Origin of the sequence: Streptomyces sp. NPDC059994, assembly GCF_042737755.1 — a bacterium.
Taxonomy (GTDB): domain Bacteria; phylum Actinomycetota; class Actinomycetes; order Streptomycetales; family Streptomycetaceae; genus Streptomyces.
Genome location: NZ_JBHWUR010000017.1, coordinates 1 through 57,671 on the forward strand (window position 1 = coordinate 1; position 57,671 = coordinate 57,671).

Sequence of the window (57,671 nt, forward strand, 5' to 3'; positions counted from 1 at the left end):
ACCGGCGGGCGCTCGGGGCGGGGACCGGCGCCCGGCGGGCGGGCCGCGCCGCGGGCCCCTGCGGTGCGCCCGCCACTGGCCGCGCCCACCGGCTCGCGCACGGGGGCGTCGTCCTCGCTCGCGATGCGCTGGGCGAACACGCCGGGCAGCGCGCCGGCCGGAACGGGCAGTGCCGGAACGGCAGTTCCGCGTGCGCGCCACTTGGCCCGCAGCGCGAAGACCAGCGCCTCGGCGCGGGCGATGAGCGGCTCGCACCAGGGCAGGGCCAGCAGGATGAGCAGTCCGGCCGCCCAGCCGAGGAGCACGTCGCTCACCCAGTGGGTGCCGAGGTAGACGGTGGTGGCGCCGACGCCCAGGGCGACCACGGCCGAGATCACCGACAGCCAGCGCCGGGCCCGCGGGGTGGTGGCCAGATAGGCGAGGATGCCCCAGGTCACGACCGCGTTGGCGGTGTGGCCCGAGGGGAATATGTCGCCGCCCGCGAACAGTTCGGCCGAGCCGATCCGCGTCGCGTAGTGCGGGCCGAGGCGGCCGAGGCCGAGCTTGACCGCGCCGACCGTGATGTTCAGGAGCAGCAGCGAGGCGCCGAGCGCGAGCAGCGGGCGCAGGGTGTGCTGCCGCCAGGAGCGCCAGCCCAGCCAGGCCGCGACCATCACCGCCGTGGGGCCGCGCTGGCCCAGGACCACGAAGTAGTCGAGGAAGGCGTGCAGCTGCGGCCACTGCTCGTAGGGCCGGAACAGCATGACCTTCCAGTCCAGCTCGACGAGCCAGGACGAGGCGAGCACGGCGACGACGATGGCGACGTAGAACGCCATCGTCGCGCTGAAGAGGATCACGCGATGACGGCTCATCCGCGGGATCGCTATCTTCGGCGGCTCGGGCTCCCGGTCCAGACGGGCGAAGATTCGGTCGGTACGCACTCAATCGACGTTACAGCGAGTGAGTGACGGCCCAGGCCGATCCGGCGGCTTTGTGATGACGATGTGATGTGGAGTATGTCTCACGGCACGGCTTATTCCCGGGCCCGGGAAATGCGTGGATGACCTTGGAATCTATTCCGTCGCAGGCCGGTGCGGAACGCTCTTTGAATCCGCTGAACAGATTCTCCGGGAAGCGGGCCGGAATTCATCGTTCAGCCATCGGGCCTGGCACCGGGTGCCAGGATTCACCGACACGGCGTGCCAAGATCATTAATGCCCCGGGGTGACGCTCCCCGCACTCCGGCCGATGTGGCGTACGCCACAGCCGTGCGTCCGATGGGGTGAGAGGTGTACCACGTGCCGATGGCTGGAACTCGCGTACGCTGACGAATCACTCGCTCGTCGATGCCGGACCCACAACACCACTCAGGTACAGGGTCCGCCGAGAGCGGGGACGATGCGTCACCGCGAGGCCGGCGCGTCCCGGGACCCCGGCAGGGGCCGCCGTACAGGAGGTACACACATGGCAGGAACGATGACGGACGCCGCACGCGCGCGTGCGACCGCCGGCGGTGCCAACCGCTGGGTCGTCCTCGTCGTCCTCTGTGTGAGCCTGCTGCTCGTCGCGCTCGACGCGACCGTCCTGCACGTCGCCGTTCCCTCGGTCACCGAGGACCTGCGCCCCAGCGCCACCGCGCTGCTGTGGATCGTCGACGCCTACCCGCTGGTCTGTGCCGCCCTCCTCATCCTCTTCGGCACCCTCGGCGACCGCGTCGGCCGCCGCCGGGTGCTGCTGCTCGGTTACGGGATCTTCGGCCTGGCGTCCGCCGTGGCGGCCCTGGCCGGGTCGGCCGAGCTCCTGATCGTGGCCCGTGCGCTGCTCGGCGTCGGCGGCGCGATGATCATGCCCGCCACGCTCTCCATCCTCCGCGCGGTCTTCCCGGACCGTCGGGAACGCGCCACCGCCATCGGTGTGTGGACCGCCACCGCGGCGATAGGCGCCGCCACCGGACCCGTGCTCGGCGGCTTCCTCGTCCAGCACTTCTGGTGGGGCTCGGTCTTCCTGATCAACATTCCGCTGATGGCGCTGATCCTCCCGCTGGGCCGCAAGCTGCTGCCCGAGTCGAAGGGCGGCGCGGACGGGCCGTGGGACGTGTTCGGCGCGCTGACGGCCGCCGCCGGGGTGATCACCCTGGTCCTCGGCGTGAAGCGGCTGGGCGCCGGCCACGGGCTGCTCGACCTCTTCACCCTGGCGCCGCTGTGCGCGGGCACCGCCCTGATCGTCCTGTTCGTACGGCGCCAGAAGCGGCGCCGCCATCCGCTGGTCGACATGCGGATGTTCGCCCGGCCCACCTTCTCCACCTCGATCGGGTGCATCGTCCTCGCCATGCTGGCGCTGGTCGGCCTGGAGCTCATAGCCGTCCAGTACCTCCAGCTGGTCCTCGGGCTCAGCCCGCTGGAGACCGGGCTGCGGCTGCTGCCCCTCACCTTCGCCGCGATGGCCGCCGGGGCCACCGGCTCGTACACCCTGCGCCGCTTCGGCCCGCGCACCATGGTCGGCTGCGGCTTCGCCCTGACCGCCGCCGCCGTGCTGCTGCTCGTCCTGATGGGCCAGCACGACCGGCCGCTGCTGCTCACCAGCGCCTTCATAGTCCTGGGCTTCGGCCTCCAGACGACCCTCTTCGGGGCGTACGAATCGATGCTGAGCGAGGCGCCCGCCGACTGCGCGGGCGGGGCCGCCGCGATCGGCGAGACCTCCTACCAGCTCGGCGCCGGAATGGGTATCGCCCTGCTCGGCAGTGTGATGAACGCGGCCTACGCGCCCGGGCTCGCCTCGGTCCCCGGGGTCCCGCGTGAGGCCTCCGCGGGCGCGGCCAACTCCCTGGGCGAGGCCTATGACATAGCGGACCGCCTCGGCGGCCCCGCGGGCGCGGCCCTGCGCAGCGCCGCGCAGCACTCCTTCGTCCATGGTCTGCATGTGACGCTGCTGGTCAGCGCGGGTCTGCTGGTCCTGGGCGCGCTGGCCGCGCTGCGGCTGCCCCGGGTGATGGAGTGCGGGGCGCAGCACACCGAGCCCGCGCCCGGGCTGCCCGAGCAGCGGACCGAGCCGCACGCCAGGGTCCACGCGGCGGCGGGCGTTCCGGCCACCGAGGCGGCGGCATCCGGGCCCGGCGGCCACTGAGGGAGTGGGGCCCGCGCGGACGGGCGGGTCTGGACGCGCGGCACACTGAGCCGTAACGTCAGCGGGCAGCAATAACTACCACTGCTAGTTTTAGCTGAGCCGCACAGGTTCTGAGCGAGCCGCCGGAGGCATCCTCATGTCCGCACCCGCCAAGCTGCCCCCCTTCGACCCGGCCGACCCCCTCGGGCTCGACGACCTGCTGAGCGACGAGGACCTCGCGGTCCGCGCCACCGTCCGCTCCTGGGCCGCCGACCGGGTCCTGCCGCACATCGCCGAGTGGTACGAGAGCGGCGAGCCGCCCATCCGCGAGCTCGCGCTGGAACTCGGCGGCATGGGCGCGCTCGGGATGTCGCTCACCGGCTACGGCTGCGCGGGCGCCACCGCCGTCCAGTACGGCCTGGCCTGTCTGGAGCTGGAGGCCGCCGACTCCGGCATCCGCTCCCTCGTCTCGGTCCAGGGCTCGCTCGCGATGTACGCGATCTGGAGGTTCGGCTCCGAGGAGCAGAAGGAGCGCTGGCTGCCGTCGATGGCGGTCGGCGAGACCATCGGCTGCTTCGGCCTCACCGAGCCCGACCACGGCTCCGACCCGGCCGGGATGCGTACGTACGCGAAGAGGGACGGCACCGACTGGGTGCTGAGCGGCCGCAAGATGTGGATCACCAACGGGTCGGTCGCCGGGGTCGCGGTGGTCTGGGCGCAGACGGACGGCGGGAGTGGCGGTATCAGGGGATTCGTCGTGCCCACCGACACCCCTGGCTTCTCGGCGCCCGAGATCAAGCACAAGTGGTCGCTGCGGGCGTCGGTCACCAGCGAGCTGGTCATGGACGAGGTGCGGCTGCCCGCCGACGCGGTGCTGCCGGGGGTCACCGGGCTCAAGGGCCCGCTGAGCTGTCTCTCGCACGCGCGGTACGGAATCGTCTGGGGCGCGATGGGCGCGGCCCGTGCCTCGTTCCAGGCGGCGGTGGACTACGCGAAGAGCCGCGAGCAGTTCGGCAGGCCCATCGGCGGCTTCCAGCTCACCCAGGCCAAGCTCGCCGACATGGCGGTCGAGCTCCACAAGGGCGTCCTGCTCGCCCACCATCTGGGGCGGCGCATGGACGCGGGCAGGCTCCGTCCGGAACAGGTCAGCTTCGGAAAGCTCAACAACGTACGGGAGGCGATCGAGATCTGCCGCACCTCGCGCACGATCCTCGGGGCCAACGGGATCTCGCTGGAGTACCCCGTGATGCGGCACGCCACCAATCTGGAGTCGGTGCTCACCTATGAGGGCACCGTGGAGATGCACCAGCTGGTGCTGGGCAAGGCGCTCACCGGACTGGACGCGTTCCGCTAGGAACGGCGGTCCGGTGAGCGCCCTGCTCAGCTCTGGTTGCTGTATCTCCCGGGGGGCGCTGTGTCCCATTGCGGCTGTGCCGCGGGCCGGACCCCCGGCTGGGCGCCACTGGAAGCTCAGCTCTGGTTGAAGAAGCCGCCGGCGGCGCGGCCCGCGGCCTCGCCGCTGACGATCTGGGTGTCGGCGGGGGTCAGCAGGAAGACCCTCGTCGCCACGCGCTCGATGGAGCCGCGCAGCCCGAACGTCAGGCCGGCCGCGAAGTCCACGACGCGCTTGGCGTCACCGGGCTCCATGGATGTGAGGTTCACGATGACCGGGACGCCTTCGCGGAAGAGCTCGCCGATGCCGCGCGCGTCACGGAACCCGTCGGGCGTGACCGTGGCGATCCGGCGCCCCTGCTCGTGGGCCGCCTCGGAGGCCACCCGCACCCGCGGGTCCGTCACCCAGGCTTCGCCGGACTCGGCTCCCTCGGTGTACTCGTCGTCGTAGTAGCGGTCGTCGTTGTCCTCGACAAGTCCCAGCCAGGCACTCGCCTTGCGCACCGATCCCATGGACGCCTCCTCTCACAGCGGACTTCTTCTTACTACTGCTCGCGTTCCGCACCCCTATGGTCGTCCATGATGCGGATACCGCGCCAAGTGGATAGCCGCCGTGCAGGGGATTCGTGACGGGACTGGTGCAGAAGATGTGGCGAATCGTCAGCTTTCTTCCGCTGTACGACGGGTAACGGATACAAAATATGAACTTCCGTCCAGACGGGTGATGGAGCGGACGTACGGGTGAACGGATCGCTCGATACGATGCCTGCCGCACTGTTGAACGAGGCGTGGGGCGAGGTGCCCCGCGGCACCCGGGGGAGCGTCGTGTTCGGAATCGTCAGGCCCTGCTCGCATCGGCTCACCGAGGGTCTGAAAACCGAGTGGATGGCCCATCTCTGCGGCCTCTGCCTGGCACTTCGCTCCGACCATGGCCAGCTCGCCCGGGTCGTGACCAACTACGACGGGCTGATCGTCTCGGTTCTGACGGAGGCTCAGGTCGAAAGCGGTACCGGGCGCAGGCGCACCGCCGGGCCCTGTCCGCTGCGCGCGATGCGGACGGCCCCGGTCGCCCAGGGCGAGGGCGCCCGGCTCGCCGCGGCCGTCTCGCTGGTCCTGGCCTCGGCGAAGGTCCGCGACCACGTGGCCGACCGGGACGGCCTGTTGAAGCGCAAGCCGGTGGCGCTGGCGGCCCGCCGGCTCGCCGCGAGCTGGGACCGGGCGGGCGCCCGCACCGGCGCCTCCCTCGGGTTCGACACGGCGGTCCTGGTCGACGCGGTCGACCGGCAGACCGCGATCGAGGCGCTCGCGGGGCCGGGCACCTCCCTGCTCACGGTCACCGAGCCGACCGAGACGGCCACCGCCGCGGCCTTCGCGCACACGGCCGTACTCGCCGGGCGCCTCCACAACGCCGAGCCGCTGGCCGAGGCGGGCCGCCTCTTCGGGCGGCTCGCGCACCTCCTGGACGCTGTGGAGGACCAGGCGCCCGACGCCGCAGCGGGTGCCTGGAACCCGCTCACGGCGACCGGTACCGACCTGGCCGAGGCCCGGCGGCTCGCCGACGACGCGGTGCACGGCATCCGGCTCGCCCTGCGCGAGGTCGACTTCGTCGACGGCAGACTGGCGCACGTCCTGCTCGCCCACGAGCTGAAGCAGTCCGTGAACCGGTCCTTCGGTACGGCGGGCTGCGCCCACGGCGGCGACGGTGCCCACGGTCACACCGCTGTCGATGGCCACGCCGACGCCGATGTCCACGGCTCCCACCAGCCCGGTCCCTACGGGTCGCCGCCGCCCGGCGGTCCGTACGCACCCGTGCCCGGCAACCCGTACGGCGCGCCGCCGCAGGGTGAGGGCCCCAGGCCCCCCGCGCCGCGCGGCTTCCTCGCGGGCTGCGGTGTCTTCGCCGGGCTCTGCTGCACCTGCCAGATGTGCTGTGCCAAGGAGTACGAGGGCCCCTGGTCGCGGCGGAAGCAGGAAGGCTTCTGCCGCGACTGCGACTGTGACTGCTGCGATTGCTGTGATGTCTGCAAGTGCTGCGACGGGTGCGATTGCTGTGATGGATGCGACTGCTGCGACTGCGGTTGCGACTGCTGACGTATTGTCACATGGCGTGCACGTAGGGTCACTTTTGTTCGGAGGGTGAGATCTGTGACGACCCGGCCGCGGGCCGGCACGCCGAAGCGTCGGGGGAGTGCGGTGGTGCGAGGGGAGGGGTGCGCGGTGTCAGCTGTGTGAAGGCGTGGGAGAACGGCGCGCGCGGGCGCCGGGGGCAATCCGTGCAGGAGGTCGGCTCAACAGGACGAGGACCACACTCGACCGAAGTCGATGTGGGAGCGCGTGACCAGCCACTGCTGCGGATGCATGGCCCAAGTGGAACAGGCATCCGTATTCGCGTCAACTGCCGTGAGACGTACGGCTCACAGTGCGGACAGCCTTGACAACCGGCCGTACGCACCGCATAGCCTCGGGAACGGACCGTGCTGAGGGGCTGGTCCGCGCTGTGTGCGTGAAGGCATCACCGTGTTCGATCCCGGCATCCACGGAGCCTTCGTATGTCCCTGCCCCTCTCGGAACAGCCGCCCGTTCTGCCGCAGGTGTGGCCCGAAGGGCGCCCCGAGCCGCTGGGCGCCGATCTGGGGGTGCTCACCCTCGGCCACCCGGACGCCGAACCGGACGACGAGCAGCGGGAGTTGACGGACTTCGCCGCACCCCACGGGCTCGTCCACCTGCCGCCTGCCTGCACGGCCGACTGGGACCTGTCGGCCCCGCGCCCCGGCGAACCGGTGATCGGAAGCGGCTTCGGGCCGGCCTTCGTCGACCTGATGGTGCTGCTCACCGAGGGGCGCGGCGGGCGCTACGACGAGCGCGGGGCCTACCATCCCGGGCGCCCGCACCCGCGTCGCTTCGCGCTCGGCCCGCACACCACCGCACGGGTGTCCGGCGCCTTCACCCGGCCCCGCACCGCAGGACCCGCGTTCGGGCAGAACGACGCCTGCGCGCGCGCCGCGCTGAGCTTCCTGCGCGACCTCGCGTGTCGCCCGCTCAGCGCCTGAACCGGCGCCGCGGCCCCCGTACCGCGTTCCACACGCCACCACGCGAAGGGGAACCCCCACGAGCGCACCCGCGCCTTCCTCGCCAAGGTCCTCTGATCCCGACGCACCCCGCAAGGAGAACCGCCATGCCCCCTTCCCGTACGCCCACCCGGCCGCTCCACCTCGCCGCCGACATCGGCGGCCCGCCCCACTTCGAAGCCCGCCACTACACCGCCCTCGCCCGGCTCGCCGAGCGCGGCACCCTGGACTTCGTCACGCTCGGCGACTCCTTCGCCCGGCCCGGCCTCGACGCGCTCGCCGTGCTCGCCCGGGTCGCGCCCGCCACCGAGCGGATCGGCCTCGTGCCCACCGTGACCACCACCCACACCGAGCCGTTCCACGTCTCCTCGGCCGTGGCCACCCTCGACTGGGTGAGCCGGGGCCGGGCCGGCTGGAGCCCCGAGGTGTCCACCACCGAGGCGGAGGCCGCGCTCTTCGGCCGCCGCCCCGCCGCGCCCGCCGCCGAACTGTGGCACGAGGCTCGCGAAGTCGCGGACGTGGCCGCCAGGTTGTGGGACAGCTGGGAGGACGGCGCCGAGATCCGCGACGAGCCGACCGGCCGCTTCATCGACCGCGACAAGCTGCACTACGTCGACTTCGAAGGCCGTACGTTCTCGGTGCGCGGCCCGGCCATCGTGCCCCGGCCGCCGCAGGGCCACCCCGTCACGGTGATCGACGCGACCGCCGCCGAGCCGCGCGCGGCCGCCGTCCGGCACGCCGACATCGCGCTGGTGCGCGCCGAGGACCCGGCCGCCGCCCGCGAACTGCGCGAAGAACTGCGCGACCGGGCCCGCGCCCACGGCCGCGACCCCGAGCGGCTGCGGGTGCTCGTCTCGCTCCCGGTCGCACTGCACACCACCGCCGACGCGGTCTCCCTCGCCACGCTCATCGGCGACTGGTACGTGCAGGGCGCCGCCGAGGGCTTCCATCTGCGCCCGGCCGAGCCCGGGCGCGATCTGGCGCTGCTCGTCGACGGGACCGTACCGGTGCTCCAGCACCGGGGCTTAATGCGCCGGTTCTACCCCGGCGCCACACTCCGCGAACACCTGGGCCTGGCCCGGGCCGCCAACCAGTACGCGCGGGCCGGGAGCACGTCATGACCAGGCAGATGCACCTCGCCGCCCACTTCCCGGGCGTCGACAACACCACCGTGTGGGCCGACCCGCCCTCCCGTCGCCCGACCACCACCCCGGCAGGATGCGCTTCGCGCAGCCCCTCTATCGGGAGCCAGATCGACTTCTCCTCCTTCGTGCATCTGGCCCGCACCGCCGAGCGCGGCCTGTTCGACTTCCTCTTCCTCGCCGAGGGGCTGCGGCTGCGCGAGCACAAGGGGCGCATCCACGACCTCGACGTGGCCGGCCGTCCCGAATCCCTCACCGTGCTCGGCGCGCTCGCGGCCGTCACCGAGCACCTGGGCCTCGCCGCCGCCGTCAACGCCACCTTCAACGAGCCCTACGAGCTCGCCCGGCGCTTCGCCTCCCTGGACCACCTCTCCGGCGGGCGCGCCGCCTGGAACGTGGTCACCTCGTTCGACGCGTTCACCGGGGAGAACTTCCGGCGCGGCGGCTCTCTGGACCGCGCCGACCTGCCCCAAGATCTCGGCTTCGCTCGATCAGGGGGGACCCCCATCACCCGGGCCGCCGAGTTCGTCGCCACCGCCCGCGAGCTGTGGGACTCCTGGACACCGGAGGGCACCCCGCGTCCGTTCGCCCATCAGGGGCAGCACTTCTCCATAGCGGGGGAGTTCACCGTCCCCCGCTCCCCGCAGGGCCACCCGGTCGTCATCCAGGCCGGGGACTCCGGCGAGGGCCGCGAGTTCGCCGCCTCCACCGCCGACATCGTTTTTACCGGCTGGGCGTCCGGGGGTCATCCCCCGGGAGGGCACAGCACCCGGCACGGCACCCTGGAGGGCGGGCGGGAGTTCTACGCCGATGTGAAGTCCCGGCTCGCCAAGTACGGCAGGCGCCCCGAGGACCTGAAGATCATGCCGGGGGTGACCTTCGTGCTCGGTGACACCGACGCCGAGGCGCAGGAGAAGGCCGCCGACATCCGGCGGCGCCAGGTCTCCCCGCAGAACGCGATCGTCGCCCTGGAGCAGATCTGGGGCCGCGACCTGTCCGCGTACGACCCGGACGGGCCGCTCCCGGAGATCGACCCGGACCCGGACTCCGAGCCGGTCGAGGGCCGGGTGAAGGGGGGCGACCCCTTCGCGGTCGCCGCCAGGTGGCGGGCGCTGTCCGAGGCCAAGGGCCTCTCCATCCGGCAGACGGTCATCGAGACGACCGGCCGTCAGTCGTTCATCGGGACACCGGCCTCGGTGGCCGCCCGGCTCACCGAGTTCGTGACGGCCGACGCCGCCGACGGCTTCATCCTCGTCCCGCATCTGACACCGGGCGGACTCGACGACTTCGTCGACCGGGTGGTGCCGCTGCTGCAGGAGCGGGGGGTCTTCCGTACGGAATACTCCGGCCCGACACTGCGCTCGCACCTGGGGCTGCCCACCCCGTACGGAAGGTTGAACACATGAGCACGGACGCGGCGGGGGATCCGCAGGACGCGGCACAGGAGTGGAAGAACTGGCACGAACGGCGCATCGAGACCGTCTCGGCGCCCTACGGTCCGCTGGCGCTGACCGGCACCCACTGGCTCGCCGACGCGCTGGAGGGACGAATTCCGGCCGTGCCGGGCGAGTGGCGCGAAGACGACGACGCGGTGGTGCTCACGGCCGCCGCGCAGGACGGGATCACCCTCGACGGAGAGCCCTTCGGCGGCGAGGTGCGGCTGACCGCCGACCACACGCCGGCCGGTGAGTCCCGGCTGGCCCAGGGCGCGCGGCGGCTCGTGGTGCTGCGCCGCGAAGGACTGTGGGCGGTGCGGGTCTGGGACCCCGAGGCCGGGCGACGACGCGCCTTCGCGGGCATCGGGGCGACGCCGTACGAGGCGCGCTGGGCGGTGCCCGCCAGCTTCCGCCCGTACGACGAGGCGCGGACCGTACGGGTGGCGAACGCCGACGGAGTGGAGCGCGGGCTCGGCCTCGGCGGGGAGCTCGCGTTCGCGCTCGACGGCCGGGAACACACCCTCCAGGTGGCGGTCGAGGACGATGGCGCGCTCTGGGCGGTGTTCGCCGATGCGACCAGCGGGGATTCGAGCTTCCGGTTCCGTTTCCTGCGCCCCGGCGCACCCGATGCGCGGGGACGGCTCACGGTGGACTTCAACCGCGCACTGCTGCCGCCGTGCGCCTTCGCGGAGCACTTCATCTGCCCCTTCCCGCCCCCGGGCAACACCCTCGGCGCGGCGGTCGCGGCGGGCGAGCGGACCGTCCTCACCCGCTGATCCGCGAGCTCCCCAACCCCAACGGCCCGGCCGAAAGGCGCCCTTGCGCCCGACGGCCGGGCCGCCGAATACTCCCTCCCAAGCGCTTGTCAGGAGCACGGCTTGCGCTCAACAGTGCTGCCGTCAGCTCCGGCTGCGCCTCACGGGGTCCCCCCACCCAACTCGGGCCCCTCGATTCCCCTCGGGAGGAAAAGAAGTGAGGATCAAGCGCACCACCCCCACCCGCCACCGCGGTCTCGCGAGACGCACCAAGGCAGTCGCCCTCACCGCGGGGCTCCTCGCCGCCGGCGCCCTCGCGGTCCCCACCGCAAGTGCCACCCCGTCCCAGGTGTTCAGCGCCACCCAGCTCTCCGCCGCAGGCAGCGCCGTGCGGGGCGCCGATGTCGCGGGCACCGCCTGGAGCGTCGACCCCGCCACCCATACGCTGGTCGTGACCGCCGACTCCACCGTCAGCAAGGCCGACATAGCCAAGATCAAGCGGCAGGCCGGAGCCAACGCGTCCGCCATACGCGTCGAGCGGACCCCCGGCAAGTTCAGCAAGCTGCTCTCCGGCGGCGACGCCATCTACGCGCCGAGCTGGCGCTGTTCCCTCGGCTTCAACGTCAAGAAGGGCAGCACCTACTACTTCCTGACGGCCGGTCACTGCACCGAGGGCTATCCGAACTACTACACCAGCTCCTCGCACTCGACGAGCATCGGCCCGACGGTCGGCACCAGCTTCCCGGGCAACGACTACGGCCTCGTGCAGTACTCCAACACCTCGCTCGCCCACCCGAGTGCCGTGGGCAGCCAGCACATCAGCAGCGCGGCCAACCCCACGGTCGGCCAGACGGTCACCCGGCGCGGCTCGACCACCGGCATCCACAGCGGCCGCGTCACCGCGCTCAACGCCACCGTCAACTACGGCGGCGGTGACGTCGTGTCCGGCCTGATCAGGACCACGGTGTGCGCCGAGCCCGGCGACTCCGGCGGCCCGCTCTACGCCGGCTCGACCGCGCTGGGCCTCACCTCCGGCGGCAGCGGCAACTGCTCCTCCGGCGGCACGACCTTCTTCCAGCCCGTGGTCGAGGCCATGAACGCCTATGGCGTCAGCCTCTTCTGACGGCTGATCACCTGGCTGCCCCGGCAGCGGCGAGCCCCCGTCCGGCCACCGGGCGGGGGCTCGTTCCCTGCGCACGTCCGATGGGTACGACTGGACGCGATGCGCCTTTTTGGGAGGATGTTCACGGCGGAGAGGCGACCGGACACGCGGGGTGAGTCAGTGAAACGCATCGGAGTGACCGGTCACCGAGACATTCCCTCCGAGGCGCTGGGGGAGATCCGCACCTGTCTGCGGAGCCTGCTGTGCGGATACGACGGTTCGCTGGAGGCCCTCTCCAGCCTCGCGGTCGGCGCGGACCAGCTGTTCGCGGCCATCGCCCTGGAGTGCGGCGCCTCCCTGACCGTGGTCATTCCCAGCGGCGACTACGAGAACGGCTTCGCCGACGCCGCCGAACTCGCCCGCTACCAGGGGCTGAAGGGGCAGGCCGCGCAGGAGGTCCGGATGGACTTCCCGTACGCGACGGACGAGGCGTACTACGCGGCCGGCGCCTATATCGCGGACAACTGCGACCGTCTGGTCGCCGTCTGGGACGGCCAGCCCGCGCGGGGGCTCGGCGGCACCGGCGACATCGTCCAGTACGCCCGCAGCCAGGGCAAGTCGGTCACGGTGGTGTGGTGCGACGGGGTGCGCCGCCCGTAGGGCCCGTCCGGGGCGGTCAACTGCGGAGCCGGGCCAGCCAGTCGGTGTGCTGGGGCGACACGACCCGCTCGGTCTCATAGACCGCCCCCGGCCACTCCCGCTCGCTGACCGTGTTCTCCATGGCCACGTGCATCTCCTTGAGGTCCTGCTCCACCAGGGAGTGCGCCGAGATCAGCGGCTGGTGGCGGCGGATCTCGCTCCACGCCAGACACGCGGCCGCGGCGGCCGAGAGCAGCCCGGCGACCTTGACGCCCTCGGCCGCGCCGAACATGTGCAGCGTCGCGAAGAGCAACGCGAGAACGGTGAGCAGGGTGATCGCCGAGGTCCACAGCGCGGTGGCCCGCTTGGAGGCCTCCTGCCGCCGCCGGTACCAGTTGCGCTGCTCGATCAGCCGGTCCCGGACGTACGTCTCCTTGCGTACGGTGAACGCCTTCGCCCGTAACTCCCGCATGGGCGCGGTGATGAGGGGTGCATCGGCCAGGCCCGACGCCCGGTCCTCGCGCGGATCCCGCCAGCCGACCTTGCGCAGTTCCCGCAGCCCTTCCTCCAGACGGAGGGTGAACAGACCTTCGGGATCGGGTGCGTGGGAATCGAAGGGGGTGCCGTGCACGGCATAGCGCCAGCACATGGATTTGATGAACTCGGCCGCCGAACGGTTCAGTTGCCAATGCGATTTCGCATGCCCGCGGGCGGCGCGGAAGCTCACCGCGAGCACCCCCGCGTACGCCAGTGCGCTGAGCGCGCTCGTCAGCTGGAAGTCACCACCGAGCGTCATCTTCCACGGCAGTGCCGCCAGCGCCGCCCCCACCACCAGCAGGCACAGCTGCCAGCGGGTGCTGTTCACCGCGGCCCGCTGGCGCCCTATCGCGAGTGAGTCCGCGTGATGGAAGAGACCCGGCAGGTCGGCGTTGCGGAAGACCATGCTTTGCAGAGGACCGGGAATCGCCGTCACATCCACCCCTGTCTGCGGTTTTAGTCATCACTCTTTCGATGGAACGACCCGTTCCGTACACCTTCCGCCAATGCTGGGTCACGCGTTTGCGGCAAGCGGTCGTGCTCAGTTGCCAACAGTGGCCAAGAGAGTAAAGTCGTGCCGCCGACACTGCAACGGTGCATGTCGTCGGTACCACTGTCCACATGCAGGAATTACCCATCAAGGACGGCCGTGAAGACCTCCGAGAATTCTCTCTCCTTCGCCCCTGCGAAGAAGAGCCGTGTGCCCCTGGCAGACATCGACGTCCGCGGCGCGGACGCCGCCAGGAAGCTCGGCCGCGTGCTGCCCTCCTCGATCGGCCGCCCCGTACAGGCGTCGACCTTCAACTCGGCTCTCTAGTCTGTCGGAGAGCTCTAGACTGGCGGAATGACTGGACCCGTGGTCCCATTCCGCGAGATCGTGCTCAAGGTTCACAGCAGATGCGATCTTGCTTGTGATCACTGCTATATCTACGAAGCCCCTGATCAGAGTTGGCGTACCCGCCCCAAGGCAATCTCTGACGAGGCGATTTCCTGGACGGCCCGGCGACTGGCCGAGCACGCCGGGAAACACGTACTGCCCTCCGTGTCAGTGATCCTGCACGGAGGGGAGCCGCTGCTGGCGGGCCCCGCCAGGCTGCGCCGGGTCTGCGAGGAGCTGACCGCCGCCCTCGACGGCGTCGCGGAGCTCGATCTGCGCATCCACACCAACGGCCTCCAGCTCAGCAGCCGCTACCTCGACCTGTTCGACGAGTTCGGCGTCAGGGTCGGCATCTCCCTCGACGGCGACCGGTCGGCCAACGACCGCCACCGCCGCTTCGCCGACGGCCGCACCAGCCATCCCCTGGTCCTCAAGGCCGTCGAACTGCTCCGGAGCGAGCGCTACCGCCATCTCTTCCTCGGGCTGCTCTGCACCATCGACGTGGCCAACGACCCGGTCACCGTCCATGACGCGCTCATCGCCCTGGACCCGCCGCGCATCGACTACCTGCTGCCGCACGCCACCTGGGACGCGCCCCCGGCCCGGCCGGGCGGCTCCCCGACCGAGTACGCGGAGTGGATCCTGGCGGTCTTCGACCGGTGGGAGGAGCAGGGCAGACCGGTTCCGGTCCGGCTGTTCGACTCCGTACTGTCGACGTTGAACGGCGGCCCCAGCCTCACCGAGTCCCTGGGGCTGGCCCCCACCGACCTCGTCGTGGTGGAGACCGACGGCGCCCTGGAACAGGTCGACTCGCTCAAGAGCGCCTACGAGGGCGCGGCCGCCACCGGGTTCGACGTCTTCCGGCACTCCTTCGACGAGGTCGCCGCCCATCCGGGCGTACGGGTGCGCCAGCTCGGCCTGGCCGGGGTCGGACCCGAGTGCCGGCAGTGCCCGGTCGTCCGCTCCTGCGGCGGCGGGCTCTACACCCACCGCTACCGCTCGGCGAACGAGTCGGCGGGCAGGGGCGCCTTCGACGGGCCCTCGGTCTACTGCGCGGACCTGGAGGCGCTGGTGCGGGGCATCGAGGCCCGCACGGCCGACCGCCTCGTCCCCGGCGCCGTCACCGACCCCGGTGAGCTCGTCACGGCCGAGCACGAGCTCACCCGCACCCTGCTCGCCCGCCTCCACGCCGATCTGGCCGGACGCGGCGGCCCCGAATGGGCCGAGGCCTGGCAGCTGACCGCCGTCGTCGACGGGCCGGGCCTCGACGAGGTGCTGACGCATCCGTACGCGCGCGGCTGGCTGCTCACCACGCTGGAGGCGCTGCGCACGGGCCGGCCCGACGCCGTCGCCCACGCGCACCGCCTCGCCGCCTACACCGCGGCCGCGGCCGTGCGCGGCAGGCTCGACGTGCCCGTCACCGTCGGGTACGCGGACGGCAGGCTGGTGCTGCCCACCCTCGGGGAGCTGAGGGTCGGCGCCCGGGGCGAGTCCGGCCGCGCGCAGGTGGTCTCGGCCGAGAAGGGCTTCCGGGTCCGGGGCGAGCGCTTCGAGCTGGAGGTGGAGTGCCCGCGCGAGCCGTGCGGCGACTGGCTGCCGGTGCGGGGCCTCGGCCGGGACGGGGCGCCCGATCCGGCGCTCGACGACCTCGACCCGTACCGCGACTGCTTCGGCACCCAGGTGCTGCCGCGCCTGGGCCTGGCCGAGGCCGACGAGTGGAGCGGGCGCCTGGGCGCCGCCTGGGGGCTGCTCTCGGCCACTGTGCCGGGCCACGCGGCCGCCGCGGCCGCCGCGCTGACCACGCTCACCCCGCTCGCCGGCGCCGGCGAACCGGTGGCCGGGCGGCACGGCTACGGGGCGCTGGGGGTACCCGTGGGGCTCACGGGGGAGGCGTTGGCGCTGGGGCTGCTGCGGGGCTTCCGCAGGGCCAGATTCCGGGCCCTGCGCGATGTGGCGGACCTGTACGCCCTGGACGGCGGCTGGCTCCACCGGGCCGAATGGCGCAAGGAGCCGGTGCCGGTTTCGGTCCTGCTGGCCGAAACGCATGAGCGGGTGGCGGTCGCCGCGTACGACAGGAGTGCACGCACTCTGGCGGAGACCCGGCGGGCGCTGGAAGCTCTTCAGGGGGCGGCCGAACTCACCGTAGGCGGGAAGAGCCTGGTCGCCGACGTCCTGCTGGAGTGGGAAGAGGCAGCCCGTGGATGAGCGAGCCCGAGCAGTGCCGGAGAGCGCGTTATTCGACGACCTGGTCGCCATGGGGGTCAACGAGGGGGACACCCTGCTCGTGCACGCCTCGATGAGCGGTCTGGGACACGGCCCGCGGGCGCTGGGGCAGGCCCTGCGGGCGGCGGTCGGCGGGCGGCTCAAGGGCACCCTGGTGGTCCCGGCCTTCACGCCGGAGAACTCACTCACCTCCGTGGCCCACCGGCGGCGGAGCAGAAACGCGCTGCGGGATCCGGCCGCGTACAAGGACTTCAAGCGGCGAATGGAGCCTTTCGACCCGGACCGGACCCGAAGTCAGGGAATGGGCCGGTTGGCGGAGTGGGTGCGCACCTCGGACGGGGCGGTGCGCAGCCGCCATCCCCAGACGTCCTTCGCCGCCTGGGGCTGCCGTGCCCTGGAACTGATGGAGGGACACGAACCCGATTGTCATCTGGGCGAGAAGTCGCCGCTCGCGGCGCTGTATCGGGCCGACGCCCGGGTACTCATGATCAATGTGGGATTCGGTGTCTGCAGCGCCTTTCACCTCGCGGAATACCGGTATCCGCACAACCCGCCCAAGAAGCTGTACAGCTGTGTGGTGCGGGACGAGAGTGGGCGTCGGGGGTGGTTCCACTATCCCGACGTCGATCTCGACGACAGCGACTTCGAGGCGGTCGGAGCCGACCTTCCGGAAGAAATGCGCAAAGAGTGGCAGCTGGGACGGAGAACCGCCCGGTTGTTTTCGATCAAGGGGGCGGTGGACCATGCGGTGGACTGGATGGCCGAAAAGCGGCCTTGTTTGACCGAACGGTGAGGGGATGGAGCGCCGTGCGCTCCGGAATGATGTTCTTCAATACTGCAGGACGGGGGTCGTGTGCACGCATCAGCGCAGCCGCGTCCGGCCGACCAACATCGGCCCTACTTCTTTCTGAGTTACGCGCACACGCCGAGGTACGGGGCGGGCGGCCCGGACCCCGACATGTGGGTGGAGCGGCTCTTCCGTGATCTCTGCGGCCATGTGATGGCCATGACCGACCTGCCCGCCGGTGCGCCCGCCGGCTTCATGGACCGGGAGATACGCTCCGGCGAGGGCTGGTCGGAGCGCCTCGGCGAAGTCCTCGCCTCCTGCCGGGTGTTCGTGCCGCTGTTCTCGCCGCGCTACTTCGCGAGCGAGATGTGCGGCCGTGAGTGGTACGCGTTCGAGCAGCGCACCATCCAGCACCAGGCGTACACCAACCGCCCGGCCGAGGCGATCGTGCCGGCCCTGTGGGTGCCGGTCCCGCCCGAGCAACTGCCCGGGCCCGCCGAGCGGTTGCAGTTCAACCACCGGGCCTTCGGCGACCGCTATGTCACCGACGGCCTCTACGGGCTCATCAAGCTGCGCATATTCGCCGAGGAGTACGAACGCGCGGTCTACGAGCTCGCCAAACGGATCGTCAGCGTCGCCGACGCCACCGCGATCCGGCCCGGCCGCCACGTCGACTACCGGCTGGCGCCCAGCGCCTTCGGCGCGGCCCCCAGCGAGGGCCCACGCCCCATGCACGTCACCGTCGCCGCGCCCACCCGGCACGAGCTGCCCGAGGGCCGCGACGACGCGTACTACGGGGAGAGCCCGCTGGAGTGGAACCCCTACCACCCCATCTCCGCCCGGCCGCTGGCCCTGGTGGCGGAGGACATGGTGCGCTCGCTCAACTACCAGACCACCGTCTCCTCCTTCGACGAGGAGGTGCTGCACCTCGACGGCAAGCAGCCGCCGTCGCGGCCCGAGGTCCTGCTGGTGGACCGGTGGGCGCTGGAGGACGAGGACCGGCGCGCCCGGCTCGCGGCCTTCGACGCCGAGCACCGGCCCTGGGTGAGCGTGGTCGTCCCCTGGAACCGCGACGACACCCAGAGCCGGGCATCGGAGGTGGAGTTGACGCACCGTCTGGAAGAGACCATGCCGTCCAAGATGCGCCAGGGGCGGGCCGCGTGCCGGGCCGCAGCCAAGGGCGTACCGAGCATGGAGGCCTTCGGGCAGATACTGCCCCAGGTCGTGGAGGCGGCGGCACAGCAGTATCTGAGACACGCGACGGTCTATCCGCCCGCGGGGGGCGGGCACACCGAACGGCCGCGCCTGGTCGGGCCGATGGGCACCGATTTCGGCACCACGCAATACATCCCCGACAGGCTCGATCACGCGCCCGATGCGGAGGAGACGGATGACAGCCAGTCGTGACGGACGCATCGTCACGTTCTACTCGTACAAGGGTGGTACGGGCCGCACCATGGCCCTCGCCAACACGGCCTGGATCCTTGCCGCCAACGGCAAACGGGTCCTCGCGGTGGACTGGGACCTGGAGGCCCCGGGGCTGCACCGCTTCTTCCACCCCTTCCTCGACCCCTCGACACTCGGCGCCACCACCGGGGTCATCGATCTCATCACCGAATACGCCTGGGCCGCCACCAGTCCCGTGCCGCGCTCGGACGACTGGCACCGCGACTACGCGCGCATCCAGCCGCACGCCGTCTCGCTCACACCCGAGGCCCTGGGCTGGCAGTTCCCCGACGGCGGGACCCTGGACTTCGTCTCCGCCGGCCGGCAGAACCGCGAGTACTCGGCGACCGTCTCCACGTTCGACTGGGACAACTTCTACGACCGGCTCGGCGGCGGCCACTTCTTCGACGCCCTGCGCGAGGACATGAAGGAGAACTACGACTACGTCCTGATCGACAGCCGCACCGGCCTCAGCGACATCGCCGACATCTGCACCGTCCACCTCCCCGACGTCCTGGTGGACTGCTTCACCCTCAGCGACCAGTCCATCGACGGCGCCGCCTCCGTGGCCCGCCAGATCGACGAGCGCTACAGCGGGCAGAACATCCGCATCCTGCCCGTCCCCATGCGCATCGACGAGGGCGAGAAGGAGAAGGCGGACGCCGGCCGGGCGCTCGCCCGCCTCAAGTTCGACCGCTTCCCCGCCGGACTCTCAGGCGACGAACTCACCGCGTACTGGGGCGCGGTGGAGATTCCGTACCGCCCCTACTACGCCTACGAGGAGACGCTGGCGACCTTCGGCGACGAGGCCGGGCTCTCCAACTCGCTGCTCTCCGCCTTCGAGCGGCTCGCCTCCGTCGTCACCGAGGGCCGGATCACCTCGATGCCGACCGTCAACGAGGAGATCCGGCTGCGGATCCGGGACGCCTTCACCCGCCGCAGGCCCGCACTTCCGGCCGATCTGTTCCTCAGCTACGTGGCCGAGAACCGGATGTGGGCCGACTGGATAGAGTCCGTGCTGACCCGGGCCGGGTTCCGGGTGGTGCCACGAGACGTGTCGGCCGAGCCCAGCAGCGCCGACGGGGAGGCGGTCGCCGCCGAGAACGCGGCCCGTACCGTCGTCCTGATCTCCAGCGCCTACCTCAAGTCGGCCCGAGCCGTGGAGATCTGGTCCCGGGCCGCCGCCGAGGACCCCTCGGGCGCCCGCCGCCAGCTGCTGCCGCTGCGCGTCGGAGACGTCCGGCTCACCGCGCCCTACATCGACCGCAACCCGGTGGACCTGTTCCGGCTCGACGAGGTGCACGCCACCACCGCGCTGCTGCGGGCCCTGGAGCGGCCGGTGCAGATCAGCGACGGGGTGGCGCCCGGACCGCGCTTCCCCGGCACCGTCCCCAAGATCTGGAACGCGCCGCCGCGCAACCCCGGCTTCACCGGCCGCTCGCTGGTCCTGGAGCGGATGCGCGACCAGCTCGGCGGCGGCCTCGCCGTCGTCCTGCCGCAGCCGCAGACGCTGTACGGACTCGGCGGCGTCGGCAAGACACAGGTGGCCCTGGAGTACGTCCACCGGTTCATGGCCGACTACGACCTGGTCTGGTGGATCTCCGCCGAGCAGCCCGACGACGTGGTGGCCGGCCTCGCCGAGCTCGGCGTACGGCTCGGGGTGCAGGGCGGCGACGACATGAACTCCGCCTCCCGCGAGGCCATCGACCTGCTGCGGCGCGGGGTGCCCACCTCGCGCTGGCTGCTGGTCTTCGACAACGCGGACGACCCCGAGCAGCTCAAGCGGTTCTTCCCGCCGGGCGGCCCGGGCCACGTCCTGGTCACCTCCAGGAACCAGACCTGGTCGCAGTACGGCGACGCCCTGCCCGTCGACGTGTTCCTGCGCGAGGAGTCCATCGAGCACCTCCAGCGGCGCGCCCCCGGGCTCACCGTGGACGACGCCGACCAGGTCGCCACCGCGGTCGGTGACCTGCCGCTCGCCGTCGAGCAGGCGGCGGCGTGGATCGCGGAGACCGCGACGCCGGTCGCCGCCTATCTGGAGCAGCTGGCCCAGCAGGCCCCCAGCGTCCTCGCGCTCAACCAGCCCGCCGGATATCCCCAGCCGGTCGCCGCCACCTGGAACGTCTCCATCGAGCGGCTGAAGCAGCGCTCACCCGCGGCGGTCCGCCTGCTCCAGCTCTGCGCCTTCTTCGCGCCCGAGCCGATCTCCGCCAATCTCCTCTACAGCAAGGAGATGATCGACGCGCTCAAGCCGTACGACGCCACGCTCCAGGAGAAGCTGGTGCTCGGCCGGGTCATCCGGGAGATCGGCCGGTTCGCCCTCGCCAAGGTCGACCAGGTCGGCAGCTCCATCCAGGTGCACCGGCTCGTCCAGGCCGTGATCCGGGCGCAGTTGAGCGACGAGGAGCAGATGGACGCCCGGCACGCCGTGCACCGCATCCTCGCGGGCGCCCGGCCGGACGCCGACGAGCCGATCGACAACCCGGAGACCTGGGCGCAGTTCAACACCATCTGGCCGCATCTGACCCCGTCGGGGGCGCGCCTGTGCGACGAGCCGGAGACCCGCCGGCTCCTCATCGACCGCGTGCGCTACCTGTGGAAGCGCGGTGACTTCAACGCGGCCGCCAACCTCGCCGAGGACCTGCGCGAGGAGTGGCGCGAGAAACTGGGGCCCAACGACCTCCAGTACCTGTACCTGCGCTTCCACCTCTCCAACATCCTGCGCTCGCGCGGCCGTTACGTCGAGGCGATGGAGCTGGACGAGGAGACCCTGGCCCGCCAGACGGAAGTGCTCGGCGCCACCCACCCGCACACGTACATGACCACCAGCGCCCTGGCGATGGACCTCGGCGCGCTCGGCCAGTACAGCAAGGCGATGGAGCTGGCGACCGAGGCGCACGAGGGGTTCCGGCAGATCTTCGACGAGTCGCATCCGCGCACGCTCGCCGCCGCCAACAACCTCGCCCTGAACATGCGGATGCTCGGCCAGTACGCCCGGGCCCGCGAGCTCGACCAGGACGTCTACGACCGGCGCACCGAGGTGCTCGGCCCGGAGCACCCGTACACCCTCTCCTCCGCGATGAACCTGGCGCGGGACCTGCGGGAGATCGGGCGCTACGAGGACTCGGTGGCGCTGCTCAGCCGGACGTACGACCTCTACAAGGAGCAGCTGGGCCGGGCCTTCCCGGGCACCCTGGCGGCGGCCAAGAGCCTCGCCGTGTCGCTGCGCCGGGCGGGCCGGCTCGACGACGCGCGGCGGCTCACCACCGCGACCCGCAACCGCTACCGCGCCAAGTACACCTCCGCCAACCCCGACTGGCTGGCCTGCGACCTCAACATGGCCGCCGACCTGTTCGCGGCCGGGGACTCGGCGGCGGCGCGGGACGCGGCCCAGGAGGTCGTCGACCAGTACATCAAGGTGCCGGGGGAGCGGCACCCGTACACACTGGCGGCCAGCAACAACCTGGGCATCTACCAGTGGGGCTGCGGGGCGCTGGACGCCGCCGACACCCTCTTGGAGACGACCATACGGACGATGCGCGACATACTCGGGGAGAACCATCCGCACGCGCTGTTCGCCACCGTCAACCTCGCCAATGTGAAGGCCGACATGGGCGATCTGGAGAGCGCCCTGGAGATCGAGCGCAACGCGGTCGCGCGGCTGCGGGAGGTGCTGGGAGCGCACCACCCCGAGACGCTCGCCTGCGCCGCGAACATGTCGGTGACGCTCGACGGGCTCGGCCGCAAGGAGGAGGCGCTGCACGTGCGGGCGGAGGCCGTGGAGGAGCTGCAACGCCTGCTCGGCGACGAGCACGCGTTCGTCCGGATCGCCCGGGACGAGCGCAGGGTGCAGCGGGACCTGGAGCCGCTCGCGGTGTGAGGTGAGGGGACGACCGGTGCGACCGGAGTGATCGCACCGGTTCCCTCCGGCGGGTGCCGCCGGAGGTCAGTCCTCCTCGATCAGCCAGGTGAGGATGTCGGGCAGCGCGTGCAGGGCGTCGAAGTGGGCGGCGGCCGGCTCCAGGACGGCCGTGGCGCCCGGGATGCGTTCGGCGAGCCAGCGGGAGTGGCCGACCGGTGAGAACACGTCCTTCACGCCGTGCCACAGCAGTACCTCGCCGGTGATGTCGGCGGGGTCGAACCCCCAGGGGCCGCAGAAGGCGAGCGCGTCGTCGATCCATCCGTACGCCGAAGTCCGCAGCGCCTCCTGGTAGTTGCGCAGCAGCATGGACCGCACCCCGGCGTCGTTGACCACCATGCGGTCGGCGTGGGTGAGGTCGCGGCGCAGCTCGTCCAGGAGCTGGATGGGGTTCCGGCGGATCTCGTCGGAGCGCGGGATGAGCCGGGCGGCGAACTCCTCGGGGTTGACCGACGCGGTGGTGAACTCCTCCACGTTGTAGGCGGTCATCCCGTCGAACCAGTCGAGCCCGGCCGCGTCCCGGGGCGCGAGCGTGACCAGCGCGGCGGTCCGGGTGACCCGCTCGGGCAGCAGGGCGGCGCACGCCAGCGCGTGCGGGGCGCCGCCGGAGCGGCCGACGACGGCGAAGCGTTCCAGGCCGTAGCTGTCCGCGATCGCCTTCACGTCCTGGACGACGTCGGCGACGCTGCGGCCCTCCAGCCGGTCGGAGCCGCCGTAGCCGGGCCGGTCGTAGGCGATCAGCTGCATCCGGCGCTGGTAGAGCACCATGCCGCGGGGTGCGGGGCCGAGACGGCTGCCGGGGGTGCCGTGCAGCAGGAAGACCGGGCTGCCCCGCGGGTCCCCGAAGCGCTCCACCGTCAGATGCCGCCCGTCGGCCGCGCGCACCCGACCGCGCACTCGTGCCCCCTCCGCTAGTGGGTCGCGATACCGATCGCCGGGACCGTCCTCGTACCGCCCATACCGGTTGTCGGATACAGGCATCGACTGTTGCGGCATTCCCCTCCCGCCCGCGTTTTACCCATTCAGTGGAGTGTGACGGGGACTCCCCCTGGGACGGAAGCGGAGTTACCGTCGAAGTACACGTCCGATTCGGACCCTTGGGGGCCGTGATGGTCGAGGCATTGGTGGCGACGGCTGTGGCCGTCGGATCCGCCGGCATCGTGTATGTGCTGGCGGCGGCCCGGGTCGTCAAGCAGTACGAACGCGGTGTGGTCTTCCGGCTGGGCAAACTCAGGGGATCGGTGCGCGGCCCGGGCTTCACCCTGATCCTTCCGCTCGCCGACCGGCTCCACAAGGTGAACATGCAGATTGTGACGATGCCCGTCCCGGCGCAGGACGGAATCACCCGCGACAACGTCACGGTCCGGGTGGACGCGGTGATCTACTTCAAGGTGGTCGACCCGGCCGACGCCGTCATCCAGGTCGAGGACTACCGCTTCGCGGTCTCCCAGATGGCCCAGACCTCACTGCGCTCGATCATCGGCAAGAGCGACCTCGACGATCTGCTCTCCAACCGAGAAAAGCTCAACCAGGGCCTGGAGTTGATGATCGACAGCCCGGCCATGGGATGGGGCGTGCAGATCGACCGGGTGGAGATCAAGGACGTCTCGCTGCCGGAGACGATGAAGCGCTCGATGGCCCGTCAGGCCGAGGCCGACCGTGAGCGCCGGGCGCGGGTGATCAACGCGGACGCGGAGCTCCAGGCGTCGAAGAAGCTGGCCGAGGCGGCCGGGGTGATGTCGAAGGAGCCCGCAGCCCTCCAACTGCGGCTGCTCCAGACGGTGGTGGCGGTGGCGGCCGAGAAGAACTCGACGCTGGTCCTGCCGTTCCCGGTGGAGCTCCTGCGGTTCCTGGAGCGGGCGGCCCCGCCGCAGTCAGTGTCGGCGCCTGCGGCGGATGCGCCTGCGACGGATGCTCCGGCGGCGGATGTGCCCGTGGTGGACGTGCCTGCGGCGGACGTGCCCGAGCCGGAGGCTCCTGGAGCGCAGGCTCATTCAGAGCTAGGAATAGAAGCTCCACCAGCGGAACCGCCTTCGATTCCATGATTGCGGACGGAGCCGCACCCGTGAACACCCGAACGGGTCGGTCGGCCTCGTCTGCGTGTGTGGGGCGGGCCGGAGCCGTTGGGGACGCTCAGGCGCCGGTCCCGGCCCCGCCCACCGCGCCGGCTTCGAGCGGGCCGCCCTCCGCGCGCTCGTCCTTCTTGCGCAGCCAGGCCATGACCAGGGTGACCACGGCCCCGCCCACCGCCCAGGCGGAGAGCACCAGGAGCGGGCCGGTGACCGCGTTGCCCCGGAAGTACGCGATGGAGCGCGCCACCCAGGTGCCGGCGCCCGGGGGCAGCGCCGGGCCGATCGCCTTCCAGAACGGCGGCAGCAGCGGATACGGATAGGCGCCGCCCGCGCTCGGGTTGCCCAGGACGACGACGACCAGGATCGCGAGGCCGATGCCGATGATCCCGGCGAGGCCCTGGAAGGCCAGGGTGGTGGCGCCGACCGCGAACACCACCAGCGCGCCCAGGCCCGCCAGGCCCAGGTAGCTGCCCGGCAGCGCGCCGAGCACCGGCCCGATGATCAGCGCGCCGAGCAGCCCGGCGGCGATCGAGTACACCGCGAGCGCGGCGAGCCGGATCACCGCCCGCTGGATGTTGGCGGGCCGGGCGCCATGGCTGATCGCCAGGATCGCGGCGCACAGATAGCCGCCCACACACCAGCCGACGACCAGGTAGAACGAGGACAGGCCCCGGGCGTCGTCCCGGTGGGCCGGGGCGACGTCGACCACCTTCACGGTGCGCTGCTCGGCCTTCTCGATCGCGGTGACGACCAGCTCGACGGCCTGGGAGAGGGACGCCCCGCCGCCGCCCGCGACGAGCAGGGTGTCGGTGGTGGACCTCGGGTCGACGATCAGCGCGCCGTCGATGTCGCGGTCGCGCAGCTGCCGGGTGGCCGCGGCCAGGTCCTTGACCGCGCGGGCGTCCAGCGCGCCGCCGGGGACCGCGTTCAGCCGCTGCACGGCCTGGGCGCTGATCTGTGCGGGCGCGACCACCCCGAACGGAACGTCCTTCGGCCTGGGGCTGTGGAAGGCCCCGGCATAGGACGCGATGAACGCGACCATCAGCCCGAGTACGCCGGTGACCAGCAGCGCGGCCCGTACGGTGACGGCGCTCTTCACCTCGTCGACGAACGTCATGCCCCTCACCCTCCGGGGCACGGCAGGGCGACGCAGTCGGGGCTGGGCCGAATGGCTGACTGGCCCCGGAGCTGGTCGCGCGCACTGACCGCCCGTTCATCCGTCGTACGTACGTTCGAAAATTGGTCTATGGTGAAGGAGGGGGAAGTGAGAACGATTGGTCCAGGAGGTGCGGGTGCCCGGTTTCACGCATCTGCGCACCGTTTCGGGTTACTCCCTGCGGTACGGGGCTTCCCACCCGGAACGGCTGGCCGAGCGCGCCGCCGAACGGGGGATGGACGCACTCGCTCTCACCGACCGGGACACCCTCGCCGGCGCCGTGCGCTTCGCCAAGGCGTGCGCCGCGGCGGGGGTGCGCCCGCTCTTCGGCACCGACCTCGCCGTCCCGGAACACCTCCTCGGACAAGCGAAGGGGCAGACGGGAGGGGCCTCCGCCGCCCGGCGTCCGCGCACCCCGGTGCGGGGCGGCGCCTTCGTCGACGAGTCGGCGCCGCGCGCCACCTTCCTCGCCAGGGACGGCGCCACCGGCTGGGCGGAGCTCTGCCGGCTGATCACCGCCGCCCATACGGCCGCCGGACCGCCCGTCCTCTCCTGGTCCGCGCTGCCCGCCGACGGACTCACCGTGCTGCTGGGACCCGCGTCCGAGGTGGGCAGGGCGCTCGCGGCCGGCCGCCCGGACCGGGCCGCGCACCTCCTCGCGCCGTGGCGCGAGCTGTACGGCGACGCCCTGCGCCTGGAGGTCGTGCACCACGGGCGCGCGGGCACCGGGCCCGGCTCGCTGCGGCTCGCCGCCCGCACCCTCGGCCTCGCCGCCGAACAGGGCGTACCGGCCGTGCTGACCAACGCCGTGCGGTACGCGGACGCCGGGCTCGGGCCGGTCGCCGACGTCCTGGACGCGGCCCGCCGGCTCGTCCCCGTCGACCCGCGCCGGGGGCTGGACGGCGGCGAGCGCTGGCTCAAGGACCCGGCCGCCATGGCCCGCGCCGCCGACCGGGTCGCCGAGGCCGCCGGGTTCCGCCGGGACGCCGCGCACCGGCTGCTCGCCACGACCGAGGAGACCGCCGCCGCGTGCCTGGTCGACCCCCGGGGGGAGCTGGGCCTCAAGACGTACAGCTACTTCCCCGAGCCCCATCTCGTCGGCGCCGCGGACCGCACCCCGCAGCGGGTCCTCGCCTCCCGGGCCGCCGCCGGCATGGTGCTGCGCGGCTACGACACCGACCGCACGTACTGGGAGCGGATGCACCGGGAGCTGGACGTCATCGCCTTCCACGGCTTCGCCGCGTACTTCCTCACCGTCGCCCAAGTCGTCGACGACATACGGGAGATGGGCATCCGGGTGGCCGCGCGCGGCTCCAGCGCCGGGTCGCTCGTCAACCACCTCCTCGGCATCGCCCACGCCGACCCCGTCGAACACGGCCTGCTGATGGAGCGCTTCCTGTCCACCCGGCGCTATGTGCTGCCCGACATCGACATCGACGTCGAGTCCGCCCGCCGCCTCGACGTCTACCGCGCGATCATCGGCCGCTTCGGCACCGAACGGGTCGCCACCGTCGCCATGCCCGAGACCTACCGGGTCCGCCACGCCGTACGCGACGTGGGCGCCGCGCTGTCCATGGACCCGGCCGAGATCGACCGGATCGCCAAGTCCTTCCCGCACATCCGGGCCCGGGACGCCCGCGCCGCGATGGCCGAGCTGCCGGAGCTGCGCGAGGTCGCGGCGGAGCAGGGGCGGCACGGGAGGCTGTGGGAGCTGGTCGAGGCGCTGGACGGGCTGCCGCGCGGGATCGCCATGCACCCGTGCGGAGTGCTGCTCTCGAACATCACGCTGCTGCGCCGCACCCCGGTGGTGCCGACCAGCGGCGAGGGGTTCCCCATGTCCCAGTTCGACAAGGAGGACGTGGAGGACCTCGGGCTGCTCAAACTGGACGTCCTCGGCGTACGGATGCAGTCGGCGATGGCGCACGCGGTCGCCGAGATCGGCCGCACCACCGGCCGGAGGCTGGACCTCGACGACCCGCGCCAGGTGCCGCAGGGGGACCTGCCGACCTACCGGCTCATCCGCTCCACCGAGACGCTCGGCTGCTTCCAGATCGAGTCGCCGGGCCAGCGCGATCTGATCGGGCGGCTGCAGCCCTCGACCTTCCACGACCTGGTCGTGGACATCTCGCTCTTCCGGCCGGGACCGGTCGCCGCCGACATGGTCCGGCCGTTCATCGAGGCGCGCCACGGGCGGGCCCCGGTGCGCCACCCGCACGAGGACCTGGCGGACGTACTGGGGGAGACCTACGGCGTGGTCGTCTTCCACGAGCAGCTCATCCGGATGGTGGCCGTACTGACCGGCTGCGACCGGGCCGAGGCCGACCAGGCCCGGCGCGCCCTCTCCGACCCCGAGTCGCAGGAGAAGATCCGCGTCTGGTTCGCCGCGCGCGCGGCCGAGCGCTCGTACACGCCCGAAGTGATCGACCGCACCTGGGAGATCATCAAGGCCTTCGGCTCGTACGGCTTCTGCAAGGCGCACGCCGTCGCGTTCGCCGTGCCGACCTACCAGTCGGCCTGGCTCAAGGCCCACCACCCGGCCGCCTTCTACGCCGGGCTGCTCACCCACGACCCCGGGATGTACCCCAAGCGTCTGCTCCTCGCGGACGCCCGGCGGCGCGGGGTGCCCATCCTGCCGGTGGACGTGAACCGGTCGGCGGCCGCCCATAGAATCGAACTGGTGTCCAATTCCCGGATCTGGGGGCTCCGGCTCGCGCTCGCGGACGTCCAGGGGATCAGCGAGGCCGAGACCGCCCGGATCGAACAGGGGCAGCCCTACTCCTCGCTGCTCGACTTCTGGCGGCGGGCCAGGCCGAGCCGCCCCGTCGCCGAACGGCTCGCCCAGGTCGGCGCGCTCGACGCGTTCGGCGGCAACCGGCGCGACCTGCTGCTGCACCTCGCCGAACTCCACCGCGCCCAGCGGGCGGCCGGGTCCGGCGGCGGCCAGCTCCCGCTCGGCGACGGGCGGCGGACGGCCCGCGCCGGACTGCCCGACCTCGACGAGGCGGAACGGCTCAGCGCCGAGCTGGGCGTCCTCGGCATGGACGCGTCCCGCCATCTGATGGTGGATCACGAGATGTTCCTGAAGGAGCTGGGCGTGGTCTCGGCCAAGCGGCTGCGGGACGCCGGGCACGGCGAGACCGTCCTGGTCGCGGGCGCCAAGGCGGCCACCCAGACCCCGCCCATCCGGTCCGGCCGGCGGGTCATCTTCACCACGCTGGACGACGGGACGGGCCTGGTCGACCTCGCCTTCTTCGGCGACAGCCACGCCGCCTGTGCTCACACCGTCTTCCATTCCTGGCTCCTGCTGGTACGAGGGGTGGTGCAGCGGCGCGGCCCGCGCAGCCTCAGCGTGGTGGGCGCCGCGGCCTGGAACCTGGCCGAGCTGGTCGAACTCCGCCGCGAGGGCGGCCTGGACGCGGTCTCCGCCCGCCTGTCGACCCCGGCGCCGGCGCCGGTGCCGGTGCCGGGGCCCGACGGCGAGGGGGCGCCCGGGGAGGAGCCCGACGGCGGGCGCCGTATCGAACTGTCCACGGGGTACCGGCTGAACCCCTGGGCCGACCTCCAGCCCCCCGGCGAACGAGCCGCCACCGGCCGGAAGTTGTGGCACCAGAGCCCGGGGAGCGCGGGATGATCCTCTGCGTTCGATTCCATGTGCCTCCTGTGCCTCCGGTGCCTCCTGTGGCTCCGGTGGCTCCGGTGCCTGAAGGGTCTGCTGCCGGTGGTACGGGTGGTGCCGGATCTGCGGGTGCGGGCGGTGGGTGTGAGGCCGCGCTCCCCGCGCTGCTCGCGGTGCTCGGCGGCCTCACCCCGGTCGTCCAGGCGCTCCCGCCGGACGCCGCGCTCGTCGATGTGCGGGGCGCCGAGCGGTACTTCGGGTGGAACGCGGCCCAGCTCGCCTCCGTCATCCGGGTCAGGGCGCTCGCCCACTGCGGAGTGGACTGCACCATCGGGGCCGGGCCCAATCCCATGCTGGCCCGGATGGCCGCCCGGGGTGCCCGGCCGGGCACGACCCTGGCACTGTCCCCGGACGAGGTGACGGAGTTCCTGGCGGACAAGCCCGTCGCCGCGCTGGACGGGGTCGGCACCGCGACCGCCCGTACCCTCTGCTCGTACGGGCTCGACTCGGTCGGCAGGGTCGCCGCCGCCCCGCTCGCCACCTTGCAGCGGATCGTCGGGGCGCGGTCCGGGCGCGAGCTCCACGAACGGGCCCGAGGCATCGACCGCACACCCGTCGTGCCGAACGCGGCGGCCCGCTCCCTCGGTGCCGAACGCTCCTTCCCCCGCGACGAGTTGGACCCCGACCGCCGACGCCGTGCGCTGCTCTCCCTCACGGAGGAGCTGGGCGCCCGGCTGCGCGGCACGGAGCAGGTGTGCCGCTCCCTGACGCTCACCGTCCGGTACGCCGACCGGTCCACCACCACCCGTGGCCGCACCCTGGGCGAGCCCACGGCCCACTCCCCGGCGCTCACCGCGCTGGCGTACGCGATCCACGAGTCGCTCGGCCTCCAGCGAGCCCGTGTCCGGGGCATCTCCCTGCGGGCCGAGGGGCTGACGCCCGCCCGACTGGCCTCCCGGCAGCTGACGTTCGACCCCACGGACGACCGGGCCCGCCGTATCGAGGCGGTCGCCGACCGCGCCCGCGCCCGCTTCGGCCCGGCCGCGATCGTCAGCGCGGCGACGGCAACCGGCCCGGGGGCAACCCCCGTCGGCACCGCGAAACCCCCTGGCGCCCTGGCCGACGCGGCCTGAGTGCGGCCCGGTTCGGCCGCGCCGGGGCGGGCCGCGGCCTCGCCCCGTTCCGTAAGGGGCCGGGTGGGAGAGCCGAGCGCGAACAGCGACACGGCAGTTTTTACTGACGCGTAACTTCACTCTCAGGCTACTGGTGCGTAATTTGGCGAGCGAACAGCACTTGTGGTCCGGATCACAGGGTGTGTGTCCCCCGCAACTCCCCTTGAGCCGCAAGGAGATCGCTCGATGCTGTCCTGGAAGCCCCGCCGCGCCTGGAAACACCTGCTCAGACCGCTGGCGGCGCTGCTGCTCGCCGCCGCGGCCACCGCCGTTCCCGCCACCGCCGCGCACGCCCGGTCCGCCCCCAGCAGCGGCTGGAACAACTACTCCTGCAAGCCCTCCGCCGCCCATCCCCGCCCCGTCGTCCTGGTCCACGGCACCTTCGGGAACTCGGTCGACAACTGGCTGGCCCTCGCCCCGTACCTCGCTCACCGGGACTACTGCGTCTTCTCCCTCGACTACGGCCGGCTTCCGGGCGTACCGCTCTTCAACGGTCTCGGCCACATCGACAAATCGGCGGAACAGCTCGCCGGTTTCGTAGACAAAGTGCTCACTGCGACCGGCGCCCCCAAGGCCGATCTGGTGGGGCACTCCCAGGGCGGCATGATGCCGCGCTGGTATCTGAAGTTCCTGGGCGGCGCCTCCAAGGTGAACACCCTGGTCGGCATCGCGCCCGACAACCACGGCACCACCCTGCTCGGCCTCACGGCGCTGCTGCCCTACTTCCCCGGCGCCGCGGACCTGCTCAACCTCGCCACCCCCGGCCTCGCCGACCAGGTGGCCGGGTCGCCGTTCCTGGCCAAGCTCAACGCGGGCGGCGACACCGTTCCCGGAGTGCACTACACCGTCATCGCCAGCAAGTACGACGAGGTGGTCACCCCGTACCGCTCGCAGTTCCTGAACGGACCCGACGTCGACAACGTCCTCATCCAGGACAAGTGCGCCCTCGACCTCTCCGAGCACGTGGCCATGGGGCTCGTCGACCGCATCACCTACCACGAAGTGGTGAACGCGCTCGACCCCGCGCACGCCACGCCCACCACCTGCGCGTCCGTCATCGGCTGAGCCCACGCTCCCCGTAGAGGGCAACGGCGAGGCCCCTCCACCTACGAAGTAGGTTGGAGGGGCCTCGCCTTGTGGGGTGTGGCGGGTGGATCAGCGGCCGTGGCGGCCGCCGGCCGGTGCGGCCTTGCGGCGGACGGTCAGGAAGAGGAACGCGGCACCCGCGGCCAGGGCGGCCACACCGCCGAACGCGAGGTACGGGGTGGAGCTGCTCCCGCCCGTCTCGGCGAGGTTCTCGGTACGGACCGAGCCGTTCTGGGCCGGAGCCGCGGCCACACTGTCGGTCCGCGGCTGGTTGCCGGACTGCTCCTTGCCCGCGCCCTGCCCGCCCGGCTGCCCGCCGCTCCGCTTCCCGCCCTTGTCGGCGGCCTGCTGCGCCGGTGCGCCCGCGCCCGTACTCGCGTCGTCGTCGCCGTGGCCGTGGTGCTCCACCGTCGACTTGGAGGCGCCCTCCTCGACCTGCTGCTGGGTCGGCGCCGAGGCCGTCGGGGCCGGGGCGGATCCGGTGCCGCCGCTGTCCTTGCCGAACACCACGTCGGAGCAGGTGTAGAAGGCCTCGGGGCTGTCCGAGCGCTGCCAGATCGAGTAGACGAGGTGGCGGCCCGACTTGGCGGGCAGGGTCGCGTCGAAGACGTAATCGCCGTTCCGCATCGACGGGTTCGTCACCTTGGCGAACGGCGCGGACTCCAGGTCCGACCACTTCAGCGGCTTGGTGGGGTCGTAACCGTCCTTGGTGACGTACAGCTCGAACGTGCCCTTGTGGGGAGCCGTGCCCTTGTAGTGGAAGGCGTGGCGCCCGGCGGTCAGCTTCGTGGACGGCCAGTCGGCGCGTGCCAGGTCGAGGCCCTTGTACTTGTCGTTGCCCGCGCTGCAGAGCTTGCCGTCGGGGATGATCTGCTTCGACTTGCCCGCCGCGTTGGCGATGTTGACCGCGTTCCAGTCGTAGAACGCCTGGGTCCCACTGGCGGCGACGGCCGCCTTGCAGGCGGCCGAGCGGGGGCTCTCCGGCCCCTCGGCGTAGCAGGCGGAGACCCGGCTGACCGGATCCGTCATCGAGCCGTGGGCAGCGGCAGAACCGGCGGCGAGCCCGGTCAGCGCGAGCGGCGCCATGGCCAGGGCGGCGACGGTGGCGGCCTTGCGACGAGCGGTCATCGTGACGTTCTCCTTCGGTGCTGCACGGGGTGGGCGTGGAGCACGCTAGCCGCCGAGAACCGCGAAATCGGCTGCTGGGAGCGGGTGATGGCGATCTTTATGGTCGCGTTAAGGACCGACTGAGAGACGGTTAAGAACGGCCCGCCCCGGGGCGGGAGGCGGCGGCCCCCACCGGGCGCGGGGCGGGCCGTCCCGGGCACGAAAGCGGCCCGCCCCGGACATGAGGCGGGCCGTCCCGGGTCGTAACGCGCGCGTACTGCTCGCGTACTCGTCGAGTCGCTACTAGTCGAGCAGCGCCGTGAACCTGCCCAGCTTCGCCAGGAGTTCCAGCTCGTCCAGGGCCTGTACGGCGCGGGCCGCCGCGTCCGGGTCGTGGTCGGCCAGGCCGCTCTCGGCGAACTCGTCCTCGTCCAGGCGGAGCACGGTGCCGCCGTCGGCGGAAATCCAGAGGTCGAGGTCCAGGTCCTCGACGACCACCGCTCCGTCGCGCACCGCGGCGGGGCGGGTGATGTCGCAGTACCAGCCCTTGAGCGACGCGTCGGCCGCCCGTACCTCCTTCACCGCGTACCAGCGGTCCCGCCAGTAGTGCTCGGTGAAGACGTCGCCCGGCTCGAAGCGTACGAAGCCGAAGTCGCGGACGCCGTCGGCCGCCCAGGGGGCGCGGACCGTGAGCCGGACGCCGTCGTCGGCCACCACGGACGCCGGGTAACCGATCTTCGTACGGCCGGACTTGACCAGGGTGACGGTGAGGAGGGAGCCGGGCTCGGCCGAGTTCGCGGACATAACGTGTCTCCGTAGCGCAGATTTCGTAGGGACCAGTTGTTGATCGCCGGCATCAGGCCGTTGGCGGCGTCGTTGCCGGAGTCGTTGGCGGTGAACGCATCGGTGCAGTCGGAGCCGCGGTCACGGTGGCCGCGGTGGACCTGGACGCCGAGGAAGGCCTGTCCGGACGGTCACGGTCATGGAGTCGGACGTTACGCGTGGGGGCACGGCGGGTGCCTCCCATTTTCGCCCCGGGCGGGGGAGGGGCAGAATCGGCGTGTGACCCTGAAGATTGTCATTGACCAGGAAGCCGCGAGCGCGCCGTACGAACAGCTGCGGGCCCAGATCGCCGAGCGGGCCAGGGCGGGGGTGCTGCCCGTGGGGTACAAGCTGCCCACGGTGCGCGGCCTGGCCGAGGAGCTCGGGCTCGCCGCCAACACCGTGGCCAAGGCCTACCGCGCACTGGAGGCGGACGGAGTGATCGAGACGCGCGGCCGTAACGGCACGTTCGTCGCGGCGGCGGGCGGCGCGGCGGAACGCCGGGCCGCGGCGGCAGCCCGCACGTACGCCGAGGAGGTGCTGCGCCTGGGCCTCAGCCGCGAGGCGGCGCAAGCGGCGGTGTCGGACGCGGTGCGAGCGGTGTACGGCGACTGACGACCAACCCTCGGCCGCACCCCTCAGCCGCGAGCCGCGAGCCGCACCCCTCAGCCGCGAGCCGCGAGCCGCACCCCTCAGCCGCGAGCCGCGAGCCGCACCCCTCAGCCGCGAGCCGCGAGCCGCGCCCCTCGGCCGCGAGCCGCACCCCTCAGCCGCAAGCCGCGAGCCGCGCGCTCCCAACAAAAATCAGCCCCGGACAAGTACAACCTCGTACAAGTACAGCCCCGTACAAGTACACCCCCTTACAAATACAGCCCCGCGTCCGCGCTCTCCCGGGGGTCCGGGACGCTCGGCGGTGTGGTGCCGCGGCGCAGGGCGAACAGCTCGGCCAGGGTGGCGCCCTCGCGGCTGACGCCTTCCTCCGTGCCCAGCCACGTCACCGCCTCGCGGCGCGTCATCGGGCCCACTTCGATACGGGCCAGACAGCGGCCGGGGCGGACGACCGCGGGGTGCAGGCGCTCCAGGTCCTCGTTGGTGGTGACGCCGACCAGGACGTTGCGGCCCTGGCCCAGCAGGCCGTCCGTCAGGTTCAGCAGGCGCGACAGGGCCTGCCCCGCCGTGTGCTTGGCCTCGCCACGGATCAGTTCGTCGCAGTCCTCCAGCAACAGCAGCCGCCAGCGGCCCTTCGCCGAGCCGTCGTCCTCGCCGATCGCGATGTCCATGAGATAGCCGACGTCGTTGAAGAGGCGCTCCGGGTCCAGTACGCAGTCCACCTGGCACCAGTCGCGCCAGGAGCGGGCGAGCGTGCGCAGCGCGGACGTCTTGCCGGTGCCCGGCGGGCCGTGGAGCAGCAGCAGCCGGCCCGCGATGTCATCGGGGGTCACCTTCATCAGATGGTCCATCGCCTCGGCCACCGGTGCCGTGTAGTTGGGGCGGACCTCCTCCCACGTACCGGCCGCGATCTGGCGGGTGGTGCGGTGCGGGCCGCGGCGCGGCGAGACGTACCAGAAGCCCATCGTGACGTTCTCCGGCACCGGTTCCGGCTCGTCCTCCGCGCCCTCGGTGGCCTGCTTGAGCACCCTCTCGGCGAGGTCCTCGCTGGTCGCGGTCACCGTGACGTCCGCGCCCCGGTTCCAGCGGGAGACGAGCAGCGTCCAGCCGTCGCCCTCGGCGAGCGTGGCGCTGCGGTCGTCGTCGCGCGCCGCGCGCAGCACGGTCGCACCCGCGGGCAGCAGGCTGACGCCCTTCTTGACCCGGTCTATGGAGGAGCTGTGCGAGAAAGGCTGCTCGCCCGTGGCGAACCGGCCGAGGAACAGCGCGTCGACGACATCGGACGGGGAGTCGCTGTCGTCCACGTTCAGCCGGATCGGCAGCGTGGCTTCAGGGTTCGCGGACATGGCTTCCATGATCCGGCAACACGTCCCGCCGTGCACGGTGTTTTGTCCCGTTGGGCCGGGGCGGGAACCGGAGGCGGGGGGCGGGACGTTCCATGAGTGTTCGGTTGAAAAACGTCCGAAAGGCCATCCCCGTCGATAGGCTGGATCGTGATGCGTCGTCATGTATGGGCTCCGGCCGCCCTGCTCGGCCTGGTCGCGGCCGTGCTCGCGCTGGTCCTCGCCATGAGGGGCTCCACGGGCGGCCCGTCCGAAGGCAAGTCCGGCTCCGGCGGCCCCACCGGCCCCGCCCGGGACGACCCCGAGCTCGGCTGGGGCTTCACCCACACCCAGTTCAGCGCGGACAGCGGCACCACCGAGGCCGTCGCGCGCGCCCGCAAACTGCTTGCCGGGCAGTCCCTGCCGCAGGACCAGGCGATCATGGGCTGGGGGGCGGGCAACCCGGAGCCGTCGCCGGGTGTGTACGACTTCTCGGACCTCGACCGGCGCATCGCCTTCATCCGCTCCACGGGATCCACCCCCGTGATCACGCTGTGCTGCGCGCCCGACTGGATGAAGGGCGGCAAGGCGGGCGCGGATCACACGGACTGGAGCCTCAAGTCCTTGGAGTCCGCGCCCCTTGCGTCGCACTACCAGGACTTCGCGGACCTCGCCGCGACGGTCGCCGGGCGCTACCCGGACGTGCGCCACTTCGTGGTGTGGAACGAGTTCAAGGGGTTCTTCGACGAAACCAGCCAGCGCTGGAACTACGAGGGGTACACACGGCTGTACAACCTCGTCCACGACGAGCTGAAGAAGGTCAACGAGGACAACCAGGTGGGCGGCCCCTATCTGGTCATGGACAGCTACGCTCCGGCGGACACCCAGTTCGCCTCCGAGCTCAAGGGGCCCTGGGGATCGGTCGACCAGCGGGTGCTGGACGCCTTCACCTACTGGAACGCGCACAAGAAGGGCGCCGACTTCGTGGCCGTCGACGGCGCCGGGTTCACCCGCGACAACCAGGCGCTGCCCGACCCGTTCACCGCGCTCGACAAGTTCACCGACGTCGGCCACTGGCTGCGCGAGCACTCGGACGGACTGCCGCTGTGGTGGACGGAGTACTACGCGGAGCCGGAGAACTCCGGCTGGAGCGAGCAGCGCCGGGTCGCCGCCCAGGCCGCCGCGATGATCGCCATCGTGCGCGGCGGGGCGACCACCGCGTTCTACTGGAGCCCGCAGCAGACCACCGCGCAGTGCCCCGGCTGTCTGTGGAAGCCGACCCAACTGGCGGACGGGGGAGAGGCGTTGCCGGTGTACGGACTGGTCTCCCGGTTCGCCAAGGAGTTCCCGCCCGGCACGCGGTACGAGAAGGCCGGGAGCGCCGTCGAGAGCACCGGTGACGACATATCGGGGATACGGGTGCTGGCGAGCGGCAAGTCCGTCCTCGTCGTCAACACCCTGGACCGCCCGGTTCAGGCCCGTGTCGACGGCCGGTCCGTTCCGCTGGCCGCCTACGAGGTGCGCTGGCTCGACCGCTGATCCGGGGCGTCCGGAGCAACGCCCGCGCCGGATCCCGCGTCCGTCCCCGTCCCCGCCCGCAGCAACCCGTACAGCTTCACCGCCGCGATCACCGCGATCACCGCGAGGCTGGACACCTCGGCGATGCCCACTCCCGTCAGACCCATCGGCGGGAGCAGGGCCAGGGTCGAGCCGAGCACCAGGAGGCACAACGCGCCCTGGAGACAGGCGAGCCCGGCGGTGCGGCTCCGCGCGCGCAGCACCGCGAAGTACAGCTCGATCACGACCCTGAGGGCGGCCCCGGTCACCAGCAGGCGCAGCAGCGGCGTCGCGTGGTCCGCGTACCCCTGGCCGAAGACCCCCAGGACCAGCGGTGCGAGGACGAAGAGCACGGCACAGATCGGCACCACGATCTTGGCCATCCGGACCAGCGCGGCGCGCGCGTTGCGGCCGAGGCGGTCGGGGTCGTGGGCGCCCTCGACGGTCAGTGAGGCGCCCATGTTGATGGCGAGGAGTTCCACGGTGCCGCCGATGGTGGCGGTGATGTAGAAGTACGCGTTGTCGGACGAGCTCACCTGGGAGGCCACGATCACCGGCACCAGATAGACCACGGCGAGGGCGAAGAGCGAGCCCGTGCAGTCGCCCGCGAGGAAGCGGCCGAGCTCGCGGTAGCCGGGCGGCCGTGCGGTCGCGGCGGTCAGTTCCACATGGCGGGGCACGAGCCGCCGGAACACCAGCCAGCCCAGCGGCAGTACGGAGACCGCGATCGCCGCCACCCAGGAGACGAAGACGCCCGTGGTGGGCAGCGCGGTGGCGATCGCCACCAGGAGCAGGAGTTTCACCGTGGAGAAGGCGGTGTTGCCGACCGGCACCCAGAACGCGCTGCGCAGCCCGGTCAGCACCCCCTCCTGGAGGGTGAGGACCGCCCAGGCGACGACGGCGGCGACGAAGCCGAGGCCGTGCAGCGAGCCGTGCAGAAAACGGTAGGAGGGGCCCCAGACGTTCAGCGTGAGGAGGAAGACCACGGCGGCCACGGCCACGACGACGGCGCCGGCCGCGTAGGTGCGGAACACCAGCCTGCCGGTGGCCGCGCCCGACACCGGGATGTACCGGGCCAGGGCGCCGGTCAGGGTGAGTGCGGCCATCCCGGCCAGGAACTTCATCGCCGCGATGGCCGCGGACCCCTGGCCGACCGCGTCCTCCGTGTAGTACCGCGCGGCCACCAGCCAGAAGCCGAGGCCGAGGACCGCGCTGATACCGGTGTTGACCATCAGGGCATAGGCGTTCCGGAAGAGCGGGGTGCCGTCACCTTTCTCCCGGGCATGCGCCCCGCGCCGCCGGGCCGCGGTCGTCTCGGCCACCGTCGCCGCTCACCCTCCGGCCAGTGCGCGCCCGGCCTGCCGTCCCCGGCGGACCATCGCGTACCCCTTGGTGAGGACGCGGTCGCGCGCGAAGGTGCGGCCGATGGCGCGCCCCTCGACCAGCCGCTCGAACTCCTCGATACCGGTACCGCGCCGTACGGTGACCCGCTCCAGGGCGTACGGGCCCTGGCGGCGCCGGGCGAGTGCGTTGCCGACCGCCAGAGCCTGGGCGAACCCGGCCGCGCGGACGGTCCGGCGCACCCGGCGGCTGGAGTAGCCGTACGGGTAGGCGAAGGAGGCGGGCCGGGTGCCGAGCTCCTCGGTGACGATCTCCTTGCAGCGCAGGGTCTCGAACCACAGCCGGTCGTCGGTGAGCTGGTCGAGCTGCGGGTGGGTGTGGCTGTGGCCGCCGATCTCCGTGCCGGCCGCGGCCAGTTCGCGCACCTGGTCCCAGTCGAGCATGGTGTCGAGGGCGCCGCCCTCCTCGTGCGCGCCGCGCAGCCAGCCGGTCGAGACGAAGAGGGTGGCGGCGAAGCCGTGTTTGACGAGTACCGGCAGGGCGTGCCGGTGCACGCCCTCGTACCCGTCGTCGAAGGTGATCAGGACGGGGCGCCTCGGCAGCGCTCCCGCGGTGCGCCACGCCTGCGCCAGCCCGGCCGTGGTGAGCGGGGTGAAGCCCCGGTCGGCCAGCACGTCCATCTGCTCGGCGAACGCGTCGGGGGAGACGGAGAGCCCGTAGGCCGCCTCGGCCGGGCGGTGGCCCACCGCGTGGTACATCAGGATCGGCACGGGCGCACTCACGCGGCCTCCTCCTCGTTCCCGGCGTTCCCGGCCGACCTGTCCGCGCCCGGCTCGGCTCCGCCAATTCTGCTCCGGTCCGGCTCGCGCCCGTCCCGCTCGGCTTCAGCCGGTTCATCCGCCCGCGTTCCGGCCTCCGCCGTCGCCGCGATCGGGGCGACCTCGAAGGCCGTCGCGCCCCGGCGGGCCCGCAGGCTGCCCAGCAGATAGCCGGCCGCGGCCACCGCGACGCCCGTCACGATCGCGCCCGCGCGCCCCGCCCCGCCCGCCCGTCCGAGCAGCGCGTCGCGCAGCCCCCGTACGACACCGGCCGGAAGCACCCTCGTCGTATAGCGGCGCTCCGACTCCAGCCCCCTGCCGGCTCCCACGCTCCGGGCGACCAGCGCTTTGGAGAGGCCCTCGGCGTACGTACGCGTGCGGAAGTAGCCGAACTGCTCGCGGGCGGGCGGGACGCGGTGGTGGATCACCGCGCGGTCGTCGATCAGGAGCACCGCGTCGGGCAGGGCCCGTGAGAGCCGGATGCAGAGCTCCGTCTCCTCGCAGCCCAGCGGCCGTTTGTCGCCGTCGCGGCCGATGCCGGTGGCGAAGCCCCCGGCCGCGTCGAACGCCGTGCGCCGGAAGGAGGCGTTGCCGCCCAGGACGTTGCGGACCCGCACCCGGCCGGGCGGCAGGCCCCGGTACGTACAGCCCACCACCCAGTCGAACTCCTCGGGGAACCAGGCCGGCCGGCGTCCGCAGGCCCAGGCGGGCTCGGTGCGCCCGCCGACCGCCATCACCCGGGGGTCGGCGTATCCCTCGTGGAAGTGCCGCAGCCAGTCGCGCTCGGCCACGGCGTCGTCGTCCAGGAAGGCCACGAACGCGCCCCGCGCCGCGGCGATCCCGGTGTTGCGGCCGGCCGAGAGGCCGCGGGGGCCCGCGTTGGCGAGCACCCGCACCTCCCCGTCCGCCGCGCACTCCTTGTACTCCCCGCCCAGCCGTTCGAGCAGCGCCGGGTTGTGGTCCACGACCAGCAGGGTCTCCAGGGCCGGCCGCGACTGGTGGCGCACCGAGGCGACCGCCGCGAGGATGTCCTCCCAGCGGTCCTCGGTGTACACGCAGATCACCACGGAGAAGTCGCGTGTCTGACGATCGGTCAAGATGCTTCTCCTCGCCTGGCGTTGAGGCCGGTCACCTGCGGCCGACGGTGGCTGCGGGGCACGGCCTTCTCCCTGAGGATCACCTTGAGCACCCGGATGCCGTCGCGCACGGCGCTGAGGTTGGAGACGCCGTGGATCCGGTTGTACTCGTGACTGGGCACCTCCTGGACCCGCAGACCGGCCTTGACGATCCGGATGTTGATCAGGGTCTCTATCTCGAAGCCGCTGCAGTCGAGGACGATCTTGTCGAGGCAGTGCTTCCAGAAGGCGTTGTAGCCGTAGCAGAGGTCGGTGTAGCGGGCGCCGAACTTGCGGTTGACGATGGCGCACAGGGCCCAGTTGCCGAGCTTGCGGACGGGTGTCATGTCGTCCGTGCCGCCGCAGTTGGCGAAGCGGGAGCCCTTGGCGAAGTCGGCGCCGCCGACCAGGGCGGACACATAGCTGACGATCTCCTCGCCGTGGGCCGAGCCGTCCGCGTCGACCATCACGATGATGTCGCCGGTGCAGGCGGCGAATCCGCTGATGAGGGCGTCTCCCTTGCCCTTTCCGACCTGCTTGACGACCTTGACGTCGGGCCACAGTTCACGGGCGACCTGCACGGTGTCGTCGGTGGAATTCCCGTCGACCAGGACGACTTCGTGGATCCAGTCCGGAAGTGTCCTGAAGACGTACGGGAGGTTTTCCGCCTCGTTCATGGCGGGGATCACGACGCTGACCGGCGGCGCGATCGCGAGATTCGGCGAGACCGCGCGGTAGTGCGCGGAAAAGGCCGGTATTCGGGCGGCGGAGTCATCGGCCGTCGCGATCAACGCGGGGCCGTCCGCCTCCCGGCCCGGCAATTCGGCCGATGGATCTTGTTCCCGGCTGTCCGGGCGCACAAAAGAGCTCACGAGTCTCTGACCCTCTCGTCCGGTGGACCGCCCGCCCCCGGGCGGTCCGGAAGTGTGTCCGGTTACGAAAGGGGGGTTCTCACCCCGGTCATGACGGGCTGGCATTCCGCCATGAAGGTCTTGCATTCCGTGCTGTGTGGGTGAGCTGGCTTTGCTGGCCGCGCGGCCCGCGACCGGTCGACGACGACGCACGAAGACCGAGCACGGTACCCCCCTAGCGCGCCCCGCCCCGGCACACCATCGCGACGCTTGAGCCCTCCCCTGGAGCCGCTTTGCATGATGGACCGATGCGGGTGGATGTAAGACGGTATTGATGATTGGGACTGTATGGCAAGACCTTGGAGCGTGGCCTCACGTTTTCGGGTTTTTGACCGTTCTCGACCGGTCATTTGTGGAGTTATTTACTCCTGTTCCCGCCAGGAAAAGAAGAAAGCTGATCAAGGCGACCGCCATGATCTCGCCACGTACGGACCGGACATGGGCGGCCGCCGTGATTTCGGCGATCACCAGATCGATGAATACCGCCCCGGAGAACGACGCCACCGCGCGGGTGAGCGGTTCCAGTCGGCGCAAGGAGAAAAACAGCGCCTCGGCGGGCGCGGCGATCAAGAAGAACAGCGCCAACGGGGCGCGCAGCGGCGAATCCAGCGGAATGTACGCGAGTACGGCACCGGCTCCGGACACGGCGAGCGCGGCGCCGCTCGCGACCGCCGTCAGGTCCGCGTGAACCGATGGCCTGTCATGTCGCGGACCCCGTGGGGCCGATGCCGTCCGGGCCACTCTGATCCTCTGTGTGGGTGAGCGAGGTTTCAATGTGGCGCACCCCCAGGAGGCCGTCAAGGCAAGGGGCGTGCAGGTGAACTTCCGTGCAGCGAAGGTCAATTGACGGAAACTCAGGGTCAGGGGTTCCCCCGTTGGAGCGGATTTCTGAAAGTTCTTGGCATGTCCACTTCCGGTGATCCCTACTCGCTGGTACGACATCTGTGGCGGATATCCCGCACTAGGAGGCCCCCACATGAAGCTCTCCCGTATGACGGCCTATGCGTCGTCGATCTTCCTGGCCGCAGCCTTCGCCCTCACCGGGGCAGGCGTGGCCAACGCCGCTACCCAGGCCACAGGCACCGACTACGTGGCGCTCGGCGACTCCTACTCCTCAGGAGTGGGAACCGGTACGTACGACAGCTCCAGCGGCTCCTGCAAGCGCTCGCCCAAGGCCTACCCGTCCCTCTGGGCGGCGTCCCACGCCCCCGCCTCGTTCGCCTTCACCGCGTGTTCGGGCGCGGTCACCGACGATGTGACCGCCAAGCAGCTCGGCCCGCTCAACTCCTCCACCGACCTCGTGTCCATCACCATCGGCGGCAATGACGCGGGCTTCGCCGACGTCATGACCACCTGCGTCCTGAACTCGCAGTCCACCTGCATCAACCGCATCAACCAGGCGCGCACCTACGCCGACACCGTCCTGCCCGGAAAGCTCGACTCCGTCTACAGCGCGATCAGAGCCAAGGCGCCGAACGCCCATGTCGTCGTCATCGGCTACCCGCACTTCTACAAGATCGGCGGCAGCTGCTTCGGCGGGCTGAGCGACACCTCGCGCGCGGCGATCAACGGCGCGGCGGACGAGCTGAACACCGTCACCGCCAAGCGCGCGGCCGACCACGGCTACACCTTCGCCTCGGTCGTCCCGTCCTACGTCAACCATGAGATCTGCTCCAGCAACTCCTGGCTGAACAGCCTCGTCTGGACCAACATCGGCGAGTCCTACCACCCGACCGCCGCCGGTCAGTCCGGCGCCTACCTGCCCACCTTCGCGGGCGTCGCCTGATCCCGGGCCGACGTCACTCAGCCGGCGGGTGAACCCGAGCCACCGCCCGCCGGCGCCGTGTACGAGGAGGAGGCCCTGCCCGTCGGGGTCTTCTCCGTACAAGTGACCGCGTAGGAAACGGAGTTGGAGTTCGCCGCGACCGGCGAGCGCACCTCCAGCCGCACCGCGTTGTGGACCGTCTCGCCGGCCTCGAACCCCGACTCGATGTGCTGCACCTGTCTGCTCCTGGCGTCACCGGGCCCGAAGCTCAGCGTCTTCCAGCCCGGGTCGGACGACTCCCCGGCCGCCGTCACCCAGCGGTACTGGACGTCCACCGGCGTACGGCCCACGGTGAAGGTGGCGACCACGGCCGGAGCCGCACCGTCCGGCGGCGGGCACGTTCCCTCGTAACGTCCGCGAACACTCTGGAGGGAGACCTTCACGGACTGCGCGGGCGCCGACGAGCTGCTTGGGCTGGAACTGGGGGTGCCGGTGGTGCCCGTGGTGGCGCTCGGGGCGCTGTGGCTCCTGGTGGCCGCGCTGCTGGTGTGCGGCGTGGAGTGCGAGACCGGGCCCGGTGCGGAGGGTGTGCCCGCGTCTTTGTCGCCTCCTGCGCCGTCTCCGCTGTGCGCCAGGGCCCACGCGAGGCCGCCCAGTGCGAGCAGCAGGATCAGGGCTCCGGCCAACAGCACGGCGCCCGCCTGCCTTTGGCGGCCCGTCGAGGGCTCCGAGGTCCGCGGTCCGTACGCTCCCGGCGCCACCGGGAGCGGCAGCGGCGGCGTCCGGCCGTGGCCCGGCGTCCCAGAAGTGACCGTCGGCCCGTACGCCCCGGGGTGCGGCGGCGGAACGTCCCGTACCTCACCACCGGCGCCCACCACGCGCAGCTGGTGCTCGGCCTCCTCCGGCGACAGCCGCTCGGCCGGGTCCTTGCGCAGCAGCCCCCCGATCACCGGGGCGAGCGCGCCCGCCCGGCGCGGCGGCGGCAGCTCCTCGTCGACCACGGCCCGCAGGGTGGAGAGCGGGGTCGCCTGGCGGAACGGCGAGCTGCCCTCGACGGCCGCGTACAGGAGCACACCCAGTGACCACAGGTCCGACGCGGGCCCCGGCGTGCGCCCCAACGCCTGTTCGGGGGAGAGGAATTCGGGCGACCCGATCACCTCGCCCGTCAGGGTGAGCGTGGAGGTGCCCGCCACCATGGCGATCCCGAAGTCGGTGAGGACCACCCGGCCGTCGTTGGCGAGCAGCACGTTGGCGGGCTTCACATCGCGGTGCAGCACCCCGGCGTCGTGCGCGGCGCGCAGGGCCGCCATGATCTCGGCGCCGATGTGCCCGGCGCGCTGCGGGGACAGCGGCCCGTCCGCCTCCAGTACGTCGGAGAGTGAGAGTCCGCGCACCAGTTCCATCACGATCCAGGGGCGGCCGTCGTGGGTCGCCACGTCGTAGACCGTCACCACATTGCGGTGCGAGATCCGGGCCGCGGCCCACGCCTCCCGCTCCAGGCGTGCGTACAGCCGTTGTTCGTCGGGGGAATCCAGCCCGGCCGGCGCCCGGACCTCCTTGACCGCGACCTCGCGCCCCAGCACCTCGTCGCGCGCCCGCCACACCTCGCCCATGCCGCCGCGGCCGAGCGGGGACAGCAGTCGGTAGCGGCCCCCGATCACGCGCTCTTCACTGCCCGGCACTTCGCTCACTGGCGGGCCTCCTCGGCGAGGGCGCGACCACAACGGCGGATCCTCTCCACGTTAGCTCAGGTCAGCGCGGTAGCGGCCCCCTCGGACGCGTTGTCCAACTCGCCCTGGAATCAGGCATATTCAGAGAGTAATCGGCGCCTCGTGTCAACCCCTTCCCGGGAGAGGTGAATCCCACCACCGGGATACACGAGTGTGTTGCGAGGGCGATAGGGTTACCCTGCCCGGGGCCGGGTGCCCTCGTATGGGTGGGGAGTGACATGGAACAGATAACAGTGCGCAGCAGGGCGCGAGTACCTGCCATCACCTGCGGGAGCAGTGCGACCAGCTCGCGGCTCGACCGCCATCTCTCGGTGCTGGGCGGCCCCGCCGTCCCGCTGCGGGAGTCGGCCGAGGCGACTTTGCTGATGCGTGAACTGACCTCGCGTGACGTCGCGCACAGCCGGAGGAGCAAGAGCGCCCGCGTCTCGCTCTTCGCCCCGCTGCGGCGCCTTCGCCGCTCGCTCTTCGGTAGCCGCGGCTGAAGCCACGACAGCTCACGATCAGTGACTCCCCCGAGAAACCGGCGTCCCGGGGAACCGATGTCCTGAGAACTCATTGACTTCCTGATCCACACTCAGGCGATCACGCCGTCCCGGCGCAGCGCTGCTGTCAGCTCCTCTGTCATCCCCAGGGCTCGCAGCAGCGCTTCGGTGTGCTCGCCCAGCGCCGGCACCGCACCCATCCTCGGCTCGGCGCCGCCCGGCAGAACGACCGGCGGCAGCGGCGCGCGCAGCGGCCCCACCGCCGAGTCCACCTCCCGCAGTGGGGTCTCCCCTGCTCACGCAGAGCTTGGGGAAGGTCGCGCGCCGCGAGCTGTGGATGCGCGGCGACCTCCGTGACCGTGTTGAGCCGCGCGCACGCGATGCCCGCGGCCTCCAGGCGCCGATCGCCTCGGCGGCGGTCATCCCGGCCAGCGCCTCACCGACCGCCTTGTCCGTCTCCGCCCGGTGCGCGGCCCGTGCGGTGTTGGTCGCGTACGCCGGATCTTCGGCCAACTCCGGTCGCCCCAGGACCTGTTCGGTCAGCTTCCGCCACTCGCGGTCGTTCTGTACGGAGAGCAGCACCTGGCCGTCCGCCGTCGCACAGGCGTTGTACGGGGCGATGACGGCGTGCGCGACCCCGGTGCGCGCCGGTTCCGTCCCCCCGTGCATCACATGGTGCAGGGGATGCCCCCAGCCACTCCGCCAGCGACTCCAGCATCGAGATCTCCACCGGGCCGCCCCGGCCGGTCGTACCCCGGGCAGCAGCGCCGCGAGAACGCCCGAGTAGGCGTACATGGCGGCGGCGATGTCTGCGGCCGGGATCCCCGCCTTCACGGGCTGCTCCGGCGTCCCCGTCACGGAGACCAGACCGGCCTCGTACTGGACGAGCATGTCGTACGCCCGCTTGTGCGCGTACGGCCCGTCGGCCCCGTACCCCGATATGTCGACCGCGACCAGCCGGGGGTGGGCGGCGCAGAGCGTGGCCGCGTCCAGGCCCATCCTCGCCGCGGCCCCGTGCGCCAGGTTCTGCACAAACACATCGGCCCCGGCGATCAGCCGCCGCAGGACGTCGAGCCCGCGCGGGTCCTTCGGATCGAGGGCGATCGACTCCTTGCCCCGGTTGCACCAGACGAAGTGCGAGGCGAGGCCACGGGCGGCGGTGTCGTAGTGCCGGGCGAAGTCGCCGCCGTCGGGCCGCTCGACCTTGATCACCCGGGCGCCGAGATCGGCGAGCATGGGGGTCCCCCCTGCTCCTTGAGAGCTTGGGGGAGGGGGGCGAACGGGGCGGAGACGGCCTGTTCCACGGCGACGACCGTGATCCCGTCGAGGGGAGGGGCTGCGGAGTGCTCATGGGGCCGTGCTTATCGTGGCCGGACCACTTTTGTCACGGGTCTGCTTGTGGATCAGAGGAGGGCCAGCTGGCCGTCCGGGCCCTCTTCGTGATGGTCGAGTACGGAGGCGGGGCGGCGGGCCGCCGGTGGTACGGGCAGGACACGCGCCTCGACGAGCCGGTCCCGGGCGAGACGGGGCCCGTCGGCCAGCTCCCGCTGCCGCGGCCGCAGTTCGTCGAGCAGGGCCAGCACGGTGATGAGCTCAAGGAGCTCGGAGGTCCACTCCTGCGGCCAGGAGGCGGGCCGGACGGCCTCCAGGGTGCCGGGCTCGCCGCTCTCGGTCCGCTGCTCGAACCACAGCTCCAGTACGCGTACGCCGCTCACCTCGAACTCCCAGGCGCCCGGCGGGACGGGGGAGATCCGGCCCTCGCCGAGGTACAGGCTCTCGTCCTCCGGGTCGTACCGCAGGGTGTCAGGCCGGGCCGGGATCGCGGCCCGTACATACGGCCGCCGTCCGCCGGGCAGCCGGGGCTTCTCACCACCGCGCGCCCCGCGCACGGTCAGCTCGACGATCCGGTGCCCCAGCCCGACGCCCCGCTCCCAGAGCAGCGGGTCGGCGGTGAGCGGCAGCACGCACCCGGCGGGCGAGGGCTGCGCGGCCGCCACGATCCAGGCGAGCAGGTCCTCGGGGGTGACGTCGTGTCCGTACGCCTTGCCGAGGAAGGGGAGCAGGCCCGGGGTGAGGTTGGGTTCTGTGGCGCCCGGGCGGCGGTAGAGGGGGCGGATCCGGCCCGGGCGGCCTGCGGGGGAGCGGCCGTCGGGGAGCAGGGCGGAGACGGTGAGGGCGGGGCCGCCGGCCTTCGGCAGGTACCCCTGCTCCACGACGAACACCTGCCGCTCGTCGGCGACGCGCCACAGCTCCGGGCGGGCGGCGTCCAGGAGGCGGTGATCGGGTATCAGCCACTGCTGGTCGAAGGGGCCGTGGGTGAAGCGGAGGGGGGTGGGGCAGGGGCCGGACTCCAGGGCCAGGGGGGCGGTGCTGGTGGGGCGGAGGGGGAGGGCGGCGACGCGGGTGTGGAGGGTGCGGGTGCGGGTGGGGCGGAAGAGGTGTTCGCGGGTGGTGCTGTCTGCTTGGACGAGGGCGTTCCAGCGGGTTCTGAGCGTGCGGTCGTCGGGGGCGGTGACCCAGGTTCGTCCCGGGCGTAGGGGCGCCACGGACCACGGCATCAGGGCGTCGAGCGGCTGCAGGTCGTCACTCACGGGGGGCAATGCTAGGCGTCCGACGGGTGGTTGTGCCCCCACCCGCCCGTTCCCTCAAGCCCTGGGCGGGCGGCCGGGTGGGGGGTTGAGGCTCGCTTCCCGGGGGCGCTGCCCCCGGACCCCCTCGGTTCGTCCGCGGGTTCGGCGGGGGCTGGTCGCGCAGTTCCCCGCGCCCCTCAAGGCAGGCCGAAGGGGGCCCGGCCACATTTCAGCCCTCCGGCGCTTGAGGAGCCGGGGGGCAGGGAGCGAAGCTCCCGCCCCTTCTGGAGCGGGGGGCTGTGACATGTGCGGCGCCGCCGCGTGGGCGCGACCAGCCACATACGGCCCGCAGACGAACGGGCACGGGGCGCAGCCCAGGTAACCGGCCCACCCTCGTGCCGGGGGCCGGGGCGGGCCCCGAAAGCGGGGTGCCGGGGCCGCGGGCCCGTCCCGGGGGTCCGGGGGCGGAGTCCCCGGGACAACCACCTTCACCCCCACCCACCCCCGGAGGCCACGCGGCGGAGCCGCGCATGTCACCTCGGGAAGGGGCGGGGTGGGGGACAGATCAACGGGCCTCCACCGTCACCGAGAACGAGAACCGGTCCCCCCGGTACCGGATGCGGGCGACGTCCACCACCCGGCCCGCCGCGTCGTACGTCACCCCCGTGTAGTGCAGGATCGGCGACAGCAGCGGCACCTCAAGGAGTTCCGCCGTCACCGGATCCGCCAGCCGAGCCTCCACCGTGTCCGTGATCCGGCTGATCCGCACCCCCACCGTGTCCCGCAGCACCTTCGTCATGGGCCACCGTTCGAGGTCGGACACGTCGATCCCGGCCGCGAGCTCCGGACGTACGGCGTTCTCCGCCCAGTTGGTGGGCTCCCCGCTCTCCCCGTCCCGCCGCAGGCGCCGGTAGGAGACGACCGACGCGCAGTCGGGGAAGTACTCCGCGAGTTCCCCCGGCACCGGTTCCGGCCCGTGCCCGAGCACCGTCGTCGGCTCGCCCGACTGCTGCGCCACGATCGCGTCGATCGAGCCGAGCAGCCGCACCGGCGCCCCGCGCCGCGCGGCCGGCTCGATGAACGTGCCGCGCCGCCGGTGCCGGGTGATCAGCCCTTCCTCCTCCAGCTCCTTCAGCGCCTGCCGCATGGTCAGCACGCTCACCCCGTAGTGCGCGGCCAGCCGCTCCTCGGTGGGCAGCCGCAGCGAGGCGTCCGGGGTGCGGCCGAGTATCGACGCGCGCAGGGACTGCGAGACCTGGTACCAGAGCGGCAGCTTGCGGTTGAGGACCAGCGAGTCGGGAGCGAAGGAGGAGGCCGGGGGAGTGGGGGAGGGGGTCGAGGAGGTCACGGGGATTCCGTATCAGGCTCTGGGGCGAAGCGGAAGGTACTGATCAGGATCCGGGAGGCCGGGGGGCCGGCGCAGCCCGGTCCGGACGAGCGAGCGGGGCCCGGCAGCACCGGCCGGGGGAGCAGGCCGGGCGCAACCGGCAGCACCCGCGCCGGTAGGCGATCCGAGTCCGGCAGCACCTGCCCGGGCAAGCGGCGCCGGGCTCGGCAGCACCCGCGCCGGTAGGCGATCCGAGTCCGGCAGCACCTGCCCGGGCAAGCGTCGCCGGGCCCGGCAGCACCCGCCCCGGCAGGCGAGCCCGACCCGGCAGCACCCCGCCCGGCAAGCGAGCCGAGCCCCGCCCCCCCCCGCATCACGCGCGGAAGTGGCGCTCCAGCCCCCGCCACACCTCGTCGTACCCCCGCTGCAGATGCTCCGCCGACGCCGCCTGTTCCGTCGCCGTCACCGGCCACCGGGTCTCGAACATGAACGCGAGGCCGTCGTCGATCTTCTGCGGCTTCAGTTCCGCCGCGCTCGCCTTGTCGAACGTCTCCCGGTCGGGGCCGTGCGCCGACATCATGTTGTGCAGCGAGCCGCCGCCGGGCACGAACCCCTCCGCCTTGGCGTCGTAGGCGCCCTCGATCAGGCCCATGTACTCGCTCATCACGTTCCGGTGGAAGTACGGCGGCCGGAACGTGTCCTCGCCCACCAGCCAGCGCGGCGCGAAGACGACGAAGTCGACGCCCGCGAGGCCGGGGGTGTCCGACGGGGAGGTGAGGACCGTGAAGATCGACGGGTCCGGGTGGTCGTACGAGATCGTGCCGATGACGTTGAAGCGGCGCAGGTCGTACACGTACGGGACGTGGTTGCCGTGCCACGCGACCACGTCCAGCGGGGAGTGGTCGTACCGCGCCGACCAGAGGTTGCCGCAGAACTTGTTCACCACCTCCACCGGGCCCTCGACCTCCTCGTACGCCGCGACCGGCGCCAGGAAGTCGCGGGCGTTGGCGAGGCCGTTGGCGCCGATCGGGCCGAGGTCGGGGAGCTGGAACGGCTGGCCGTAGTTCTCGCACACGTAACCGCGGGCCGTCTCGTCAAGGAGCTCGACCCGGAAGCGCACGCCGCGCGGGATCAGTGCGACCTCGCCGGGGCGGGCCGCGAGCAGGCCGAACTCGGTGCGCAGCAGCAGTCCGCCGTGCTCGGGGACGATCAGCAGCTCGCCGTCCGCGTCGCTGAAGACCCGGTCCATGGGGGCGTTGGCGTGGTAGAGGTGCACCGCCATGCCGGTGCGCTGGGTGGCGTCGCCGTTGCCGCCCAGCGTCCACAGGCCCGCCAGCCAGTCCGTGCCCTGCTCCGGCTCGGGCAGCGGGTTCCAGCGCAGCCGGTTGGGGTCGGGCACGGCCTCGGTGAAGGGCGCGCTGCGCAGCCGGCCGTTGTCGGTGCGGACGAAGGCGGGGTGCGCGGCCGACGGCGTGATCCGGTACAGCCAGGAGCGGCGGTTGTGCGCCCTCGGCTCGGTGAACGCGGAGCCGCTCAGCTGCTCCGCGTAGAGCCCGAGGGGGGCGCGCTGCGGCGAGTTCCGGCCATGCGGCAGGGCGCCGGGAACCGCCTCCGAGCTGTGCTCGTTGCCGAACCCGGGAGAGTACGTCAGCGCCTCCGCCGTCTTCCTGGCCTGCTCGCTGCTGGTCGTCATCTACCGCTCCCGCCGCCGAAGAATCCTGCAATCCTATGGGTCACCGTAGGATTCAGATGCGACCGCGTCAACGGCAAAACCGGCCGGGAGCGGCATGATGGGGCCCGTGCCCCATGCGAACCTCCGCCGCGCACCGGTGCAGCAGCGCAGCGCCGAGCGCCTCAGCCGCATCCTGGACGCCTGCGCCGAGCTCCTGGACGAGACCGGTTACGACGAGCTCTCGACCCGGGCCGTCGCCCAGCGGGCCGGGGTGCCCATCGGCTCGGTCTACCGCTTCTTCAGCAACAAGCGGGCGCTCGCGGAGGCGCTCGCCGCCCGCAATCTGGACCGGTTCGCGGAGATCGTCGGTGCCCGGCTCGTCACGATCGAGGCCGAAGACTGGCGCGGGGCGATCGACGCGGTGCTCGACGAGTACCTGGTCCTGAAGAAGACCGTGCCCGGGTTCAACCTGGTCGACTTCGGCGGCCCGCAGCCGGTCGTCGACCCCGCCACCGACGCCAACCACCTCCTGGCCGACCGGCTCGCCGAGCTGCTTCCGGCCCAGTTCGGCCGCGCCCCCGACGCCGAGCTGCGCCGGACCATCCTGGTCGCGGTGGAGGCGGCGGACGCCCTGCTGCGGCTCGCCTTCCGCACCGACCCGGACGGGGACCCGGGCATCGTGTCCGAGACCCGGGCGCTGCTGCACGCGTATCTGGCCAGGACCCTGGGCTGAGCCCTCGGCCACGGCGCGGCGGCAACGGTCCTCCTCGGCCCTCGGGGTTTCCCAGTCCCCGGTGCTCCCGAGCACCCCGGTGCTCCCGAGCACCCCGGTGCTCCTCAGCCCTCGCCACCATGCCTACCGGTCGGTATGCTCAAAACCGCCCGCGCGTCACCACCCGCCGCCCCCGGGGAGGACCCCCCATGTCCGCACTCCGCATCTGCCCCCTCTGCGAAGCCACTTGCGGGCTGACCCTGACCGTCGAGGGGACCCGGGTCACCGGTGCCCGCGGCGACCGGGACGATGTGTTCAGCCAGGGGTTCATCTGCCCCAAGGGCGCCTCCTTCGGCGAGGTCGACAGTGACCCCGACCGGCTCACCGCGCCCCTGGTCCGCCGCGGCGGCAGGCTGGAGCAGGCGACTTGGGACGAGGCGTTCGACCTGGTCGCCGCGCGGCTGCGGCCGGTGGTCGAGACGTACGGCGCCGACGCCGTCGGGGTCGTGCTCGGCAACCCCAACGTCCACACCATGGCCGGGGCCCTCTACCCGCCCGTACTGCTCGGCGGGCTGCACACCCGCAGCCTCTTCACCGCCAGCACCCTCGACCAGATGCCCAAGCACGTCTCCAGCGGGCTGCTCTTCGGCGACCCGTTCGCCATCCCGGTGCCGGACCTCGACCGCACGGACCATCTGCTGCTGCTCGGCGCCAACCCCCTGGAGTCCAACGGGAGCCTGTGCACCGCGCCCGACTTCCCCGGCAAGCTCAAGGCGCTGCGCCGGCGCGGTGGCACCCTCACGGTCGTCGACCCGCGCCGCACCCGTACCGCCAAGCTGGCCGACCGGCATCTGGCCCCGCGGCCCGGTACCGACGCGCTGCTGCTCGCCGCGCTCGCCCATGTCCTCTTCGAGGAGGAGCTGACCTCGCTCGGGGAGCTCGCGGACCGGGTGGAGGGGCTGGCCGAAGTCCAGGAGGCCGTACGGGAGTTCACCCCCGGGGCGGCCGGGGCGGCCTGCGACCTCGACCCGGACGAGATCCGCGTCCTCGCCCGGGAGCTCGCGGCCGCGCCCACCGCCGCCGTCTACGGCCGCATCGGCAGCTGCACGGTGGAGCACGGCACCCTCGCCAGCTGGCTCGTCGACGTCCTCAACATCCTCACCGGCAATCTGGACCGGCCCGGCGGCGCGCTGTTCCCGCTCTCCGCCACCGACCGCGCCCCGCGTCCGGCCGGGCCCGGCAAGGGGTTCGAGATCGGCCGCTGGCGCAGCCGGGTCGGCGGCCACCCGGAGGCCAAGTCCGAGCTGCCGGCGGCCGCGCTCGCCGAGGAGATCGAGACGCCGGGCGAGGGGAAGGTCCGGGCGCTGATCGTCTGTGCCGCCAACCCGGTGCTCTCCGCCCCCGACGGCGACCGGCTCGACCGCGCCCTGGCCGGGCTCGACTTCATGGTCAGCGTCGACCCGTACCTCAACGAGACCTCGCGCCACGCCGACGTCGTACTGCCCCCGCCGCCGCCCTCGCAGAGCGCCCACTTCGACTTCGCCTTCAACGCGCTCGCCGTGCGCAACCAGGTCCGCTACACCCGGCCCGCCGTACCGCTCGCCGAGGACAGGCTGGACGAGTGCGAGATCCACGCCCGGCTCGTCCTCGCGGCGACCGGTATGCACGGCGCCCCGGCGGACGCCGTGGACGCGATGGTCGTCGACCGTACGCTGGGCAAGGCCGTGGCCGACCCGCACTCGGCCGTGCACGGACGCGATCCGAAGGAGCTCGCCGCAGCGCTGACCGGGGAGAACGGTCCCGAGCGGCGGCTCGACATGATGCTGCGGCTCGGCCCCTACGGCGACGGCTTCGGCGCCGCCCCGGACGGCCTCAGCCTGGAGCGGGTCCTCGCCCATCCGCACGGTATCGACCTCGGCCCCCTGGAGCCCCGGCTGCCGCAGGTGCTGCGGACCCGCAGCGGGCGGATCGAGCTGCTGCCCGCACCGGTCGCCGGCGATCTGCCCCGGCTGCGCGCGGCCCTCGGCGCCCGCCCGGACGGGCTCGTCCTGGTCGGCCGGCGCCATCTGCGCTCCAACAACAGCTGGCTGCACAACATCCCGTCCCTGAACGGCGGTTCCAATCGCTGCACCCTCCAGGTACACCCCGAGGACGCGGCGCGCCTCGGTCTGCGCGACGGCGATCCCGTACGCGTCAAGGCGGACGGCGGCGAGGTGGCGGCGCCCGTGGAGATCACCGACTCCGTCCGTACGGGTGTGGTCAGCCTTCCGCACGGGTGGGGGCACAACCGCCCCGGGACCCGGCTCGGGGTCGCCGCGGGGCAGCCCGGGGTCAACGTCAACCAGCTGCTCGACGGCTCGCGCCTGGACCCGCTGTCGGGGACGGCGGTGCTCAACGGTTTCCCGGTCGAACTGGTCGCACTTCGTTGACCTGGGGTTTTGCTCGTATTGCTCACGTGTCAACATCTTGTTAACGCCGGAAGGGCCGACCTAACGTCATCCCACCGCCAGCCCCCTGGTGGGAGTTCAAGGGTGAACGTTAGGTGTCCTCCATGCTGACCGTCCTCGGCTTCACCATGATCGCGACCTTCCTGGTTCTGATCATGCTGAAGAAGCTGTCGCCCATCGCGGCGCTGGTTCTGATCCCCGCCCTCTTCTGCGTCTTCGTGGGCAAGGGCGCCCATCTCGGCGACTACGTGGTCGACGGCGTGGGCAAGCTGGCGCCGACCGCCGCGATGCTGATGTTCGCGATCATCTATTTCGGCGTGATGATCGACGTCGGCCTCTTCGATCCGATCGTCCGGGGCATCCTGCGGTTCTGCAAGGCCGACCCGGTGCGGGTGGTCGTCGGTACGGCGGTGCTCGCCGCGATCGTCTCGCTCGACGGCGACGGCTCGACCACCTTCATGATCACGGTCTCCGCGATGTATCCGCTCTACAAGCGGCTGAAGATGAGCCTCGTGGTGATGACCGGAGTCGCCGCCACCGCCAACGGCGTGATGAACACCCTGCCCTGGGGCGGCCCGACCGCCCGCGCCGCCACCGCCCTCAAGCTCGACGCGTCCGACATCTTCGTCCCGATGATCCCTGCGCTCGCGGTCGGCCTGGTGGCGGTCTTCGTCCTCGCGTACGTCCTCGGCCGCCGCGAGCGCAGGCGGCTCGGCTACCTCACGCTGGACGAGGTCCTGGAGCCGGAGAGCGAGACGGTACTGGTGGCGGCGGGCGGCTCCGAGCCGCCGCGCCCGAACGCGGGCGGCGGGTCGGACCAGGATCTGCCCGAGGCGCCCGAATTCCAGGGGCTCGACCCGAAGCGCGCGACCCTGCGCCCCAAGCTGTACTGGTTCAACGCGGCCCTCACCGTGGTGCTGCTCACCGCCATGATCATGGAGTGGCTGCCGATCCCGGTGCTGTTCCTGCTGGGCGCGGCGCTCGCGCTCACCGTCAACTTCCCGCACATGCCGGACCAGAAGGCCCGGGTCGCCGCCCACTCCGACAATGTCGTCAACGTGGCGGGCATGGTCTTCGCCGCGGCCGTCTTCACCGGTGTCCTCAACGGCACCGGCATGGTCAAGCACATGGCGGACTGGCTGGTCGGCGCCGTCCCCGACGGCATGGGCCCGCACATGGCGCTCGTCACCGGCGTCCTGAGCCTGCCGCTCACGTACTTCATGTCCAACGACGGCTTCTACTTCGGCGTCCTGCCGGTCCTCGCGGAGGCCGGTGCCGCGCACGGCGTCTCCTCCGTGGAGATCGCCCGCGCCTCGCTGGCCGGACAGGCGCTGCACATGTCGAGCCCGCTCGTTCCCGCCGTGTACGTCCTGGTGGGCATGGCCAAGGTCGAGTTCGGCGACCACACCCGGTTCACGGTGAAGTGGGCGGCGCTCACCTCGCTGGTGGTCCTCGGCGCGGGCATCCTCTTCGGGATCATCTGAGGCGGCCGGGACACAGGGCGCGGACACCGGCGCGCTGCGCCGGACGGGCGATATCCAACGGCCCGTCCGGCGCCGCTCCGCCGTTTCGCCGTGCGGGTGTGAAAGAGAGTCAGATGAAAGGTCGATTTATATGACAATCTGACTCAAAGGAAAGCGCATGCCTGCCACCTCACCCCCGCGTCCCACCGTCCGCCGCCCTGCCGTCACCGCCGCCGCGGCCCTCGCCCTCGGGCTCACGGGAGCCGCCCTGGCCGGGGCGCCCGCCGCACACGCCGCCCCCGGCGACAACGGCGACGTGAAGATCCACAACCTGGGCACCCCGTTCACCGACCAGCGCAACGAGCCCAAGGTCTGCGGGTTCTACCTCGACGGGTTCAACTTCGACACGGGCCAGAACATCAGCTGGTCCATCCAGACGCAGCCCCTCAGGGCGGGCGGCGCGACCCTCAGCGGCACCATCGCCCTCCCCACCGGCGCCGGCCACACCGTGCCGCTCACTCTCCCGGACGGGCAGTACAAGCTCACCTGGAACATCGTCGGCGGCAACGGCGCGGGCAAGCACAAGGTCTTCAAGGTCGACTGCGCCCCCGTCGGCACCAGCTCGGGCGGTGCGACCGGCGGCTCGACCGGCGGCAGCGGCGGCCCCCACGGCGGGCCGAACGCCGGCGGCGGCGGGCTGGCCGGCACCGACGGCTTCACCGACGGCGTCTCGCCGGCCGCGGGCATCGCGGCCCTCGGCCTGGTCGGGATCTCCGGGGTGCTCTTCGTCCGACGGCTGCGCCGCCGCCGCCATGGCGCCGCGTAGAGGTTCCCCCAGGCCCTTCCATCGCACCCGCGCCTACCGGCTGACGCGGACGGCGGCGCTAACCGCGACCCTGGTCGTCGGCGGCGTCTGGTGGGCCCAGGACGACGGGTCGGTCGCACCGGTCGCCATGGGCGCCGTGGGGGCCGGGGGCGCGGCGACGCCCTCGGCCCCCACCGGGGCCGACGGGGACAAGCAGGCCCCGGGGCCGCCGGGCGCCAGGCCACCGGCCCCGGCCGGGCCCGGCAGGCTCACCGGGCCCACGGCGACCGCCCGCCCGCCCCGGCCGCTGCCGCCGTCCAGGGCGACCGGTCTCGCCATCCCGTATCTGAGCCTGAAGGCGCCGGTCATCGGCCTCGGGCTCGACCAGGGGCGGCGCCTGGCCACCCCGCCGGTCGACAACCCCAAGCTGGTCGGCTGGTTCCAGGGCGGGCCCACCCCGGGCGAGACCGGCACCGCCGTCGCCGTCGGCCACCGCGACACCCGCACCGGGGCGGCCGTCTTCGCCAACCTCTCGGTGCTGCGGCCCGGCAGGCTCGTCGAGGCCCGGCGCGCCGACGGCCGGACCGCGGTGTACACGGTGGACGCGGTCCGCAAGTACGACAAGGCGCACTTTCCCAACGAGGAGGTGTACGGCCCGCGGAACCGGCCGGAGCTGCGGCTGATCACCTGCGGCGGCAGGTTCGACCGCAAGAAGGGCTATGAGAGCAACGTCGTCGTCTTCGCCCATCTGACCGCCGTCCGGGGCCCGGGCCGGACCGCATAACCTCCTCCTGACGCCCGGGGACTGGCCGGGCGGCCCCTGGTGCCGGAAAACTACCGGCGCTAGTTTGGGTCCCCGGACCCAGACGCAGGACCCCAGGCTCAGGAGGAGCGCGATGAACGCCCACGACGGGATGTACATAGGCGGCCGGTGGACGCCCGCTGCGGGCGGCGACACGATCGCCGTGGTGAACCCGGCGGACGAGCAGGTCATCGCCCACGTCCCGGCGGGCACCGCCGAGGACGTCGACGCGGCGGTGCGCGCGGCCCGCGCGGCGCTGCCGGGCTGGGCCGCGACCCCGCCCGCCGGGCGCGCCGCCCTGATCGCCGCCCTGCGGGACCGGCTCGCCGCCCGCAAGGACGAGATCGCCGCGACCGTGACCGCCGAGCTCGGCGCGCCCGAGCAGTTCGCCCAGCAGGTGCACGTCGGCCTGCCGATCGCGGTCGCCGGTTCGTACGCCGAACTCGCCGCCTCGTACGGCTTCGAGGAGCGGATAGGGAACTCCACGGTCTTCCACGAGCCGGTCGGCGTGGTCGGCGCGATCACGCCATGGAACTACCCGCTGCACCAGATCGTCGCCAAGGTGGCCCCCGCCCTCGCGGCGGGCTGCACGGTCGTGCTCAAGCCCGCCGAGGACACCCCGCTCACCGCACGGCTCTTCGCCGGGGCGGTACACGAAGCCGGGCTGCCCGCAGGGGTGTTCAACCTGGTCACCGGACTCGGCCCGGTCGCGGGCCAGGCGCTCGCCGAGCACGACGGAGTCGACCTCGTCTCCTTCACCGGCTCGACGGCCGTGGGCCGGCAGATCG

General features: G+C 72.1%; 44 protein-coding genes and 2 pseudogenes (1 of these 46 running past the window's edge). 28 read left to right on the forward strand and 18 right to left on the reverse strand.

Annotated features, from left to right (window positions below; all coding sequences use genetic code 11):
* A partial coding sequence (locus ACFWA7_RS11905) for a phosphatase PAP2 family protein (RefSeq protein WP_385822589.1) occupies window positions 1-920 on the reverse strand: 920 nt, incomplete at its 3' end.
* 523 nt (window positions 921-1,443) lie between these two features.
* Here ACFWA7_RS11905 and ACFWA7_RS11910 point away from each other — a divergent pair.
* Window positions 1,444-3,102 carry an MFS transporter gene (locus tag ACFWA7_RS11910; protein ID WP_385535663.1) on the forward strand — a complete coding sequence of 553 codons (1,659 nt, stop codon included), beginning with the start codon at window positions 1,444-1,446 and terminating at the stop codon, window positions 3,100-3,102.
* A 136-nt stretch (window positions 3,103-3,238) separates the two neighbouring features.
* Window positions 3,239-4,435 carry an acyl-CoA dehydrogenase family protein gene (locus tag ACFWA7_RS11915; RefSeq protein ID WP_385822591.1) on the forward strand — a complete coding sequence of 399 codons (1,197 nt, stop codon included), beginning with the start codon at window positions 3,239-3,241 and terminating at the stop codon, window positions 4,433-4,435.
* A 116-nt stretch (window positions 4,436-4,551) separates the two neighbouring features.
* Here the strand turns inward: ACFWA7_RS11915 and ACFWA7_RS11920 are convergent, their stop codons facing one another.
* Complete coding sequence (locus ACFWA7_RS11920; protein WP_385535659.1) at window positions 4,552-4,986, reverse strand: cell division protein SepF; 435 nt, start codon at window positions 4,984-4,986, stop codon at window positions 4,552-4,554.
* 312 nt (window positions 4,987-5,298) lie between these two features.
* On the opposite strand from ACFWA7_RS11920, the gene ACFWA7_RS11925 reads away from it, so the two are divergent.
* The 7 genes and pseudogenes from ACFWA7_RS11925 to ACFWA7_RS11955 all read left to right on the forward strand — a co-directional run bounded on the left by ACFWA7_RS11925 (window position 5,299) and on the right by ACFWA7_RS11955 (window position 12,636).
* Window positions 5,299-6,564 (forward strand): DUF5685 family protein, encoded by a 1,266-nt coding sequence (locus tag ACFWA7_RS11925; protein WP_385822664.1) that lies wholly within the window; start codon window positions 5,299-5,301, stop codon window positions 6,562-6,564.
* A 494-nt stretch (window positions 6,565-7,058) separates the two neighbouring features.
* Window positions 7,059-7,367, forward strand: a pseudogene (locus ACFWA7_RS11930) (adenylate cyclase); the annotation flags it as partial.
* A gap of 281 nt (window positions 7,368-7,648) precedes the next feature.
* Entirely contained in the window at window positions 7,649-8,662 is a 1,014-nt protein-coding gene (locus tag ACFWA7_RS11935; protein WP_385535657.1) for an LLM class flavin-dependent oxidoreductase, read from the forward strand.
* Window positions 8,659-10,089, forward strand: coding sequence for an NtaA/DmoA family FMN-dependent monooxygenase (locus tag ACFWA7_RS11940; RefSeq protein WP_385822594.1), 1,431 nt, complete (start codon window positions 8,659-8,661; stop codon window positions 10,087-10,089). Before ACFWA7_RS11935 ends, ACFWA7_RS11940 begins: the two co-directional genes overlap by 4 nt.
* Window positions 10,086-10,895 (forward strand): DUF1684 domain-containing protein, encoded by an 810-nt coding sequence (locus ACFWA7_RS11945; RefSeq protein ID WP_385822596.1) that lies wholly within the window; start codon window positions 10,086-10,088, stop codon window positions 10,893-10,895. The genes ACFWA7_RS11940 and ACFWA7_RS11945 overlap by 4 nt, the downstream gene beginning before the upstream one ends.
* 196 nt (window positions 10,896-11,091) lie before the next feature.
* Entirely contained in the window at window positions 11,092-11,997 is a 906-nt protein-coding gene (locus ACFWA7_RS11950) for a S1 family peptidase (protein WP_385535651.1), read from the forward strand.
* Window positions 11,998-12,156: 159 nt separating this feature from the next.
* The gene (locus tag ACFWA7_RS11955) at window positions 12,157-12,636 is read left to right on the forward strand and encodes a hypothetical protein (RefSeq protein ID WP_385535649.1); all 480 of its coding nucleotides are present in this window, start codon (window positions 12,157-12,159) and stop codon (window positions 12,634-12,636) included.
* A gap of 16 nt (window positions 12,637-12,652) precedes the next feature.
* Here the strand turns inward: ACFWA7_RS11955 and ACFWA7_RS11960 are convergent, their stop codons facing one another.
* Entirely contained in the window at window positions 12,653-13,558 is a 906-nt protein-coding gene (locus ACFWA7_RS11960; protein WP_385822598.1) for a DUF4231 domain-containing protein, read from the reverse strand.
* A 294-nt stretch (window positions 13,559-13,852) separates the two neighbouring features.
* Here ACFWA7_RS11960 and fxsA point away from each other — a divergent pair, with 294 nt between their 5' ends.
* The 5 genes from fxsA to fxsT are packed head-to-tail and all read left to right on the forward strand — an operon-like array spanning window position 13,853 to window position 22,365.
* On the forward strand, window positions 13,853-13,969 hold the full coding sequence (gene fxsA / locus ACFWA7_RS11965) for an FxSxx-COOH cyclophane-containing RiPP peptide (RefSeq protein WP_371651714.1): 117 nt from the start codon (window positions 13,853-13,855) through the stop codon (window positions 13,967-13,969).
* Between the two features lie 27 nt (window positions 13,970-13,996).
* Window positions 13,997-16,234 (forward strand): radical SAM/SPASM protein FxsBH, inactivated beta-hydroxylase extension form, encoded by a 2,238-nt coding sequence (gene fxsBH, locus ACFWA7_RS11970; protein ID WP_385535645.1) that lies wholly within the window; start codon window positions 13,997-13,999, stop codon window positions 16,232-16,234.
* Window positions 16,227-17,045, forward strand: a complete 819-nt coding sequence (locus tag ACFWA7_RS11975; protein ID WP_385535644.1) for an aminoglycoside N(3)-acetyltransferase — start codon at window positions 16,227-16,229, stop codon at window positions 17,043-17,045. The genes fxsBH and ACFWA7_RS11975 overlap by 8 nt, the downstream gene beginning before the upstream one ends.
* Window positions 17,046-17,105: 60 nt before the next feature.
* The gene (gene fsxC, locus ACFWA7_RS11980; RefSeq protein WP_371651709.1) at window positions 17,106-18,446 is read left to right on the forward strand and encodes an FxsC protein; all 1,341 of its coding nucleotides are present in this window, start codon (window positions 17,106-17,108) and stop codon (window positions 18,444-18,446) included.
* On the forward strand, window positions 18,430-22,365 hold the full coding sequence (gene fxsT, locus ACFWA7_RS11985; RefSeq protein ID WP_385535640.1) for an FxSxx-COOH system tetratricopeptide repeat protein: 3,936 nt from the start codon (window positions 18,430-18,432) through the stop codon (window positions 22,363-22,365). Before fsxC ends, fxsT begins: the two co-directional genes overlap by 17 nt.
* A gap of 66 nt (window positions 22,366-22,431) precedes the next feature.
* Here the strand turns inward: fxsT and ACFWA7_RS11990 are convergent, their stop codons facing one another.
* Entirely contained in the window at window positions 22,432-23,301 is an 870-nt protein-coding gene (locus ACFWA7_RS11990) for an alpha/beta fold hydrolase (protein ID WP_385535638.1), read from the reverse strand.
* A gap of 212 nt (window positions 23,302-23,513) precedes the next feature.
* Between ACFWA7_RS11990 and ACFWA7_RS11995 the strand changes: the two genes are divergently transcribed.
* Entirely contained in the window at window positions 23,514-24,449 is a 936-nt protein-coding gene (locus ACFWA7_RS11995; RefSeq protein WP_385822601.1) for a slipin family protein, read from the forward strand.
* Between the two features lie 88 nt (window positions 24,450-24,537).
* On the opposite strand, the gene ACFWA7_RS12000 is transcribed toward ACFWA7_RS11995, so the two are convergent.
* Window positions 24,538-25,593 (reverse strand): DUF3533 domain-containing protein, encoded by a 1,056-nt coding sequence (locus ACFWA7_RS12000; protein ID WP_385535636.1) that lies wholly within the window; start codon window positions 25,591-25,593, stop codon window positions 24,538-24,540.
* A 175-nt stretch (window positions 25,594-25,768) separates the two neighbouring features.
* On the opposite strand from ACFWA7_RS12000, the gene ACFWA7_RS12005 reads away from it, so the two are divergent.
* The 3 genes from ACFWA7_RS12005 to ACFWA7_RS12015 all read left to right on the forward strand — a co-directional run bounded on the left by ACFWA7_RS12005 (window position 25,769) and on the right by ACFWA7_RS12015 (window position 31,485).
* Entirely contained in the window at window positions 25,769-29,263 is a 3,495-nt protein-coding gene (locus ACFWA7_RS12005; RefSeq protein ID WP_385822603.1) for a DNA polymerase III subunit alpha, read from the forward strand.
* Entirely contained in the window at window positions 29,233-30,381 is a 1,149-nt protein-coding gene (locus ACFWA7_RS12010; RefSeq protein ID WP_385822605.1) for a hypothetical protein, read from the forward strand. Before ACFWA7_RS12005 ends, ACFWA7_RS12010 begins: the two co-directional genes overlap by 31 nt.
* 225 nt (window positions 30,382-30,606) lie before the next feature.
* Window positions 30,607-31,485 (forward strand): esterase/lipase family protein, encoded by an 879-nt coding sequence (locus ACFWA7_RS12015; RefSeq protein ID WP_385822607.1) that lies wholly within the window; start codon window positions 30,607-30,609, stop codon window positions 31,483-31,485.
* A 90-nt stretch (window positions 31,486-31,575) separates the two neighbouring features.
* Here ACFWA7_RS12015 and ACFWA7_RS12020 read toward each other — a convergent pair whose 3' ends face one another.
* Both ACFWA7_RS12020 and ACFWA7_RS12025 read right to left on the reverse strand, forming a co-directional pair.
* Complete coding sequence (locus ACFWA7_RS12020) at window positions 31,576-32,634, reverse strand: lytic polysaccharide monooxygenase (protein ID WP_385535628.1); 1,059 nt, start codon at window positions 32,632-32,634, stop codon at window positions 31,576-31,578.
* A gap of 282 nt (window positions 32,635-32,916) precedes the next feature.
* A complete protein-coding gene (locus tag ACFWA7_RS12025; RefSeq protein ID WP_385535626.1) occupies window positions 32,917-33,417 on the reverse strand; it encodes a DUF402 domain-containing protein in 501 nt (166 codons plus the stop codon).
* A 258-nt stretch (window positions 33,418-33,675) separates the two neighbouring features.
* Between ACFWA7_RS12025 and ACFWA7_RS12030 the strand changes: the two genes are divergently transcribed.
* The gene (locus tag ACFWA7_RS12030) at window positions 33,676-34,050 is read left to right on the forward strand and encodes a GntR family transcriptional regulator (protein WP_385535624.1); all 375 of its coding nucleotides are present in this window, start codon (window positions 33,676-33,678) and stop codon (window positions 34,048-34,050) included.
* Between the two features lie 245 nt (window positions 34,051-34,295).
* Here ACFWA7_RS12030 and ACFWA7_RS12035 read toward each other — a convergent pair whose 3' ends face one another.
* Window positions 34,296-35,390 carry a DUF5925 domain-containing protein gene (locus ACFWA7_RS12035; protein ID WP_385535622.1) on the reverse strand — a complete coding sequence of 365 codons (1,095 nt, stop codon included), beginning with the start codon at window positions 35,388-35,390 and terminating at the stop codon, window positions 34,296-34,298.
* A gap of 150 nt (window positions 35,391-35,540) precedes the next feature.
* Here ACFWA7_RS12035 and ACFWA7_RS12040 point away from each other — a divergent pair, with 150 nt between their 5' ends.
* Entirely contained in the window at window positions 35,541-36,905 is a 1,365-nt protein-coding gene (locus ACFWA7_RS12040) for a xylan 1,4-beta-xylosidase (protein WP_385822609.1), read from the forward strand.
* An 8-nt stretch (window positions 36,906-36,913) separates the two neighbouring features.
* On the opposite strand, the pseudogene ACFWA7_RS12045 reads toward ACFWA7_RS12040, so the two are convergent.
* The 5 genes and pseudogenes from ACFWA7_RS12045 to ACFWA7_RS12065 form a co-directional block, all read right to left on the reverse strand.
* Window positions 36,914-38,155: pseudogene (locus ACFWA7_RS12045) on the reverse strand (lipopolysaccharide biosynthesis protein); the annotation flags it as partial.
* Window positions 38,156-38,254: 99 nt separating this feature from the next.
* The gene (locus tag ACFWA7_RS12050) at window positions 38,255-39,022 is read right to left on the reverse strand and encodes a polysaccharide deacetylase family protein (RefSeq protein ID WP_385822666.1); all 768 of its coding nucleotides are present in this window, start codon (window positions 39,020-39,022) and stop codon (window positions 38,255-38,257) included.
* A 20-nt stretch (window positions 39,023-39,042) separates the two neighbouring features.
* On the reverse strand, window positions 39,043-40,179 hold the full coding sequence (locus tag ACFWA7_RS12055; protein WP_385822612.1) for a glycosyltransferase family 2 protein: 1,137 nt from the start codon (window positions 40,177-40,179) through the stop codon (window positions 39,043-39,045).
* Entirely contained in the window at window positions 40,176-41,069 is an 894-nt protein-coding gene (locus ACFWA7_RS12060) for a glycosyltransferase family 2 protein (protein ID WP_385535616.1), read from the reverse strand. Before ACFWA7_RS12060 ends, ACFWA7_RS12055 begins: the two co-directional genes overlap by 4 nt.
* Before the next feature lie 351 nt (window positions 41,070-41,420).
* Window positions 41,421-41,849, reverse strand: a complete 429-nt coding sequence (locus ACFWA7_RS12065; RefSeq protein WP_385822614.1) for a hypothetical protein — start codon at window positions 41,847-41,849, stop codon at window positions 41,421-41,423.
* A 235-nt stretch (window positions 41,850-42,084) separates the two neighbouring features.
* Between ACFWA7_RS12065 and ACFWA7_RS12070 the strand changes: the two genes are divergently transcribed.
* Window positions 42,085-42,894, forward strand: coding sequence for an SGNH/GDSL hydrolase family protein (locus ACFWA7_RS12070; RefSeq protein ID WP_385822616.1), 810 nt, complete (start codon window positions 42,085-42,087; stop codon window positions 42,892-42,894).
* A 17-nt stretch (window positions 42,895-42,911) separates the two neighbouring features.
* On the opposite strand, the gene ACFWA7_RS12075 is transcribed toward ACFWA7_RS12070, so the two are convergent.
* Window positions 42,912-44,564: a serine/threonine-protein kinase gene (locus ACFWA7_RS12075; RefSeq protein WP_385822618.1), complete on the reverse strand. Its 1,653-nt coding sequence runs from the start codon at window positions 44,562-44,564 to the stop codon at window positions 42,912-42,914.
* A 257-nt stretch (window positions 44,565-44,821) separates the two neighbouring features.
* Between ACFWA7_RS12075 and ACFWA7_RS12080 the strand changes: the two genes are divergently transcribed.
* Entirely contained in the window at window positions 44,822-45,085 is a 264-nt protein-coding gene (locus tag ACFWA7_RS12080) for a hypothetical protein (RefSeq protein WP_358837533.1), read from the forward strand.
* 18 nt (window positions 45,086-45,103) lie between these two features.
* Here ACFWA7_RS12080 and ACFWA7_RS12085 read toward each other — a convergent pair whose 3' ends face one another.
* The 4 genes from ACFWA7_RS12085 to hmgA all read right to left on the reverse strand — a co-directional run bounded on the left by ACFWA7_RS12085 (window position 45,104) and on the right by hmgA (window position 50,675).
* Entirely contained in the window at window positions 45,104-46,321 is a 1,218-nt protein-coding gene (locus ACFWA7_RS12085; protein WP_385822620.1) for a CaiB/BaiF CoA transferase family protein, read from the reverse strand.
* Window positions 46,322-46,488: 167 nt separating this feature from the next.
* Window positions 46,489-47,643, reverse strand: coding sequence for a type ISP restriction/modification enzyme (locus ACFWA7_RS12090; RefSeq protein ID WP_385822668.1), 1,155 nt, complete (start codon window positions 47,641-47,643; stop codon window positions 46,489-46,491).
* A gap of 577 nt (window positions 47,644-48,220) precedes the next feature.
* Complete coding sequence (locus ACFWA7_RS12095; protein ID WP_385535606.1) at window positions 48,221-49,003, reverse strand: GntR family transcriptional regulator; 783 nt, start codon at window positions 49,001-49,003, stop codon at window positions 48,221-48,223.
* A gap of 352 nt (window positions 49,004-49,355) precedes the next feature.
* Window positions 49,356-50,675 (reverse strand): homogentisate 1,2-dioxygenase, encoded by a 1,320-nt coding sequence (gene hmgA / locus ACFWA7_RS12100; protein WP_385535604.1) that lies wholly within the window; start codon window positions 50,673-50,675, stop codon window positions 49,356-49,358.
* Between the two features lie 97 nt (window positions 50,676-50,772).
* Here hmgA and ACFWA7_RS12105 point away from each other — a divergent pair, with 97 nt between their 5' ends.
* The 6 genes from ACFWA7_RS12105 to ACFWA7_RS12130 all read left to right on the forward strand — a co-directional run.
* The gene (locus ACFWA7_RS12105) at window positions 50,773-51,387 is read left to right on the forward strand and encodes a TetR family transcriptional regulator (RefSeq protein ID WP_385535602.1); all 615 of its coding nucleotides are present in this window, start codon (window positions 50,773-50,775) and stop codon (window positions 51,385-51,387) included.
* A gap of 188 nt (window positions 51,388-51,575) precedes the next feature.
* Window positions 51,576-53,795, forward strand: a complete 2,220-nt coding sequence (locus tag ACFWA7_RS12110; RefSeq protein ID WP_385822622.1) for a molybdopterin oxidoreductase family protein — start codon at window positions 51,576-51,578, stop codon at window positions 53,793-53,795.
* Window positions 53,796-53,917: 122 nt separating this feature from the next.
* Window positions 53,918-55,297 carry a CitMHS family transporter gene (locus tag ACFWA7_RS12115; protein ID WP_385822670.1) on the forward strand — a complete coding sequence of 460 codons (1,380 nt, stop codon included), beginning with the start codon at window positions 53,918-53,920 and terminating at the stop codon, window positions 55,295-55,297.
* A gap of 157 nt (window positions 55,298-55,454) precedes the next feature.
* Window positions 55,455-56,102, forward strand: a complete 648-nt coding sequence (locus ACFWA7_RS12120; protein ID WP_385535598.1) for a hypothetical protein — start codon at window positions 55,455-55,457, stop codon at window positions 56,100-56,102.
* On the forward strand, window positions 56,089-56,865 hold the full coding sequence (locus tag ACFWA7_RS12125) for a class F sortase (protein WP_385535596.1): 777 nt from the start codon (window positions 56,089-56,091) through the stop codon (window positions 56,863-56,865). The genes ACFWA7_RS12120 and ACFWA7_RS12125 overlap by 14 nt, the downstream gene beginning before the upstream one ends.
* A gap of 112 nt (window positions 56,866-56,977) precedes the next feature.
* A protein-coding gene (locus ACFWA7_RS12130) for an aldehyde dehydrogenase family protein (RefSeq protein ID WP_385535592.1) crosses the window boundary here: on the forward strand, window positions 56,978-57,671 show its beginning. It continues 701 nt past the right edge of the window; only the first 694 of its 1,395 coding nucleotides appear in the window; its start codon is at window positions 56,978-56,980; its stop codon lies beyond the right edge, outside the window.

Coding starts and splice junctions, on each gene's coding strand:
- hmgA (WP_385535604.1), bottom strand. CDS start 50,675: ATGACGACCAGCAGCGAGCAGGCCAGGAAGACGGCGGAGGCGCTGACG.
- ACFWA7_RS12070 (WP_385822616.1), top strand. CDS start 42,085: ATGAAGCTCTCCCGTATGACGGCCTATGCGTCGTCGATCTTCCTGGCC.
- ACFWA7_RS12085 (WP_385822620.1), bottom strand. CDS start 46,321: ATGCTCGCCGATCTCGGCGCCCGGGTGATCAAGGTCGAGCGGCCCGAC.
- ACFWA7_RS12115 (WP_385822670.1), top strand. CDS start 53,918: ATGCTGACCGTCCTCGGCTTCACCATGATCGCGACCTTCCTGGTTCTG.
- ACFWA7_RS12050 (WP_385822666.1), bottom strand. CDS start 39,022: ATGTACCACGCGGTGGGCCACCGCCCGGCCGAGGCGGCCTACGGGCTC.
- ACFWA7_RS11915 (WP_385822591.1), top strand. CDS start 3,239: ATGTCCGCACCCGCCAAGCTGCCCCCCTTCGACCCGGCCGACCCCCTC.
- ACFWA7_RS12105 (WP_385535602.1), top strand. CDS start 50,773: ATGGGGCCCGTGCCCCATGCGAACCTCCGCCGCGCACCGGTGCAGCAG.
- ACFWA7_RS11910 (WP_385535663.1), top strand. CDS start 1,444: ATGGCAGGAACGATGACGGACGCCGCACGCGCGCGTGCGACCGCCGGC.
- ACFWA7_RS12125 (WP_385535596.1), top strand. CDS start 56,089: ATGGCGCCGCGTAGAGGTTCCCCCAGGCCCTTCCATCGCACCCGCGCC.
- ACFWA7_RS12090 (WP_385822668.1), bottom strand. CDS start 47,643: ATGCCGTGGTCCGTGGCGCCCCTACGCCCGGGACGAACCTGGGTCACC.
- fxsBH (WP_385535645.1), top strand. CDS start 13,997: ATGACTGGACCCGTGGTCCCATTCCGCGAGATCGTGCTCAAGGTTCAC.
- ACFWA7_RS12020 (WP_385535628.1), bottom strand. CDS start 32,634: ATGACCGCTCGTCGCAAGGCCGCCACCGTCGCCGCCCTGGCCATGGCG.
- fxsT (WP_385535640.1), top strand. CDS start 18,430: ATGACAGCCAGTCGTGACGGACGCATCGTCACGTTCTACTCGTACAAG.
- ACFWA7_RS12110 (WP_385822622.1), top strand. CDS start 51,576: ATGTCCGCACTCCGCATCTGCCCCCTCTGCGAAGCCACTTGCGGGCTG.
- ACFWA7_RS12025 (WP_385535626.1), bottom strand. CDS start 33,417: ATGTCCGCGAACTCGGCCGAGCCCGGCTCCCTCCTCACCGTCACCCTG.
- ACFWA7_RS12015 (WP_385822607.1), top strand. CDS start 30,607: ATGCTGTCCTGGAAGCCCCGCCGCGCCTGGAAACACCTGCTCAGACCG.
- ACFWA7_RS11920 (WP_385535659.1), bottom strand. CDS start 4,986: ATGGGATCGGTGCGCAAGGCGAGTGCCTGGCTGGGACTTGTCGAGGAC.
- ACFWA7_RS12040 (WP_385822609.1), top strand. CDS start 35,541: ATGCGTCGTCATGTATGGGCTCCGGCCGCCCTGCTCGGCCTGGTCGCG.
- ACFWA7_RS11945 (WP_385822596.1), top strand. CDS start 10,086: ATGAGCACGGACGCGGCGGGGGATCCGCAGGACGCGGCACAGGAGTGG.
- ACFWA7_RS11960 (WP_385822598.1), bottom strand. CDS start 13,558: ATGGTCTTCCGCAACGCCGACCTGCCGGGTCTCTTCCATCACGCGGAC.
- ACFWA7_RS12000 (WP_385535636.1), bottom strand. CDS start 25,593: ATGACGTTCGTCGACGAGGTGAAGAGCGCCGTCACCGTACGGGCCGCG.
- ACFWA7_RS12035 (WP_385535622.1), bottom strand. CDS start 35,390: ATGTCCGCGAACCCTGAAGCCACGCTGCCGATCCGGCTGAACGTGGAC.
- ACFWA7_RS11940 (WP_385822594.1), top strand. CDS start 8,659: ATGACCAGGCAGATGCACCTCGCCGCCCACTTCCCGGGCGTCGACAAC.
- ACFWA7_RS12120 (WP_385535598.1), top strand. CDS start 55,455: ATGCCTGCCACCTCACCCCCGCGTCCCACCGTCCGCCGCCCTGCCGTC.
- ACFWA7_RS12080 (WP_358837533.1), top strand. CDS start 44,822: ATGGAACAGATAACAGTGCGCAGCAGGGCGCGAGTACCTGCCATCACC.
- ACFWA7_RS11935 (WP_385535657.1), top strand. CDS start 7,649: ATGCCCCCTTCCCGTACGCCCACCCGGCCGCTCCACCTCGCCGCCGAC.
- ACFWA7_RS11995 (WP_385822601.1), top strand. CDS start 23,514: ATGGTCGAGGCATTGGTGGCGACGGCTGTGGCCGTCGGATCCGCCGGC.